At 73.6% G+C, this 54,069-nt stretch carries 58 protein-coding genes, 3 tRNA genes and 1 other RNA gene (1 of these 62 only partly in view); 31 read left to right on the top strand and 31 right to left on the bottom strand.

Translation table 11 applies throughout. The features are described from left to right. The 6 genes from ACFV3E_RS02720 to ACFV3E_RS02695 all read right to left on the bottom strand — a co-directional run. Positions 1–15 carry the start of a Dabb family protein gene (locus tag ACFV3E_RS02720; RefSeq protein WP_500331925.1) on the bottom strand. 282 nt of this gene lie to the left of the window's left edge, so 15 of the gene's 297 nt are visible here — the first part of the coding sequence; the start codon lies at positions 13–15; its stop codon lies off the left edge, out of view. 31 nt (positions 16–46) lie between these two features. Beyond that, a complete protein-coding gene (locus tag ACFV3E_RS02715; RefSeq protein ID WP_018558266.1) occupies positions 47–211 on the bottom strand; it encodes a hypothetical protein in 165 nt (54 codons plus the stop codon). A gap of 180 nt (positions 212–391) precedes the next feature. After that, positions 392–478, bottom strand: a tRNA-Ser gene (locus ACFV3E_RS02710). 10 nt (positions 479–488) lie between these two features. Then, complete coding sequence (tadA, locus tag ACFV3E_RS02705) at positions 489–944, bottom strand: tRNA adenosine(34) deaminase TadA (protein ID WP_500533037.1); 456 nt, start codon at positions 942–944, stop codon at positions 489–491. A gap of 38 nt (positions 945–982) precedes the next feature. Beyond that, positions 983–1,525, bottom strand: a complete 543-nt coding sequence (locus ACFV3E_RS02700; RefSeq protein ID WP_500331922.1) for a tRNA adenosine deaminase-associated protein — start codon at positions 1,523–1,525, stop codon at positions 983–985. Positions 1,526–1,746: 221 nt separating this feature from the next. After that, on the bottom strand, positions 1,747–1,956 hold the full coding sequence (locus ACFV3E_RS02695; RefSeq protein ID WP_500533036.1) for a hypothetical protein: 210 nt from the start codon (positions 1,954–1,956) through the stop codon (positions 1,747–1,749). 145 nt (positions 1,957–2,101) lie between these two features. Between ACFV3E_RS02695 and upp the strand changes: the two genes are divergently transcribed. Next, complete coding sequence (gene upp, locus ACFV3E_RS02690; protein WP_500367825.1) at positions 2,102–2,737, top strand: uracil phosphoribosyltransferase; 636 nt, start codon at positions 2,102–2,104, stop codon at positions 2,735–2,737. Between the two features lie 90 nt (positions 2,738–2,827). Here upp and ACFV3E_RS02685 read toward each other — a convergent pair whose 3' ends face one another. Then, entirely contained in the window at positions 2,828–3,505 is a 678-nt protein-coding gene (locus ACFV3E_RS02685; RefSeq protein ID WP_500533035.1) for a LytR C-terminal domain-containing protein, read from the bottom strand. A 132-nt stretch (positions 3,506–3,637) separates the two neighbouring features. Then, positions 3,638–3,934, bottom strand: coding sequence for a type II toxin-antitoxin system VapB family antitoxin (locus ACFV3E_RS02680; protein WP_499513003.1), 297 nt, complete (start codon positions 3,932–3,934; stop codon positions 3,638–3,640). A 97-nt stretch (positions 3,935–4,031) separates the two neighbouring features. On the opposite strand from ACFV3E_RS02680, the gene ACFV3E_RS02675 reads away from it, so the two are divergent. Continuing rightward, complete coding sequence (locus ACFV3E_RS02675; RefSeq protein ID WP_500533034.1) at positions 4,032–5,582, top strand: helicase HerA-like domain-containing protein; 1,551 nt, start codon at positions 4,032–4,034, stop codon at positions 5,580–5,582. A 2-nt stretch (positions 5,583–5,584) separates the two neighbouring features. On the opposite strand, the gene ACFV3E_RS02670 is transcribed toward ACFV3E_RS02675, so the two are convergent. Beyond that, the gene (locus ACFV3E_RS02670; protein ID WP_500533033.1) at positions 5,585–6,181 is read right to left on the bottom strand and encodes an HhH-GPD-type base excision DNA repair protein; all 597 of its coding nucleotides are present in this window, start codon (positions 6,179–6,181) and stop codon (positions 5,585–5,587) included. Positions 6,182–6,323: 142 nt separating this feature from the next. Here ACFV3E_RS02670 and ACFV3E_RS02665 point away from each other — a divergent pair, with 142 nt between their 5' ends. Both ACFV3E_RS02665 and ACFV3E_RS02660 read left to right on the top strand, forming a co-directional pair. After that, positions 6,324–6,749, top strand: a complete 426-nt coding sequence (locus ACFV3E_RS02665; protein ID WP_500367818.1) for a DUF7144 family membrane protein — start codon at positions 6,324–6,326, stop codon at positions 6,747–6,749. 141 nt (positions 6,750–6,890) lie between these two features. Beyond that, positions 6,891–9,110: a family 2 encapsulin nanocompartment cargo protein terpene cyclase gene (locus ACFV3E_RS02660; protein ID WP_500533032.1), complete on the top strand. Its 2,220-nt coding sequence runs from the start codon at positions 6,891–6,893 to the stop codon at positions 9,108–9,110. 76 nt (positions 9,111–9,186) lie between these two features. On the opposite strand, the gene ACFV3E_RS02655 is transcribed toward ACFV3E_RS02660, so the two are convergent. Together ACFV3E_RS02655 and ACFV3E_RS02650 are read right to left on the bottom strand one after the other, a co-directional pair. Further along, positions 9,187–10,206: a CU044_5270 family protein gene (locus tag ACFV3E_RS02655; RefSeq protein ID WP_500533031.1), complete on the bottom strand. Its 1,020-nt coding sequence runs from the start codon at positions 10,204–10,206 to the stop codon at positions 9,187–9,189. Continuing rightward, complete coding sequence (locus ACFV3E_RS02650) at positions 10,203–10,745, bottom strand: sigma-70 family RNA polymerase sigma factor (RefSeq protein WP_500533030.1); 543 nt, start codon at positions 10,743–10,745, stop codon at positions 10,203–10,205. The genes ACFV3E_RS02655 and ACFV3E_RS02650 overlap by 4 nt, the downstream gene beginning before the upstream one ends. 95 nt (positions 10,746–10,840) lie before the next feature. On the opposite strand from ACFV3E_RS02650, the gene ctaD reads away from it, so the two are divergent. Both ctaD and ACFV3E_RS02640 read left to right on the top strand, forming a co-directional pair. Continuing rightward, positions 10,841–12,520 carry an aa3-type cytochrome oxidase subunit I gene (gene ctaD, locus ACFV3E_RS02645; RefSeq protein WP_500533029.1) on the top strand — a complete coding sequence of 560 codons (1,680 nt, stop codon included), beginning with the start codon at positions 10,841–10,843 and terminating at the stop codon, positions 12,518–12,520. 10 nt (positions 12,521–12,530) lie between these two features. After that, entirely contained in the window at positions 12,531–13,046 is a 516-nt protein-coding gene (locus ACFV3E_RS02640) for a PaaI family thioesterase (RefSeq protein ID WP_499513011.1), read from the top strand. 4 nt (positions 13,047–13,050) lie between these two features. On the opposite strand, the gene ACFV3E_RS02635 is transcribed toward ACFV3E_RS02640, so the two are convergent. Genes ACFV3E_RS02635 through ACFV3E_RS02625 form a run of 3 tightly spaced genes read right to left on the bottom strand, consistent with a single transcriptional unit; the run spans position 13,051 to position 17,023 of the window. Continuing rightward, positions 13,051–14,925 carry a GMC family oxidoreductase gene (locus tag ACFV3E_RS02635; RefSeq protein WP_500533028.1) on the bottom strand — a complete coding sequence of 625 codons (1,875 nt, stop codon included), beginning with the start codon at positions 14,923–14,925 and terminating at the stop codon, positions 13,051–13,053. Further along, positions 14,922–16,334, bottom strand: coding sequence for a tocopherol cyclase family protein (locus ACFV3E_RS02630; RefSeq protein WP_500533027.1), 1,413 nt, complete (start codon positions 16,332–16,334; stop codon positions 14,922–14,924). Before ACFV3E_RS02630 ends, ACFV3E_RS02635 begins: the two co-directional genes overlap by 4 nt. Then, the gene (locus ACFV3E_RS02625; RefSeq protein WP_500533026.1) at positions 16,331–17,023 is read right to left on the bottom strand and encodes a FadR/GntR family transcriptional regulator; all 693 of its coding nucleotides are present in this window, start codon (positions 17,021–17,023) and stop codon (positions 16,331–16,333) included. Before ACFV3E_RS02625 ends, ACFV3E_RS02630 begins: the two co-directional genes overlap by 4 nt. A 193-nt stretch (positions 17,024–17,216) precedes the next feature. Here ACFV3E_RS02625 and ACFV3E_RS02620 point away from each other — a divergent pair, with 193 nt between their 5' ends. Further along, positions 17,217–18,602, top strand: a complete 1,386-nt coding sequence (locus ACFV3E_RS02620) for a serine hydrolase domain-containing protein (RefSeq protein ID WP_500533025.1) — start codon at positions 17,217–17,219, stop codon at positions 18,600–18,602. A 31-nt stretch (positions 18,603–18,633) separates the two neighbouring features. On the opposite strand, the gene ACFV3E_RS02615 is transcribed toward ACFV3E_RS02620, so the two are convergent. The 3 genes from ACFV3E_RS02615 to ACFV3E_RS02605 form a co-directional block, all read right to left on the bottom strand. Further along, positions 18,634–20,007: an amidase gene (locus ACFV3E_RS02615; protein WP_500533024.1), complete on the bottom strand. Its 1,374-nt coding sequence runs from the start codon at positions 20,005–20,007 to the stop codon at positions 18,634–18,636. Positions 20,008–20,268: 261 nt separating this feature from the next. Beyond that, positions 20,269–21,243: a lysylphosphatidylglycerol synthase transmembrane domain-containing protein gene (locus tag ACFV3E_RS02610; protein ID WP_500533023.1), complete on the bottom strand. Its 975-nt coding sequence runs from the start codon at positions 21,241–21,243 to the stop codon at positions 20,269–20,271. Positions 21,244–21,428: 185 nt separating this feature from the next. Then, entirely contained in the window at positions 21,429–22,370 is a 942-nt protein-coding gene (locus ACFV3E_RS02605; RefSeq protein ID WP_500533022.1) for a GlxA family transcriptional regulator, read from the bottom strand. A gap of 178 nt (positions 22,371–22,548) precedes the next feature. Here ACFV3E_RS02605 and ACFV3E_RS02600 point away from each other — a divergent pair, with 178 nt between their 5' ends. The 4 genes from ACFV3E_RS02600 to ACFV3E_RS02585 all read left to right on the top strand — a co-directional run bounded on the left by ACFV3E_RS02600 (position 22,549) and on the right by ACFV3E_RS02585 (position 25,048). Continuing rightward, positions 22,549–23,235 (top strand): DJ-1/PfpI family protein, encoded by a 687-nt coding sequence (locus tag ACFV3E_RS02600; RefSeq protein ID WP_500533021.1) that lies wholly within the window; start codon positions 22,549–22,551, stop codon positions 23,233–23,235. Positions 23,236–23,251: 16 nt separating this feature from the next. Continuing rightward, positions 23,252–23,686 (top strand): hypothetical protein, encoded by a 435-nt coding sequence (locus ACFV3E_RS02595; protein ID WP_500533020.1) that lies wholly within the window; start codon positions 23,252–23,254, stop codon positions 23,684–23,686. A gap of 2 nt (positions 23,687–23,688) precedes the next feature. Continuing rightward, a complete protein-coding gene (locus ACFV3E_RS02590; protein WP_500533019.1) occupies positions 23,689–23,979 on the top strand; it encodes a DUF3817 domain-containing protein in 291 nt (96 codons plus the stop codon). 193 nt (positions 23,980–24,172) lie between these two features. Continuing rightward, positions 24,173–25,048, top strand: coding sequence for a SigB/SigF/SigG family RNA polymerase sigma factor (locus ACFV3E_RS02585; protein ID WP_500533018.1), 876 nt, complete (start codon positions 24,173–24,175; stop codon positions 25,046–25,048). A gap of 14 nt (positions 25,049–25,062) precedes the next feature. Here ACFV3E_RS02585 and ACFV3E_RS02580 read toward each other — a convergent pair whose 3' ends face one another. Beyond that, complete coding sequence (locus ACFV3E_RS02580; RefSeq protein ID WP_500533017.1) at positions 25,063–25,368, bottom strand: ANTAR domain-containing protein; 306 nt, start codon at positions 25,366–25,368, stop codon at positions 25,063–25,065. A gap of 363 nt (positions 25,369–25,731) precedes the next feature. Here ACFV3E_RS02580 and ACFV3E_RS02575 point away from each other — a divergent pair, with 363 nt between their 5' ends. Beyond that, positions 25,732–27,000, top strand: a complete 1,269-nt coding sequence (locus ACFV3E_RS02575; protein ID WP_500533016.1) for a ferritin-like domain-containing protein — start codon at positions 25,732–25,734, stop codon at positions 26,998–27,000. A gap of 33 nt (positions 27,001–27,033) precedes the next feature. Here ACFV3E_RS02575 and ACFV3E_RS02570 read toward each other — a convergent pair whose 3' ends face one another. Next, a complete protein-coding gene (locus ACFV3E_RS02570) occupies positions 27,034–27,384 on the bottom strand; it encodes a hypothetical protein (protein WP_500533015.1) in 351 nt (116 codons plus the stop codon). Between the two features lie 167 nt (positions 27,385–27,551). On the opposite strand from ACFV3E_RS02570, the gene ACFV3E_RS02565 reads away from it, so the two are divergent. Beyond that, positions 27,552–27,953, top strand: coding sequence for a VOC family protein (locus ACFV3E_RS02565; RefSeq protein WP_500533014.1), 402 nt, complete (start codon positions 27,552–27,554; stop codon positions 27,951–27,953). A 115-nt stretch (positions 27,954–28,068) separates the two neighbouring features. After that, positions 28,069–29,178, top strand: a complete 1,110-nt coding sequence (locus tag ACFV3E_RS02560) for a hypothetical protein (RefSeq protein ID WP_500533013.1) — start codon at positions 28,069–28,071, stop codon at positions 29,176–29,178. A gap of 136 nt (positions 29,179–29,314) precedes the next feature. Here ACFV3E_RS02560 and ACFV3E_RS02555 read toward each other — a convergent pair whose 3' ends face one another. After that, positions 29,315–29,746, bottom strand: coding sequence for a hypothetical protein (locus tag ACFV3E_RS02555; RefSeq protein WP_500331928.1), 432 nt, complete (start codon positions 29,744–29,746; stop codon positions 29,315–29,317). A gap of 559 nt (positions 29,747–30,305) precedes the next feature. Between ACFV3E_RS02555 and ACFV3E_RS02550 the strand changes: the two genes are divergently transcribed. The 3 genes from ACFV3E_RS02550 (at position 30,306) to fmdA (ending at position 32,675) form a co-directional block, all read left to right on the top strand. Further along, the gene (locus tag ACFV3E_RS02550; RefSeq protein ID WP_499513025.1) at positions 30,306–30,584 is read left to right on the top strand and encodes an FmdB family zinc ribbon protein; all 279 of its coding nucleotides are present in this window, start codon (positions 30,306–30,308) and stop codon (positions 30,582–30,584) included. Between the two features lie 137 nt (positions 30,585–30,721). Continuing rightward, positions 30,722–31,351: an AmiS/UreI family transporter gene (locus tag ACFV3E_RS02545; protein ID WP_500533012.1), complete on the top strand. Its 630-nt coding sequence runs from the start codon at positions 30,722–30,724 to the stop codon at positions 31,349–31,351. A gap of 76 nt (positions 31,352–31,427) precedes the next feature. Further along, on the top strand, positions 31,428–32,675 hold the full coding sequence (gene fmdA, locus ACFV3E_RS02540) for a formamidase (protein WP_500367778.1): 1,248 nt from the start codon (positions 31,428–31,430) through the stop codon (positions 32,673–32,675). Between the two features lie 67 nt (positions 32,676–32,742). Here the strand turns inward: fmdA and ACFV3E_RS02535 are convergent, their stop codons facing one another. The 4 genes from ACFV3E_RS02535 to ACFV3E_RS02520 form a co-directional block, all read right to left on the bottom strand. Continuing rightward, on the bottom strand, positions 32,743–33,390 hold the full coding sequence (locus ACFV3E_RS02535; RefSeq protein WP_500533011.1) for a hypothetical protein: 648 nt from the start codon (positions 33,388–33,390) through the stop codon (positions 32,743–32,745). A 97-nt stretch (positions 33,391–33,487) separates the two neighbouring features. After that, positions 33,488–34,063, bottom strand: coding sequence for a hypothetical protein (locus tag ACFV3E_RS02530; RefSeq protein WP_500533010.1), 576 nt, complete (start codon positions 34,061–34,063; stop codon positions 33,488–33,490). Further along, positions 34,056–34,574 carry a SigE family RNA polymerase sigma factor gene (locus ACFV3E_RS02525; protein WP_500533385.1) on the bottom strand — a complete coding sequence of 173 codons (519 nt, stop codon included), beginning with the start codon at positions 34,572–34,574 and terminating at the stop codon, positions 34,056–34,058. Before ACFV3E_RS02525 ends, ACFV3E_RS02530 begins: the two co-directional genes overlap by 8 nt. 131 nt (positions 34,575–34,705) lie before the next feature. Further along, complete coding sequence (locus tag ACFV3E_RS02520; RefSeq protein ID WP_500533009.1) at positions 34,706–35,212, bottom strand: MarR family winged helix-turn-helix transcriptional regulator; 507 nt, start codon at positions 35,210–35,212, stop codon at positions 34,706–34,708. 201 nt (positions 35,213–35,413) lie between these two features. Here ACFV3E_RS02520 and ACFV3E_RS02515 point away from each other — a divergent pair, with 201 nt between their 5' ends. Next, complete coding sequence (locus ACFV3E_RS02515; protein ID WP_500533008.1) at positions 35,414–36,262, top strand: alpha/beta fold hydrolase; 849 nt, start codon at positions 35,414–35,416, stop codon at positions 36,260–36,262. A 76-nt stretch (positions 36,263–36,338) separates the two neighbouring features. Here the strand turns inward: ACFV3E_RS02515 and ACFV3E_RS02510 are convergent, their stop codons facing one another. The 3 genes from ACFV3E_RS02510 to ACFV3E_RS02500 form a co-directional block, all read right to left on the bottom strand. Then, complete coding sequence (locus ACFV3E_RS02510; RefSeq protein ID WP_500533007.1) at positions 36,339–37,202, bottom strand: hypothetical protein; 864 nt, start codon at positions 37,200–37,202, stop codon at positions 36,339–36,341. Positions 37,203–37,223: 21 nt separating this feature from the next. Further along, entirely contained in the window at positions 37,224–37,757 is a 534-nt protein-coding gene (locus ACFV3E_RS02505; protein WP_500533006.1) for a SigE family RNA polymerase sigma factor, read from the bottom strand. A gap of 326 nt (positions 37,758–38,083) precedes the next feature. Next, a tRNA-Ser gene (locus tag ACFV3E_RS02500) sits at positions 38,084–38,171 on the bottom strand. A 72-nt stretch (positions 38,172–38,243) separates the two neighbouring features. Here ACFV3E_RS02500 and ffs point away from each other — a divergent pair. From ffs to ACFV3E_RS02455, 9 genes are all read left to right on the top strand, one after another. Beyond that, positions 38,244–38,340: signal recognition particle sRNA small type (ffs, locus tag ACFV3E_RS02495), an RNA gene on the top strand. 110 nt (positions 38,341–38,450) lie between these two features. Continuing rightward, complete coding sequence (locus ACFV3E_RS02490; RefSeq protein ID WP_500533005.1) at positions 38,451–40,622, top strand: DNA polymerase III subunit gamma and tau; 2,172 nt, start codon at positions 38,451–38,453, stop codon at positions 40,620–40,622. Between the two features lie 156 nt (positions 40,623–40,778). Further along, the gene (locus ACFV3E_RS02485) at positions 40,779–41,114 is read left to right on the top strand and encodes a YbaB/EbfC family nucleoid-associated protein (RefSeq protein WP_431958833.1); all 336 of its coding nucleotides are present in this window, start codon (positions 40,779–40,781) and stop codon (positions 41,112–41,114) included. A gap of 25 nt (positions 41,115–41,139) precedes the next feature. Then, on the top strand, positions 41,140–41,739 hold the full coding sequence (gene recR / locus ACFV3E_RS02480) for a recombination mediator RecR (protein WP_089225298.1): 600 nt from the start codon (positions 41,140–41,142) through the stop codon (positions 41,737–41,739). Further along, entirely contained in the window at positions 41,732–42,379 is a 648-nt protein-coding gene (locus ACFV3E_RS02475; RefSeq protein WP_499513035.1) for a DUF5063 domain-containing protein, read from the top strand. Before recR ends, ACFV3E_RS02475 begins: the two co-directional genes overlap by 8 nt. Positions 42,380–42,616: 237 nt before the next feature. Then, positions 42,617–43,891 (top strand): aspartate kinase, encoded by a 1,275-nt coding sequence (locus ACFV3E_RS02470; RefSeq protein ID WP_499513036.1) that lies wholly within the window; start codon positions 42,617–42,619, stop codon positions 43,889–43,891. Between the two features lie 287 nt (positions 43,892–44,178). Beyond that, the gene (locus tag ACFV3E_RS02465; RefSeq protein WP_500533004.1) at positions 44,179–44,847 is read left to right on the top strand and encodes a SigE family RNA polymerase sigma factor; all 669 of its coding nucleotides are present in this window, start codon (positions 44,179–44,181) and stop codon (positions 44,845–44,847) included. After that, positions 44,844–45,881, top strand: a complete 1,038-nt coding sequence (locus tag ACFV3E_RS02460) for a hypothetical protein (protein ID WP_500533003.1) — start codon at positions 44,844–44,846, stop codon at positions 45,879–45,881. The genes ACFV3E_RS02465 and ACFV3E_RS02460 overlap by 4 nt, the downstream gene beginning before the upstream one ends. A 48-nt stretch (positions 45,882–45,929) precedes the next feature. Continuing rightward, a complete protein-coding gene (locus ACFV3E_RS02455; protein ID WP_500533002.1) occupies positions 45,930–46,784 on the top strand; it encodes an SURF1 family protein in 855 nt (284 codons plus the stop codon). Here ACFV3E_RS02455 and ACFV3E_RS02450 read toward each other — a convergent pair. Both ACFV3E_RS02450 and ACFV3E_RS02445 read right to left on the bottom strand, forming a co-directional pair. Further along, entirely contained in the window at positions 46,740–48,530 is a 1,791-nt protein-coding gene (locus ACFV3E_RS02450) for a S9 family peptidase (protein WP_500367753.1), read from the bottom strand. The two genes, ACFV3E_RS02455 and ACFV3E_RS02450, sit on opposite strands and share 45 nt — an antisense overlap. Before the next feature lie 46 nt (positions 48,531–48,576). Continuing rightward, complete coding sequence (locus tag ACFV3E_RS02445) at positions 48,577–48,882, bottom strand: DUF6191 domain-containing protein (RefSeq protein WP_500367751.1); 306 nt, start codon at positions 48,880–48,882, stop codon at positions 48,577–48,579. A 67-nt stretch (positions 48,883–48,949) separates the two neighbouring features. Here ACFV3E_RS02445 and ACFV3E_RS02440 point away from each other — a divergent pair, with 67 nt between their 5' ends. The 3 genes from ACFV3E_RS02440 (at position 48,950) to ACFV3E_RS02430 (ending at position 52,158) form a co-directional block, all read left to right on the top strand. Beyond that, the gene (locus tag ACFV3E_RS02440) at positions 48,950–49,414 is read left to right on the top strand and encodes a GNAT family N-acetyltransferase (protein ID WP_500533001.1); all 465 of its coding nucleotides are present in this window, start codon (positions 48,950–48,952) and stop codon (positions 49,412–49,414) included. A 205-nt stretch (positions 49,415–49,619) separates the two neighbouring features. Beyond that, positions 49,620–51,182 carry an alpha/beta hydrolase gene (locus tag ACFV3E_RS02435; protein ID WP_500533000.1) on the top strand — a complete coding sequence of 521 codons (1,563 nt, stop codon included), beginning with the start codon at positions 49,620–49,622 and terminating at the stop codon, positions 51,180–51,182. A gap of 229 nt (positions 51,183–51,411) precedes the next feature. Beyond that, the gene (locus ACFV3E_RS02430) at positions 51,412–52,158 is read left to right on the top strand and encodes an SDR family oxidoreductase (protein ID WP_500532999.1); all 747 of its coding nucleotides are present in this window, start codon (positions 51,412–51,414) and stop codon (positions 52,156–52,158) included. Between the two features lie 110 nt (positions 52,159–52,268). On the opposite strand, the gene ACFV3E_RS02425 is transcribed toward ACFV3E_RS02430, so the two are convergent. Together ACFV3E_RS02425 and ACFV3E_RS02420 are read right to left on the bottom strand one after the other, a co-directional pair. Then, positions 52,269–52,342: transfer RNA gene (locus ACFV3E_RS02425), tRNA-Pro, on the bottom strand. 88 nt (positions 52,343–52,430) lie between these two features. Then, positions 52,431–53,363, bottom strand: coding sequence for a metallophosphoesterase (locus tag ACFV3E_RS02420; protein ID WP_500532998.1), 933 nt, complete (start codon positions 53,361–53,363; stop codon positions 52,431–52,433). Positions 53,364–53,439: 76 nt separating this feature from the next. On the opposite strand from ACFV3E_RS02420, the gene ACFV3E_RS02415 reads away from it, so the two are divergent. Continuing rightward, on the top strand, positions 53,440–53,901 hold the full coding sequence (locus tag ACFV3E_RS02415) for a GatB/YqeY domain-containing protein (RefSeq protein WP_500532997.1): 462 nt from the start codon (positions 53,440–53,442) through the stop codon (positions 53,899–53,901). The last annotated feature ends 168 nt before the right edge of the window (positions 53,902–54,069 follow it).

Raw genomic sequence — 54,069 nt, 5'->3', positions numbered from 1 at the left:
CAGGTGGCGTATCACGGTGCTGTGCTCCTCACCGGCTCCCGGCCGGTCAGTTGACCAGCGCGGTCATGAACTCTCCGACGCCCTTGGCGGCGTCCGATATGCCCTGGAAGCCTATCTGCACGAGATCGGCTGCGCGGGCCGGCGACGTCACGATCGTATAGAGCACGAAAGCCACGATGACGTACATGGTGATTTTCTTCGCCTGCGCCATGGCTGGAGTGTATCCACCGGATGGCCCAATCAGACCGGGTGACGGAAGGCCTCCTTGCGGGTGATCCACGGGCCCGCCCCCGCCCCGTCCGTGACGCTCGCCACCGAGGTCGGCGCGGGGGCGGGAACGACGAAGCGCCCGGTCCGAAAGGACCGGGCGCTTCGCTTTTGTCACTCGCAGCGGTAGCGGTGGGATTTGAACCCACGGAGGAGTTGCCCCCTCACACGCTTTCGAGGCGTGCTCCTTAGGCCGCTCGGACACGCTACCGAGAGAGAGCTTAGCGGACGTCCGGGTGTGCTCCGAAATCCTTTGACCGGAAGAAGCGGGTGAGGAGCTCACCGCACTCCTCGGCGAGCACGCCGTGGATCACCTCCGGACGGTGGTTGAGCCGGCGGTCGCGGACGAGGTCCCACAGGGAGCCCGCCGCCCCGGCCTTCTCGTCCGGCGCGCCGTAGACCACGCGTTCGAGGCGGGAGGCGACGACGGCCCCCGCGCACATCGTGCACGGCTCCAGGGTCACCACCAGCGTGCAGCCGGTCAGCCGCCACTCCCCGAGCGCCTTCGCGGCCTCGCGGACGGCGAGCACCTCCGCGTGGGCGGTCGGGTCGCCGACCGCCTCGCGTTCGTTGCGGCCACGGCCGATGACCGTGCCCTGCGGGGACAGCACCACCGCGCCCACCGGCACGTCGCCGGTGCGCAGGGCGAGGCGGGCCTCCTCCAGGGCGAGCCGCATCGGGGGGACCCAGGGGTCGCGCAGCGGGTCGGGCGCGGTCAGCGGACCGCCTCCAGCACGTCGGCGCAGCCCAGCGAGTCGGCGATCTCCCCGAGCGCCTCCCCGGTCAGCGCGCCGTCGCCGCTGAGGGCCAGCAGCTCCTTGTCGCTCATGCCGAAGTCCGCGAGGAGCTCGGCGTCCCCGAGCGGGCCCACGGGGACGTGGACCTCCGTCGGGCCGGGCACCACGTCGTCGTCGAGGTCGTCGGCGTCACCTTCCTCGGTGCCGTCGAGGTCGACGATCTCGTCCAGGTCCTCCGGGTCGCGGCCCAGCAGTTCGTCGGTGAGCAGGATCTCCCCGTACGAGCTGCGCGCCGCGGCGGCGGCGTCGGACACGTAGATCCGCGGGTCCTCCTCCCCGTCGACGCGGACGACGCCGAACCAGGCGTCCTCCTGTTCGATGAAGACCAGGACCGTATCCTCCCCGGCTGAAGCCGCCCGGGCCAAGTCGGTCAGGTCGCCGAGGGTTTCCACATCGTCGAGATCGGTCTCGCGCGCTTCCCAACCGTCCTCGGTGCGCGCGAGCAGTGCGGCGAAGTACACCGTGACTCTCCCACAGGTCTCAGGCCGTCCGGACTTTCGGGCGGGAGCCGAATGATCTGGCGCAGGTCCCCGCCCACACTCGGCATCGTGGCAGAAACCTCGGCTTTGCGAAGGGTCTTCCGCGCTGCGTCGTGGGAGGCCTTCCGGCTTTTTTTCCGCGTGGCGGCCTGCGGGGACCCCCTCGGCGCCCGCCAGGTGGGGGCATTGCGCCGACCCGGGGACTACCAGCGGAACGTCCGCATCCGCATCTGCTGGCGCGCGCGTGCCGCGCGCGCCCGGCGTGGCTGGACGCGGTCGCGCAGTTCCTTGGCCTCGTTCAGCTCGCGCAGGAACATGGCGCGCCGCCGTCTGCGTTCGGCGTCGCGATCCTGCTGCATACGGGCGTCGCCCGTGTCGTCCGCGCCGGCGCCGTCGCTGCCGCGCTCCGCCATGGGGCACCACCCCTAGAGATCCACGTGCCCGGCCGGGACAGCCCGGGCGTAAGGGCACGCATTCCCCCTCCTGGGTGGTTCGAAGCGTGACCGGTGGCACGGACCGGGCGGGCCGGGGGACAGGCCGAACGTTAGAGTCGTGGACATGCGGATCCACGTCGTCGACCACCCCCTGGTGGCGCACAAACTCACCACCCTGCGCGACGAGCGCACCGACTCGCCGACCTTCCGTCGGCTGGCCGACGAGCTGGTCACCCTGCTCGCCTACGAGGCGACCCGTGACGTGCGCACCGAGCAGGCGGACATCAGCACGCCCGTCGCGGACACCACGGGCGTGCGCCTGTCCCACCCGCGTCCGCTGGTCGTGCCGATCCTGCGGGCCGGCCTCGGGATGCTGGAGGGCCTGGTGCGCCTCCTGCCGACCGCGGAGGTCGGCTTCCTCGGCATGATCCGCGACGAGGAGACCCTGGAGGCCAAGACCTACGCCACGCGCATGCCGGAGGACCTGTCCGGACGGCAGGTGTACGTCCTCGACCCGATGCTGGCCACGGGCGGCACCCTGATCGCCGCGATCGACCTGCTGATCGAGCGGGGCGCCGACGACGTGACGGCCGTGGTGCTGCTCGCCTCCCCGGAGGGCGTCGAGGCGATGGAGCGCGCGCTGGCCGGCAAGCCGGTCACCGTGGTCACCGCGGCGGTCGACGACCACCTCAACGAGCACGGCTACATCGTCCCGGGCCTCGGTGACGCGGGCGACCGCCTCTACGGCACGGCCGGCTGACACCGGTCGTCCCACGACACGCGGAACCGGCCGCCGGGGCCCACGCCCCGGCGGCCGGTCCCGTCGTACGACCGAACCGGAACCGTGCGCCTAACAGGCGCCGGCGCTCGGCGCCGCGCTCGGTCGGGCCAGGGCGGCGAGGGCCTTCTCGACGGCCTTGTCGCCGGAGAGCTTGGTGAAGCCCTTGCCGAGCATGACGTCCACCGTGCCGGTGGGGCGCTTGGAGCCGGCGGCCGCGGGCTTGAGCGTGACCGTGCCCTTGAACTGGGCGCCGACCAGCTTCATCGCGGCCTCGGCCTTGGGGCCGTGGCCGCCGATCAGCAGCGCGGCCACCTGCACCTTGCGGTCGTACTCGGGGTCGGCGTTGCCGAAGGTGCCCACCTTGAAGCCGCGTGCGGCGAACTCGTCGGCGGTGTCCTTGGCCAAGCCGCCCTTGGCGGTGGCGTTGTAGACGTTGACCGTGAGCTCCCCGGGTTCCGGGAAGGCGGTGGGCACCGTCGAGGCCGAGCCAGGTGCGGCCGCCGCCTTGCAGGTGCGTTCCTTGGCGGCGTTCTCCGCCTTGGCCGCGGCGTTCTTCGCGGGTGTGGACTTGCCGCCGAAGACGTCGACCAGTTGGAGCGTGCCCCAGCCGGCCAGGCCGACCACGGCGACGGTCGTCACGACGACCGCCACGATGCGCACCCTGCTCCGGGGGCGGCGCATCCGCGGGTACTGGTTCCCGGTGACCCGGTACTTCCCGCCCATGCCAGGGGGCGTCAGCATGCTCATGTGCGCAGCGTAGTGCGATCGGGCGTCCGGGCCTACTAAACGATCAACCAATCGGGGCCAATGAGGGGCACTTGAACCCGAAAGGGCGAAGGAGTCCCCCGGCGGAGGCGGGCCCGCGGAGCGGTCCGGGGGTCAGTCCATCTCCAGCACGCGGGCGTGCAGCACCTGGCGCTGCTGCAGCGCCGCGCGCACGGCCCGGTGGAGCCCGTCCTCCAGGTAGAGGTCGCCCTGCCATTTCACGACGTGCGCGAACAGGTCCCCGTAGAAGGTCGAGTCCTCGGCGAGGAGGGTCTCCAGGTCGAGGTTGCCCTTGGTGGTGACCAGCTGGTCGAGGCGTACCGGACGTGGGGCGACGTCCGCCCATTCACGGGTGCTTTTCCGGCCGTGGTCGGGGTACGGCCGCCCGCTTCCGATGCGCTTGAAGATCACACGGAAAGCCTACCGGGCAAGGGCGTACGGGCGCAGCAACGGCGCAGGAGTGCGATGGTGGGCAAATACGGTGATAGCGGGAGCAGTGGAGCAGCCCATGACCACGCCGAGCCCGCCCGGCGCCGCCCGGGCCATCGCCGAGGGGTACGCCTTCACGGGGCCGGCCCTCGAACTCGGCGCCCTGCTGTGGGAGGACCGGGTGCTGCCCGAGGCGCCGGTGCGCGTCCCGCTGGCGGTGCTCAACCGGCACGGGCTCGTCGCGGGGGCCACCGGCACCGGCAAGACCAAGACGCTGCAACTCGTCGCGGAACAACTCTCGGCCCAGGGCGTGCCGGTCTTCCTCGCCGACGTCAAGAGCGACGTCTCCGGCATCTCCTCCCCGGGGGTGCCCGGTGACCGCGTCGCCCGGCGGGCCGCCGAGGTGGGCCAGGATTGGAGCCCGGCCGGCTGCCCCGCCGAGTTCTACGCCCTCGGCGGCATGGGCCGGGGCATCCCGTTGCGGGCCACGGTGACGAGCTTCGGTCCCGTGCTGCTGTCCAAGGTGCTCGGGCTCAACACCACGCAGGAGCAGTCGCTCGGCCTGATCTTCCACTACGCCGACACCAAGGGCCTGGAACTGCTGGACCTGAAGGACCTGCGGGCCGTGGTCACCTTCCTCACCTGCGACGAGGGCAAGCCGGAGCTGAAGGGGATCGGCGGGGTCTCGCCAGCGACGGCCGGGGTGATCCTGCGGTCGCTGACGGCCTTCGAGGCGCAGGGGGCGGGGGCCTTCTTCGGCGAACCCGAGTTCGACACCGCCGAGCTGCTGCGGACGGACGGCGACGGGCGGGGCGTCGTCTCCGTGCTGGAACTGCCCGCCGTGCAGGACCGGCCGCAGCTGTTCTCCACCTTCCTCATGTGGCTGCTGGCCGACCTCTTCGAGGACCTGCCGGAGGTCGGCGACCTGGACCGGCCCAAGCTGGTCTTCTTCTTCGACGAGGCCCACCTGCTGTTCACCGGGGCCAGCGAGGCGTTCCTGGAGGCCATCACGCAGACCGTGCGGCTGATCCGCTCCAAGGGCGTCGGCATCTTCCTGGTGACCCAGACCCCCAGGGACGTGCCCTCCGAGGTGCTCGGCCAGCTCGGCAACCGGGTGCAGCACGCGCTGCGCGCCTTCACCCCGGAGGACGCCAAGGCGCTCAAGGCGACGGTGCGCACCTTCCCCACCTCCCCGTACGACCTGGAGGAACTGCTCACCGGGCTCGGCACCGGCGAGGCCGTGGTCACCGTCCTCGACGAGGACGGCGCCCCCACCCCGGTCGCCGCGGTGCGGCTGCGGGCGCCGCGGTCGCTGATGGGTCCCGCCGACCCCGCGGCGATGGACGCGGCGATCGGGAACTCGGCGCTGTACGGGCGCTACGCGCAGGCGGTGGACCGGGAGTCGGCGTACGAGCGGCTGGCCGGGCGGCAGGCGCCGGCGCCCGTGCGGCCGTCCGCCCCGGGTCCTGCCGGGCGCGGGCGCCGGGAGCGGCCGGAGGAGGAGACGGGTGTGGTGGAGCAGGTGATGGGCAGCGGTGTCTTCCAGTCGCTGGCCCGCTCCATCGGCACCCAGATCGGGCGGGAGATCACCCGGTCCCTCTTCGGCACGTCCAAGCGCCGTCGTCGTTAGGGTCAGGACTCCTTCGCGGCCTTCGCCTCCTTGGCGGCCCGCTTCTGCTCCTGCTTGAAGGCCCTCACCTTGTCCAGCGACTCCGGGCCGGTGATGTCGGCGACCGACCGGTGGGAGCCCCGCTCCCCGTAGGCGCCAGCCGCTTCGCGCCACCCCTTCGGCGTCACGCCGAGCTGCTTGCCCAGCAGCGCCAGGAAGATCTGCGCCTTCTGCTTCCCGAAGCCGGGCAGCTCGTTGAGCCTGGTCAGCAGCTCGCGGCCGTCGGACACCTCGCGCCAGACCGCCGCGGCGTCGCCGTCGTAGTGCTCCACGAGGTACTGGCACAGCTGCTGGACCCGCTTGGCCATCGACCCCGGGTAGCGGTGGACGGCGGGCTTCTGCGAGAGCAGCTCGGAGAAGGCCTCGGGGTCGTACGCCGCGATCTCACCGCAGTCGAGGTCGTCGCGGCCCATGCGCTGCGCGATGCTCCAGGGGCCGGAGAAGGCCCATTCCATGGGGATCTGCTGGTCGAGCAGCATGCCGACCAGGGCCGCCAGCGGACTGCGGGAGAGCAGGGCGTCGGCCTCGGGCTGCTGGGCGAGGTGGAGTGTGGTCGTCATGCACCGATGATCTCGCCTGCCGGGGTTTGCCGCCCGCGGGTCACCCGGACGGCGCAGCGCGGATGGCCGTACCCACCGGCCGGGCGGACCGTGTGGAGTGTCCGGGCAGCGAGTCCGGGCGGCGAGGGACGGGAGCCATCTCATGAGCCAGCAGACACAGCCGGTCACCGGGCGCCCGCACTCGGGCCTGGCGTCGGGCGGTACCACCTTCGCCGGTGTGCTGCTCATCGTCTCCGGTGTCGTGATGATCTTCGAGGGCATCTCGGCCATCGCGCAGGACGACATCTGGGTCCGGCTCGGCGACTACGTCTTCAAGTTCAACCTGACGGCATGGGGCTGGATCCACCTCGTGCTCGGGGTGCTGGTCATCGTGGTCGGAGCCGCCCTGCTCCAGAACGCCCCCGACTGGGCCCGGATCGCCGGTGTCGCCCTGGCCGCGTTCAACATCGTCGTGAACTTCGCGTGGATGCCGTACACCCCGGTGTGGGCGATCATCGTCATCGCCATCGACGTCTTCGTCATCTGGGCGCTGTGCAGGAGCTGGGGGGAGCACCCGAAGCGGGCCTGACCTCCGCGGACGACGGGGGCCGGCCCGGCGCACGGGCCGGCCTCCGGCCGTTCCCGGGCCGTCCCCGGGGTGTTTTCACCCGTTCGTATGGGTTGCCCGTCATGCCGGATAGCGCCCACGGCCCCGGGTAGCGCTGAACGAGTGACGCAGCCATTTGAACTGCCCGACTTCTACCTGCCGCACCCGGCGCGACTCAATCCCCACGTGGAACGGGCCCGGGAGCATTCGCGCAGGTGGGCGCGGGAGATGGGGATGCTCGAAGGCTCGGGCATCTGGGACACCGGAGACCTCGACTCGCACGACTACGCGCTGCTGTGCGCGTACACGCACCCGGACTGCTCCGGGCCGGCCCTGTCCCTGGTGACGGACTGGTACGTATGGGTCTTCTTCTTCGACGACCACTTCCTGGAGGCGTTCAAGCGCACGCAGGACCGCGAGGGCGGCAAGGCGTACCTGGACCGGCTGCCCGCCTTCATGCCGATGGACCTGGCGCAGGGCATGCCCGAGCCGCGGAACCCGGTGGAGGCGGGCCTCGCCGACCTGTGGGCGCGCACGGTGCCGGCGATGTCCATGGACTGGCGCAGGCGTTTCGCCGAGAGCACCGAGCACCTGCTCAACGAGTCCCTGTGGGAGCTGTCCAACATCGACGCGGGCCGGGTGCCCAACCCCGTGGAGTACATCGAGATGCGCCGCAAGGTCGGCGGCGCGCCCTGGTCGGCGGGACTGGTGGAGTACGCCGCCGGGGCCGAGGTGCCGGCCACCGTCGCCGGGGCGCGGCCGCTGCTCGTGCTGCGCGACGCCTTCTCCGACGGGGTGCACCTGCGCAACGACCTGTTCTCGTACCAGCGCGAGACCGAGGAGGAGGGAGAGCTCAGCAACGGGGTGCTGGTCCTGGAGACCTTCCTCGGCTGCACGACGCAGGAGGCCGCGGAGTCCGTCAACGACCTGCTGACCTCCCGGCTGCAGCAGTTCGAGAACACCGCGCTCACCGAACTGCCGCCGCTCTTCGCCGAGCACGCGCTCGACCCGGAGCAGTGCGCGCGCGTGCTGGCGTACGTCAAGGGCCTGCAGGACTGGCAGTCCGGCGGCCACGAGTGGCACATGCGTTCCAGCCGCTACATGAACGGCGGCGGGGCCGGGGCCGCGGACGCCGGGTGGTCGCCGTTCGCGCTGCCCGGCGGGCTCGGGCTGTCGGCCGGCACCGTGCGGACCACCGGCCGCGCCGAGGTCGCCCGCGCCCGGGGCTTCACCCATGTGCCGCGGCGCACCGGGCCGACCCCGCTGCCCGACTTCCTCATGCCCTTCCCGGCCACGCTCAGCCCGCACCTGGACGCCGCCCGGCGCCATGTCGTCGACTGGGCGCACCGGATGGGCCTGCTGCTGCCGCAGCCCGGGGTCCCGCACTCCCACGTGTGGGACGAGCACAAGCTGACCGCCTTCGACTTCCCGCTCTGCGCCGCCGGCATCCACCCCGACGCGACCCCCGAGGGGCTGGACCTCACCTCGGGCTGGCTCACCTGGGGCACCTACGCCGACGACTGGTTCCCCGCCGTGTACGGCCGCACCCGCGACCTGGCCGGCGCCCGCGCGGCCAACGAGCGGCTTTCGGCCTTCATGCCGGTCGACGGCTCCGCCGCCCCGGCCCCGGTCAGCGCCCTGGAGCGGAGCCTGGCCGACCTGTGGGCGCGGACGGCCGGGCGGATGGAGCCGCAGGCGCGGCGCCGCTTCCGCACGGCCGTCGGGAACATGACCGCCAGTTGGCTGTGGGAACTGGCCAACCAGGCGCAGAACCGCATCCCCGACCCGGTGGACTACCTGGAGATGCGCCGCCACACCTTCGGCTCCGACCTGACGATGAGCCTGTGCCGGCTTGGCCACGGCGAGCGGGTGCCGGAGGAGGTCTACCGCAGCGGGCCGATGCGGTCGCTGGAGAACTCCGCCGCCGACTACGCCTGCCTGATGAACGACGTCTTCTCGTACCAGAAGGAGATCGAGTACGAGGGCGAGATCCACAACGCCCTGCTGGTCGTGCAGAACTTCTTCGACTGCGACGAGCAGGCCTCGCTCGCCGTCGTCCACGACCTGATGACCGGGCGCATGCGGCAGTTCCAGCACGTCGCCGCGAACGAACTCCCGGTCCTGTACGACGACCTCGCGCTCGGTGCGGACGCGCGGGCGGTGCTCGACGGTTATGTGCGCGATCTGCGGAACTGGCTCGCGGGCATCCTGACCTGGCACCGCGGCTGCCGGCGCTACGACGAGGAGGAACTGGGCCGTCCGGTGGGGGGAGTCCGGCTGCCCACCGGGCCGACCGGACTGGGCACCTCCGCGGCGCGCCTGGCGGTCCTGGTCGCGCGCTGACCGCCGCGGCGGGGGCGGGGGCCCGGCGCTCCCGTCCCCGTCCCCGTCCCCGTCCCGGTGCTGCGCTCGCCGGGCGTCAGTCCATCCAGGCCTGGTACGACATGACGTCGCCGGCCTTCACCCGGTACTCGGGCTGGTCCTGAGTGTAGGTCTCCTCGATGCCCAGGACGCGCCCGTCGGCCGGGTCGAGGACGAGCATGCGGCGCAGCCCGCCGGCGTCGTGGACGTAGGCCTGGCCCCGCCTGCCCAGCCGGTCGGTGACGGTACCGGCAGGCCGCAGGCCGGGGGCGGCGGCGAGGAGCTCGTCGACCGCGGCGGTGCCGGAGGGCCCCGGCGTCCAGTCGTGCAGCAGCGAGGCCAGCGCGTCCACCAGTTCCGGGGTGCCGGCGCAGGCGCAGCCGTACACCTGGGACAGGTACGCCCGCAGTTCCTTCGCGGAGCCCGGGGGCTCGGTCCCCGAGCGGCCGTACGGGGGGAGGGTGCCCGGCGGGTACGCGGCGCGGTGCAGCACCTCGCCGTCCGCGACGGTGTGCGGGGAGCCGCCGGAGTCGCTGATCACCGGCTCCCCGGGGTGCCGAGGGTCGGTGGCGACGACCAGTTCGGTGCCGCTGCCGTCGGCGTCCCAGCGGGTGAGGTGCTCCTCGGGCACGGTGACGGGCGGGCGGACGCCCGGGCCCGCCTCCATGCCCATGCTCCACATCATCACGTGGCTCCCCCGGCGGGTGCCGGTGCCGTCGCCCCGCGCCGCCGCCTCCCGTGCCGCGGCGGCCACGTCGGCCAGCGGGACCTCCCGCGACCCGGCCAGCGGACGCAGCGCCACCGGGGCGGCGACCGCCGGGGTGGTGCCGGCCCCGGAGAGCACGACGACCAGGACGGCCACCACGGTCGCCGCCACCGCGGCCAGGCCCGTGACGAGGCCGCCCACCCGGCGGGCGGTCCGGCGGGGCGCGGGGGCGGGTGCCGGTTCGGAGGCCAGCAGCCGCCGCAGCCCGAGTTCGGCCCGCGCGTCCAGGGGGCGGTCGCGCCGGCGCGGATCGCCGGCAGGCACGGGATCGGCCCGGCGCAGCAGCTCCAGTTCCGGCTCCAGCTCGGTCATGGCCCCTCCTGGGTCACGGTCATCCCCATGCGGTCGATCTGCTCGCGCAGCCTGCGGCGCGCCCGGTGCAGGCGCATGGCGGCCGCGGAGCGCCCGCAGCCGAGGGCCACCGCCAGTTCCCCGACGTCCAGCTCCTCCCAGGCGGTCAGCCGCAGCACCTCCTGGTCGGCCGCCGCGAGCCGCCCCAGTGCCTCGTGCACCCAGGCGCCGGGCCCCTCGGTACCGGGGCTCGGCACGAGGTGCGCGCCGTGCGCCGTCTCGTGGTTCCCGATCCGGTCCAGCAGCCTGCGCCGCCGCCCCTGCCCGCGCACGCTGTTGGCCAGGCAGTTGCGGGCGACGCCGTACAGCCAGGGCAGCGCGTACGAGGGGAGCTCGGCGCGCCGCCGCCAGGCGACGGCGAAGACCTCCGCCACCACTTCCTCCACCTCGTCGTACGCCGCCCGCCCCGCCGTCCGCCGGGCGACGTAGCGGCTGACCGCCCAGTAGTGCTCGCGGTAGGCAGCGGCGAACGCCTGTGACCGCGTCTCGTCCGTGCTCATGACCGCTTGGTGTCCGCCACGGGACCGATCATCACACCCCGCCGCTGTGACGTTCCCCGCGTGACGCCGCGGGCGGGCCCGGACACCTACCGGGCATGAGGCTCACGTTCCCGCGACGCGCGGCGTCCGCCGTGGCATGGCTGACCACGACCGACCACAAGGCCATCGGCACGCTCTACCTCGGCACGGCGTTCGCCTTCTTCTGCGGTGGCGGGGTGATGGCCCTGCTGATGCGCGCCGAACTCGCCCGCCCCGGGCTGCAGGTCATGTCGAACGAGCAGTTCAACCAGCTCTTCACGATGCACGGCACCGTGATGCTGCTGATGTTCGCGACCCCGCTGTTCTCCGGTTTCGCGAACTGGATCATGCCGCTGCAGATCGGTGCCCCCGACGTCGCGTTCCCCCGGCTCAACATGCTCGCGTACTGGCTCTACCTCTTCGGCTCACTGATCGCGGTGGGCGGGTTCCTCACCCCGCAGGGCGCGGCCGACTTCGGCTGGTTCGCCTACTCACCGCTGTCGGGCGCGGTGCACTCGCCGGGCGTGGGCGGCGACCTGTGGATCATGGGGCTGGCGCTGTCCGGCTTCGGGACCATCCTCGGCGCGGTCAACCTGATCACCACGATCATCTGCATGCGCGCCCCGGGCATGACGATGTTCCGGATGCCGATCTTCACCTGGAACGTGCTGCTCACCGGTGTGCTGGTGCTGATGGCCTTTCCGGTGCTGGCCGCGGCGCTGCTCGCGCTGGAGCTGGACCGGACGTTCGGGGCGCACATATTCGACCCGGCGAACGGCGGGGCGCTGCTGTGGCAGCACCTGTTCTGGTTCTTCGGGCACCCCGAGGTCTACATCATCGCGCTGCCCTTCTTCGGGATCGTCAGCGAGGTCATACCGGTCTTCTCGCGCAAGCCCATGTTCGGCCACACCGGCCTGATCGCGGCGACGATCTCGATCGCCGGGCTGTCGGCGACGGTCTGGGCGCACCACATGTACGTCACCGGCGGCGTGCTGCTGCCCTTCTTCTCCTTCATGACGCTGCTCATCGCGGTGCCGACCGGGGTGAAGGTCTTCAACTGGATCGGCACGATGTGGAAGGGCTCGCTGAGCTTCGAGACGCCGATGCTCTGGGCGACCGGCTTCCTCGTGACCTTCGTCTTCGGCGGGCTCACCGGGGTGATCCTGGCGTCCTCGCCGCTGGACTTCCACGTCTCCGACTCCTACTTCGTCGTGGCGCACTTCCACTACGTCGTCTTCGGAACGGTCGTCTTCGCCATGTTCTCGGGGCTGCACTTCTGGTGGCCGAAGTTCACCGGCAAGATGCTCGACGAGCGCCTGGGCAAGATCACCTTCTGGACGCTCTTCGCCGGCTTCCACGGCACCTTCCTCGTCCAGCACTGGCTGGGCACGCAGGGCATGCTGCGCCGCATCCCGGACTACCTGGCCGCCGACGGCTTCACCACGCTGAACACCGTCTCGACGATCAGCTCCTTCCTGCTGGGCCTGTCGATCCTGCCGTTCCTCTACAACGTGTGGCGGACGGCCAAGTACGGCGAGCCGGTCGGGACGGACGACCCGTGGGGCTGGGGCCGTTCGCTGGAGTGGGCGACGAGCTGCCCACCGCCGCGGCACAACTTCCGCTCCCTGCCGCGCATCAGGTCCGAGTCGCCCGCCTTCGACCTGCGCCGCGGCGCGGCCGGAGTGCCGGGGGCCGTGTCGGGAACGGTATCCAAGCTGCCGGATACGCCACTCCCGGCGACCCCTGGCGACGCCTAGCGTCGGTGCCATGACGACGTACGAGGCCGCCACCGCCACCCGTTCGCGCACCCACACCTGGGAGCCGCGCCCCGAGCCCACCCCCGAACTCCTGGCGCTGACCGGGCGCGAGGTCCTGCAGGGCGCGATCGACGGGCGCTTCCCCGAGTCCTCGATCATGAGCACCCTGGGCTTCCGCTTCGTCGAGGTCGGCGACGGGCGCGCGGTCTTCGAGGGCGACCCCGGCGACCACCTGCTCAACCCGATGGGCACGGTGCACGGCGGCTTCCTCGCCACCCTGCTGGACTCGGCGCTCGGCTCGGCCGTGATGAGCCGCCTCCCGGCCGGATCCGCGTACACCACCGTGCAGTTGGGGGTGCACATGATCCGGCCGGTGCTCCCCGGGACGTCCACGTTGCGCTGCGAGGGCGTGGCGCTCCACGTCGGCCGGACGACGGCCACCGCCGAGGCCCGGGTGACCGGCGCGGCCGACGGGAAGCTCTACGCCCACGGCACGACGACCTGCGCGGTGCTGCGCCCCCGCTGACCCCTCAGCCGGCCGCCCGCACCGCGCCCTCGCCGACGGCCAGGGCCAGCGCCATGATGCTGAGCTGCGGGTTCACCTCGGGGCAGCTGGGCAGCGCCGAGGCGTCGGCGATCAGCACCCCGTGCACGCCGCGAAGCCGGCCCGCGGGGTCGGCCGGCGCCACCTCCGGGTCCGCGCCGAAGGCGACGGTGCCCGTGGGGTGGAAGGCCGACAGGTGCAGCTGCCGTGCCGTCACCCCCTCCAGGGCCGCCGTGAACTCCCGTGGCGTACGGGCCCGCGGGGCGGCGGGGACGCCGGTGAGGACCTCCTCGGCCCCGGCGGCGAAGAGCAGGTCGCCCATCGCGCGGACGGCGCGCAGCAGTCGGCGGCCGTCGCGGGGGTCGAGGTCGTAGCGGAGCAGGCCGCCCTCGCGGCCGAGGACGCGTCCGCCGGGCCGGTCAGCGATCATCGCGCCGAACGTGGCCAGCCGTCCGGAGTCCTCCAGTTCCGCGCGCAGTTCCCGGCCGACGCCCGGCAGCACGAACGAGCCCATGCCGGGCGGCGGGGCGGTCGCCTCGATGAGGATGCCGTCCTCGTGCAGCTCCTCCACACCGACGCTCTGCAGCACCGCCGGTCCGCCGTCCGCGACCGGCTCGGCGAACCGCCCGGCGACGCTGGTGGCGGGGTGCACGGCCAGGTTGCGGCCGGTCCGCGGGTGCCCGCCGAGGCCGGAACGGCGCAGCAGCGGGGGAGTGCGCAGAGCGCCCGCGGCCACCACGACCAGCGGGCTGAGGATCTCCAGTTCGCTGCCGTCCGGCCGCCGTACCGCCACCCCGCAGGCGCGCGGGCCGCCGGGCCGGTCGGGCTCGGTGAGCACCCGCCGCACGTGGGCGCCGGTCACGATCCGGGCCCCGGCCGCGCACGCCTGCGGCAGCACCGACAGCTGGACGCTCTGCTTCGCCCCGGACGGGCAGCCCACCACGCACTGGCACGAGCCCCGGCAGCCGGGGGCGTTGCGCCGCAGGGGCGCCGCGCGCCAGCCGAGCCCGCCCGCGCCGAGCAGGGCGAGGGCGCCGTTGCGGCCCAGCACGTCCTGCGGCTGGCGGGCCACGCGCAGGGTGCGCTCCACCTCGTCCAGGTACGTGCCGAAGGCCACCGGGTCCGCGAGGTCCCCGAGCCCGTACTCCTCGCGCCACCGGGCCAGCACACGGTCCGGAGTGCGGTAGCAGGTGCCGGAGTTGACGACCGTCGTACCGCCGACGGCGCGCCCGGTCGGCACGACCATCGGGGGGTTGCCGAGGGCGACGGTCGCGCCGCCGTCCCGGTACAGCTCGGCGAACCGGTCGAGCGGGGCCCGCCGTCCGAACTCCGCGGTGGTGTGCCGCCGGCCCTCCTCCAGGACGACCACCCGCAGTCCCGCCCGCGCCAGGGTGCGCGCCGCCATCGCCCCGCCGGCGCCCGAGCCGACGACGACGGCGTCCGCGCGGGAGCGGTCCGGCCACTCGCCGGCGGGTACGCAGTCCAGCGGAGGGTCCTGCGGGGCCGGAGCCGGGGCCGGGGGCGCCGTGGCGCGGGGCGGCTGCGCCAGCAGCCGTTCGGTGCCGGCCGCCAGCAGCACCGGCACCTTCACCACGTCGAGCAGGGGCAGCAGCGCGGGCCGCGCGGCAAGGCCTGCCAGCACCCGTTCCCGCTCCCCCGGGCCCAGCCGGTCCAGCCGCCGCCCGGTGCGCGCCGCGGCGTAGGCGTCCACCGCGGCCGCCGCGGCGCGGAAGCCGTGCCGGGTCCGCGCGGGCATCGCCGCCAGCAGGCCGTCCAGCCGGTGCGGCACGCCCGTGGGCCAGTCGCCGTCGCCCGCGTCGGCGAGCAGCGCCGCCACCAGGCCGCGGACGGCGGCGCTCACCGGTCGCCCACTTCGGCGTGGGCGGTGCCCGCGAGCGTCCACTCCATCTCGGTGCGCCAGCCGCCGCGGCCCCTGCGCTCCAGCACGACGTGGGCGTCGGCGGTCTCGCTGTTGCGGCACACGGCGGGGGAGCCGTCGGGGTCGGCGTAGTCGAGGGCGAGGGTGCGCTCGGCCGGCTGGTCGACCCGTACGGTGATCCGCCGCCCGCCCGCGCGGCCGGTCACCGTCCAGCGCGGCAGGCCGATGTCGGCGGTGAAGCGGCCGAGGCCGGCGCGCCCCAGGGCCGGGCGCAGGCCGCCGCGCGGCCAGTCGCGGCCGTCCCTGCGCAGCCGCAGGAACACCAGCGGGGGCAGCCGGTCCAGGCCCGGGCGGGTGGAGACGGCGGCGACGACCTCCAGCACGTCCCCGTCGCCGAGGTCGGCGTGCAGCCAGGCCCAGCGCCGGGCGTTGCCGTGGCCGTAGATGCGGGCCGAGGCCCCGGGCGCGGCCCGCAGGGCGAGTTCGCCCCCGCCGTGGCGGACGGTGCCCGTGTACCGGGCGCGGGGCGACGGCACGATCTGCGCGGCGGGCAGCAGCGGATGCCGCCACGACCACCGCGGGAAGGTGTACAGCGGCTGCTCGGTGCCGGCGTCCTCGGTGAGGTCCCAGGTGAGGTCGCCCGCCGTGCCGCGCAGCCGGCCGGGGACGGCCTCGACGCCGTCCGCCGTGAAGCCCTCGGCGCCCGTCGCGGGACGCCAGGGCGACGGGCCGAAGCGGGCATGCTCCACCGGGCCCTTGCCGTCCGGGGGGAAGACGGCGGCCCAGCCGTGCGCGAAGGCGGGGGAGCCGTCGGCGGGAGCGACGAGTTCGTGGTGGAGCCACAGGCCGGTGCCCGTCGCCGGGTCGGTGGCCGTGGTGTACCAGACCTCGGTGCGGCCCGCGGCGCCGTCCCAGCGCGGTGCCCACTGCGCCCGGGGGTCGTCCCGGCGCGGGAAGCGGAAGCTCGCCAGGAACGGCACGAGCGAGGTCGCCGTGCGGAAGCGCAGCGTCCCCGTGCCGGCCGGTTCCGCGACGTCCCCGGCGGTCAGGGTGAAGGGCAGCGTGGTCATCGAGGCCAGCGGCCGCCGCGGGGTGACGGACTTCCAGCCCTCCAGGAGGCAGCGCTCGCCGTCGAGTGCGAACTCCAGCCGGTAGTGGATGCGCCGCCGGGCCAGCGGCGAGACCTCCAGCGTGCCGGTGGCGGCGGCGTCGGCGCGGCCCGCGATGCGCAGCCGTCCGGTGGCGCGGGCCACGGTCGTGCGGTGCGGCAGCAGCAGGTCGTCGCTGCGCGCCGTCAGCTCCAGCCGCACCGGCCGCTCCCGGTCCTCGCCGCGCAGCCGTACGGTCCCCGTCATGGTCTCGGCGAAGACCGTCCCCCGGGCCGCGCTCACCGGGCCTTCAGCCCCTCGCGCATGATCTCCTCGGTCGCGGTCAGATACGCCTCCGCCGCCGCGCGGGCGGCCGCACCGTCCCCCTCCTCCACCGCGGCGACCACCGGCGCCAGCCGTCCGTACGCCTCCTCCGCGTCCTGGAAGGGGCCGGCGAGGTGACGGCGCATCGGCAGGTAGGCGTTGAACAGGGTGTTGGTGAGGAGCACGTAGACGCGGTTGCCGGTGGCGCGGGCCAGCGCCCGGTGCACCTCGGCGTCCGCCAGTTGCACCGCGTCCGGGTCCCCGGCCGTGCGCACGGCCTCCACCAGGTCCCGCAGCCGGGTCCGCGCGGCGCCGCTCGCCCGGGTCGCCGCCGCGCCGGCGATCAGGGCACCCACCCCGCGCCGCACCTCGAAGATCTCGGAGAGCCAGCGCGCGTCGTGCCGGACGAGCATGGGCAGCAGGTCGGCGCCGCCCAGGCGTTCGTAGTCCCGGACCCGGGTACCGACGCCGTGCCGCGTCTCCAGCAGTCCGGCCTGGACCAGCCGCCCGAAGGCGTGCTTGAGGGTGGTGCGGGTGACGCCGTACCCCTCGGCCAGCGTGCGCTCGGGCGGCAGCAGGCTCCCCGCGGGACGGCGGCCGGTGAGGATCTCCTCGCGGATCCGGTCCTCCAGGACGTCCACGATCGACGTGCGCGGCAGCGCTTCCATCACACCTCCATGGGTCAGTGGATGAGCCACTCAACCAATGACCCGACGCACCGTCAAGACCCGCCCCCGCGAGGGACGTCACCCGCTCGGCCGCAAGCCGCCCGCCGCCCGGTCGCCGCACCGCGGCCGGCGGCTTACGTTCGCGGTGGCGTGCCCCCGCCCCGCCCCGTCCCCACGGCCGAAAGGCACTGACATGACGCACCCGTGCGCCCGTCCGCCCAGGCTCCGCGGCACCGCGCGCAAGGCCGTCGCCACGGTCCTGGCCGCCGCCGCGCTCCCCACGGCCCTGGCGTGCGGTGGGCCCGCGGACACCGCCCGCTCCCCCGAGGGCACCCGGACGGCGAGGTCGGCCCCGGCCTCGCCGCTCGCGCGGGCCGAGGAGGAGAACCGCACGGCGGGCCCGGCCTCCGCCTCCCCGGCGTCCGCGTCCCCTGCGCAGGCCTCCCCCGCGCAGGCCTCCCCCAGCGGGTCACCGGGCGCCGGCGGGAACTTCCCGGCGCTCTCCGGCGACGTCGTCAAGAAGCTCGACGGCGCGATGAAGGACACCCTGACCAGGACCGGCGTGCCCGGCGCGATCGTGGGGCTGTGGGCCGCCGGCAAGGGCTCCTACGTACGCGCCCTCGGCGTGGCCGACACGAAGTCCAAGGCGCGCATGTCGCCCGACCTCAACATGCGGATCGGCAGCGAGACCAAGACCTTCACCGTGACGGCGCTGCTGACCCTCGTCGACCGGAAGAAGGCCGGACTCGACGACCCCGTCTCGCGGTACGTGGACGGCGTGCCCGGCGGCGACGGCATCACCTTGCGGCAGCTCGCCGAGATGCGCAGCGGGCTCTACAACTACACCGACGACCCGAACTTCCAGAAGGCCCTCAAGGCCGACCCCAACCGGGAGTTCGTCCCCGCCGAGCTGCTCGCCTACGCCTTCCAGCACCCCTCGCAGGCCACCGCGGGCTCCCGCTTCCAGTACTCCAACACCAACACCGTCCTGCTGGGCCTGGTGATCGAGAAGGCGAGCGGCATGCCGCTCGGCGACTACCTGCGGCGCGACGTGCTCGGTCCCGCCAAGCTGAAGCACACCGTCTTCCCCGCGGGGCGCGCCTTCCCGAACCCGCACGCCCGCGGCTACACCCGGCAGACCAAGGACGGGAAGGAAGGCGACGCGACCAACTGGGACCCCTCCTGGGCCTGGGCCGCCGGCGCGATGATCTCCGACCAGCAGGACCTGCGGGCCTGGGCCCGCATCGTCGCCGACGGCACCCTGCTCAGCAAGGCCACCCAGGCGCAGCGCACGGCCTTCCTCCCCACCTCGTACCCGGGCATCGGCTACGGCCTCGGCCTCTTCGACAACCACGGCTGGATCGGGCACAACGGATCGCTGCCCGGCTACCAGAGCACCGCCGTGTACCTGCCCGACGCCAAGGCGACCTTGGTCGTGCTGCTCAACACCGACACCGCCGTGGGCGGCAACGAGCCCAGCAGCCTCTTCGCCGAGGCGATGACCAAGATCGTCACCCCGGGCCACGTCTACGCGTTCCCGCCCACCAACGGCACCGGCACCAGCCCGAGCAGCAGCTGAGCTCAGGCCGCTCCGCACGCGCGGGAAGGGGTCAGCCGACCATGAACGGCGGCCTGCGGTCCCGCCACGGGACGGCCTGCTCCAACTGCGCGGCCACGCCCAGCAGCAGGTCCTCCCGGCCCTGGGCGGCGACGAGCTGCACCCCGACCGGCAGCCCCTCACGGCTCTGGCCGAGCGGCAGGCTCACCGCCGGATGTCCGGAGACGTTGAAGGCCGCCGTGAACGGCCCGTACGCGAACAGCTCGCGCAGCCAGGAACGCACCGTGTGCCGGGGGTCGTCGTGGCCGAGGGTGCCGTGCGGCGCGGGGAGCGCGCCGAGCGTCGGCGTGACGAGCAGGTCGTACGTGGTGAAGAAGCGGCCTGCCGCGCGGGTCACGCGGTGCTGCGCGTCGATCGCCGCCATCAGCCCGAGCGCCGTGCACGCCTCGGTCTCGGCGAGCACCGCCCGCGACACCGCCTCCAGCAGCGAGCGGTCCAGGCGCGGCGCCGCCCGCAGCAGCGCGCCGCCACTGGCGAACGCGCCCAGCACGGTGGCCTCCACGAGGTCGTCCGCGTCCAGGCGCGGTGTGTCCTCGGTGACACGGTGCCCGATCCACTCCAGCACCTTGCCCGTGTCGACGGTGACCGCGGCGACCTGCGGGTCCACGGGCGTGCCCGTCCAGGCGGCGGTGGTCAGGGCGATCCGCAGCCGCCCCGGGTCGGAGCGCACCGCCCGCGCGTACGGCGACGGGGGCGCCGGGAGGGGGTACTTGTCGCCGTACGAGGGCCCGCTCACGGCGTCGAGCAGCACCGCGGCGTCCCGTACCGTCCTGGTCACGGCGAACTCCACCTGGAGCCCGAACGCCGCCTCGCCCGCGAGCGGCCCGCACGGGGTTCGCCCCCGGCTCGGCTTGAGCCCGACCAGGCCGCAGCAGGACGCCGGGACGCGGATGGAACCGCCCGCGTCGTTGGCGTGCGCCACCGGCACCGCGCCCGCGGCGACCAGCGCGGCCGACCCGCCGCTCGACCCACCCACCCCGCGCCCCGGGTCCCAGGGGTTGCGCGTCGGCCCGTAGCGCACCGGCTCGGTGGCGAAGCTCAGGCCGAACTCGGGCGCGGTGCTCTGGCCGAGCGCCACCAGGCCCGCCTCCCGGAAGCGGGCCATCAGATCGTGGTCGGCGTCCGCCACGGCACCCCGCAGGGCCCGGCTGCCGAGGGTGAACGGCACGCCCCGCACGAAGGGACCGCCGTCCTTGATCACGAAGGGCACACCGCCGAGCGGCCCGTCCGCCCGGTGTGCGGGGGCAGGGTCGAACAGCGGCAGCGTCAGCGCGTTGAGCTCCGCACCCGCCGCCTCCAGGGCCCTGCGCGCGACGGCCTCGACATCGCCCGCGCTCACCTCCCCGGCGCGGATCAGCTCCCGCAACCCCGTCGCGTCCCGCTCCGCGTACTCGTGCAGCTCCAGTGTTCCGCCCTCCCGTGGCCCGTGCCCCGTCCCCGCGGCCAGCGTGGCACGCGCCGCCGGGCCGTCACCACGGGGTTTCCGCGGGCGAACGGCGCTCGGGCGAACGGCGCTCGGGCGGACGGGGCACACGGGGCGGAGCCGGCGGCGCCCTGCGGAACGGGTCCGGGGCGGGGCATCGCCGTCGCGTCCCTTCGCTCGGGGTGCGCCGTGCGGGCGTGCGGGTCAGACGACCTTCCGGCGGACCAGCGCGCCCAGGACCAGCGCGCCGGGGACGAGGGGGAGCCACACCGTCACGATGCGGTAGCCGAGGACGGCCGAGGTGGCCGCGGCGAGGGAGGCGCCCGTGGCGACGAGGGTCACCACGAGGGCGGCGTCGACGGAGCCGACGCCGCCGGGGGTGGGCAGCGCCGCCGCCGCGACACTGGCCACGAGGTAGGCGACGGCGACGTGGGTGAAGGGCACCGGGACCCCCAGGGCCATCGTGACCGCGACGAGGCCGGCGGCCTGCAGGGCGGGGAAGGCGAGCGAGCCGCCCCACAGCGCGAGGGCCCGCGACGGCCGGGCGTGCAGCGTCCGCGCGTCCGTGAACGCCGTGGCCAGGAACGTGACCACCACCCGGCGCAGCCGCGGTACGGCGACCAGCACGACCGCCGCGACCGCGCAGACCCCGACGGCCGCCCCCGCCGTCGGGCCGACGGGTACGGAGATGCCCTCGGGCAGCAGTCCGTCGAGCCGCAGCGCGTGCGGGAACGCGGCGAGCAGCACCGCCAGCAGCGTCCCGCGGCCCACGCACTCGGCCAGGAAGTACAGCGCGATGGCCGCCGCCGACCGGGCGGGCGGCAGCCCGCACGCCCGCATGAAGCGCAGGTTGACCGCGCTCGCCCCGATGCCCGCGGGCAGCAGGTGGTTCGCGGCGCCCGCGGCGAACTGCGTCGCCAGCAGGCGTCCCGCCGGCAGCCGTTCCAGGACCGTGCCCTGCCGCATGAACGACACCGCCACCCAGGCGAGCCCGGTCGCCGCCACGGCGGCCAGCAGCCAGCCCCGGTTGGCGTCGAGCAGCCCGCGGCCCCCGTCGGCGATCAGCTGCCAGTGCCGGGCCACCCACCACCCGACCAGCACGATCGGGGCCAGGCAGGCGATCCGGCGCAGGGTCGCGCCGCTCAGGAGGTGTGGAGTCGTCGTGGTGGTGATGCCCATGGTCCGGTCGCCCCCGCGCGTCGTGCGCCTGTCCGCAGGTGTTGTCGCCAGGTGTTCTCGCCCCTTCATGCCCTGTCCGCGCGACCTGCGGGTGTCCTGCGGCTGACGTCCGGCCCGTCCCCGGATGGCGGAACGGCGTCGGCCCGGCGGCGGGCCGGGCGCGGGCCGGGCGCGGCGGGGCGGGATCAGCCGCGGAAGGCCCGCCGGTAGGCGTGCGGGCTGGTGCCGACGACCCGCTTGAAGCGCTCGCGGAAGGCGGTGGGGGAGCCGAACCCGGCCTGGACGGCGATCCGGTCCACGGAGTGGTCCGTGGTCTCCAGCAGGTACTGGGCCCGGCGGACACGGGCCCGGTGCAGCCACTGCAGCGGGGTGGTGCCGGTCTGCTCGCGGAAACGGCGGTTGAGGGTGCGGGTGCTCGTCCCGGCGTGCGCGGCGATGTCCTCCAGCGTCAGTTCGCGGTCCGCGTTCTCCTCCAGCCAGCGCAGCAGCGGCTCCATGGTCGCCCCGGCCGGTGCCGGGGGCTGCTCGTGGACGATGAACTGGGCCTGGCCGCCCTCGCGTTCCAGCGGCATGACGGACAGCCGTGCGGCGTCGGCGGCCACGGCGGAACCGTGGTCCTTGCGGATCATGTGCAGGCACAGGTCGAGCGCGGCGGCGGCGCCCGCCGAGGTGAGGAACTGGCCGTTGTCGACGTAGAGCACGTCCGGGTCGACGGTCACCTGCGGGTGGAGTTCCGCCAGTCGCCGCGCGCCCACCCAGTGCGTGGTGATCCGCAGGCCGTCCACCAGCCCGGTGGCGGCGAGCACGAAGGCCCCGGCGCAGACCGAGGCGATCCGGGTGCCGTTCGCGGCGGCCGCCCGCAGCGCCCGCAGGACCTCCCCGGGCACCGGCACCGAGGGGTCGGCGGTGCCCGGCAGGACGATCGTGTCGGCCTCGGCCAGCGCCTTGAGCCCGTACGGGGCGCGCAGCACGAAGGGCCCGGCGTCGACCTCGGGCGAGGGGGCGCAGATCCGCACCCGGTAGGCGGGGCGGCCGTCGGGCAGGCGGGTGCGGGAGAACACCTCGATCGGGGCCGCCAGGTCGAAGGGGATGACCTGGTCGAGGGCGAGGACGACCACCGTGTGCATGGCTTCACGGTAGAGGGGCGACGGATTTCCGCCAAGCCGGTGAGCTGGGCCGTAGCCTGCACATGCAGATGACAGCGCTGGCGGGAATCCGTTGGGTATTGGCAATCCGGCCACTTCTGGCGATGCGGTGCCGGGCCTAGCGTCGGGAGCGTCCCGCACCGCTCCCGGAAGGCCGGAGATGCTCGCTCAGTTCGTGTTGTACGACGGGTTCGACCCCCTGGACGTCGTCGCTCCCCTGGAGGTGCTGACCGCCGGCGGCATCCGCGCCGGGCTCGTGTCGGCGGAGGGGGCCCGCGAGGTGTCCGCGGGCCTGGGGCTGCCGTCGCTGCGGGCGACCGCGGCGCTCGACCCCGGCCGCGGCGGCCTGGTGGTCGTACCGGGAGCGGCGGGCCGGATCCCCGCGGCGGACGGCGACGGCGATGGCGGGGACTACGGCGACGGCGAGGACGGCGACACGGTCCCGGCCGTCCTCGCCCGGGCCCTGCGCACCGGGCTGCCGCCCTTGCTGCGGACCGCCCTGGAGCGGCCGGACGTCACCGTGGCCACGGTGTGCGGCGGTTCGCTGCTGCTCGCCATGGCGGGCCTGATCGGCGGGCGCCCCGTGACGGGCCACCACCTCGGGACGGCCGGTCTCCGGGCGGCGGGCGCCACCGTCGTGGACGCCCGGGTCGTCGACGACGGGGACCTGGTGAGCGCGGCCGGCGTCACCTCCGGGCTCGACCTCGCCCTCCACCTGCTGGAGCGCGAACGCGGCCCGCGCGTCGCCCACTTGGTGGAACGGCTGCTCGCCCACGAACGCCGGGGCGTGGTGTGGCGCGCCGAGGATTCAGCCTTCGCCGGCTCGGCCGGCCCGGTCGGCGCGTGAGGAGAGGGAGGCGCACATGACCAAGTTCCTGCTCGCCGTCCACGTCCTGGCCGCGATCGTCGCCGTCGGACCCGTCACGGTCGCCGCCGGCATGTTTCCCCCCGCCGTCCGCCGCGCCCCCGACGCGGCGGGGCTGCTGCACCGGATCTGCCGCGTGTACGCCGCCGTCGGCGTGGTCGTCCCGGTCTTCGGCCTCGCCACCGCGTCGAGCATGGGGGTGCTCGGAGACGTGTGGCTGGTCGTCTCGATCGTCCTGACCGCGCTGGCCGCCGCCCTTCTCGCCGGGGTCGTCCTGCCGCGGCAGAGCGCGCTCCTGGCCGGGCTCGCGGACGGGACGGCGCCCGCTCGCGCGGCCGCCCGGCTGGGCATGGCCACGGGGATGTTCAACCTGCTGTGGGCGGCCGTCACCGTGCTGATGATCGTCCGCCCCGGCTCGTCGACGGGAGCGTGACCGTGGCCTCCTCCCCGAACGGTTCCCCGGCCGCGCCTTCCAGGACCGCGCTGCGCCCGCTGCGCGCGGCCGCCGCCGTCGAACTGCTCTCCCTCGCCGTGCTGCTGGTCAACCTCGCCACCGCGCACTGGAGGCCCGTCTCCTCCCTCACGGGCCCCGTCCACGGCTGCGCCTACCTCCTCACCGTCCTCACCGCCGTGCGCGCCGAAGGCTCGACGACGGCGGTGCGGCTCCTCGCCGCGGTCCCCGGCGTCGGGGGCTTTCTGGCGCTCCGGCGGCTCTCCGGCCCCTGACGTCCGTTCACCACCGCGATCGGGCGCGGCGGTTTGCGTACCGCTTCCTCGGGCAGGCGATCCCCGTGCTTCGGAAGGGAGGCACGCGCGCGGGGCGCCCCGGCCGGGCCCCGGAGCGCGGAGCGTGTCCTCCCGTACGGCACGCCCTGCGCGGCGCGGCTCCCGGACCCCGCAGGAAGGCGCAGGACCAGCCATGGCCGCCCGACAGCCCCGCACCAGGCATCCGCATCCGCATCCGGGTGCCCGCCCGCGTCCTCATGACGACACCCCGGACACCGCCGAGGCGTTGCGGCGGATCGCGGCGCTCGCGGACGGCCCGGAGAAGGACGCGCTGCGCGAACAGGTCGTGATCGCCTGGATGCCGATGTCGGAACGGCTCGCACGCCGCTTCCGGCACCGCGGCGAGTCCACCGAGGACTTACGGCAGGTCGCCGCGCTCGGCCTGGTGAAGGCGGTGCAGCGCTACGACCCCGCACGCGGCAGCGCCTTCGAGAGCTTCGCCGTGCCCACCATCGTCGGCGAGGTGAGACGTCATTTCCGCGACCACCTGTGGGGCGTCCACGTCCCCCGCAGGGTCCAGGAGCTCCGGAGCCGGGTCCGTACCGTCCGCCACGAACTCGTCGGGACGAAGGGGCGCACCCCGACCGTCGCCGAGATCGCCGCGCACGCCTGCATGAGCGAGCAGGACGTGCTGGTCGCCATGGAGGCCCTCGACGCCTTCGCCCCCGCCTCCCTGGATTCCGCCACCCCCGGCTCGGAGGGCCGGACCTTCCTCGACACCCTGGGGGCCGAGGACCCGTGCCTGGACTCCGTCGTGGACCGCGTGGCCGTCGCGCCCCGGCTTCGCGAACTCCCCCCGCGCGAGAAGAAGATCCTCTACCTGCGGTTCTTCCGCGACATGACGCAGACCCAGATCGCCGACCAGCTGGGTCTGTCCCAGATGCACGTCTCCCGGCTGATCAGCCGCACCTGCCGCCGCCTCCGCGAGGAGGTCGAGGCGGCCGAGGGCAGGGGGAGCACCGGGGACAGCGGGGGCGGCGGGAACACCCGGGCGGCCGGCGAGGCCTGACGCGGAACGCCCGGTCAGCCGGACGGACGCATGGCCCGTACGAGGGCGCGCCGGACGTCCGCCGGCAGGGGCCGGCCCCCCGCGGTCGCCACGAGGGCGGCGGCGACGTCGCGGAGCTTGACGTTGCCGTACTGGGAGGCCCGCACGAGGACCGCCCAGGCCACGTCGCCGGGGCAGGGCGTCAGCGCCATCACCATGCCGACGGCCTGGTCGATGACCGACCGGCTGCCCAGCGCGCGACGCAGTTGCTCGTTCTCCGCGCGCAGCCGCCCGATCTCGCTCTCCGCGTCGTCCTCGGGACCGGCCGGCAGGGGGACCATCGTCAGCACCTCCTGAGGTCCGGATGCCCCGAATGTACGGTCCCATACGGGTACGGGAGGTGATGGCCCGGCAGCCCGGGCTCAGGCGCGCGGCGCGATCCCGGACGAGGGCGTGACGAGGGTGTGCACGGGCGTCCCGTCATCCTCGGCGCGGCGTCCGCGAGGCTCCGGTGGACGTCCGCGTCCGGCGCGGGAGGGGCGGCGTGCGGCGTCCGGGGACCATTGGGCCGCATGGGCGGCGCGGCACGGCGCGCGCGGCGTCGCGGGCCCGGGGGCCGGGGCCCGGCTGGTAGCTTCGCCAGCCTCGCGGGTCCGCCGAGTGCCGTGTCCCGCGCGCCTTTCTTCTCGGGGACGGAGACCTGTGTGACGGGACCGGTGGACGACCAGGACAACGAGCACGGGACCGCGGTCACCTTCGACCGCCGGGGCTTCGTCAAGTCGGCCGCGGCGGCCGCCGTCAGCCCCGCCGTCCTCGGCACCGCCGCCCACGCGGCCCCGCTCGCGCCGTCGTTGCCGGCGGCGGTCCCGGCCGCGGCCGCCGCGGTACCGATGGCCGCCCCCGGCGTCGCGGCGGCCGCCGCCCACGGCATGGTCGCCCGTCTGCTGGCCGTCCCGGCGCCGTCCCGCCGTGACGACTGGCTGCGGCAGGCCCTGCAGGTGGCCGTGGAGCTGGAACTCGCCACCATCCCGCCGTACCTGTGCGCCTGGTGGTCGGTGCGGGACCGGTCCGACACGGTCGCCAACCTGATCCGCGGCATCGTCACCGACGAGATGTTCCACATGGGCCTGGCCTGCAACATGCTCGTCGCCGTCGGCGGGCGGCCGCGGATCGCCTCCGTCACCCCCGAGTACCCCGCCCCCCTGCCCGGCGGGGTGCGCAGCAACCTGACGGTGTACCTCTCCGGGCTCACCCGCGCGTACGTGCGGGACGTCCTCATGGCCATCGAGACCCCGGAGTCCCCGCTGCCCGAGCCGTCCGCCGGGCCGCCGACCATCGGCGACTTCTACGACGGGCTCGTCACCGCCTTCCTCGACCACCGCCCCGAGCTCAGCGTCCGCGGTCAGATCGGCCAGCGCATCGGCCCCGACGAACTGCGCCCGATGCGGAACCTGGACGACGTCGTCGCCGCCGTGGAGATCATCAAGGAGCAGGGCGAGGGCAGCTCGACCTCGCCCGAGGCGCCGTCCGGTGAGGCCACCGGGGGCCACCGCGACGTGGCGCACTACTACGCCTTCGCCGAGATCTACCACGGCCGCACCCTGGAGGAGGCCGACGGCGTGTGGGAGTTCAGCGGGCCGCCCGTCACCTTCCCGGACGTCCACCCCATGGGTGTGGTCCCCCGGGGCGGCTGGCCCCACCCGCCCCGCGAGGCCGCGACGCTGCTGCGCCGCTTCGACAGCGCCTACGGCGAACTGCTGCGTGACCTGGAGGCCGCCTGGCAGTCCGCGGACCACGGCGCGCTCAACCGCGCGATCAAGACGATGGAGCAGCTGGAGGAGCCCGCCCTCGCCCTCATGGAGATCCCTCTCGGCGACGGGCGCCACACCTACGGCCCCCAGTTCCGCCCGGTCGCTCCGGACGCGGGGCAGCCCCCGTCCGCGGGCAGCGGGTCCCGGGGACGCCGGGCGTGAGCGCGGCGGCGGCGCCTGCCCGGGCCCCCGCCGCTATGCGCCCCGGAACGCGTGGACGAGCTCGATCCGGCCGACGATGTGCCGGTTGAACTCCGGGAGTTCCTCCGCCGGGACCCACAGCTCGAGGATCGTCCGGCCGCCCACCTGGCGCACCGGGTAACGGGCGGCGAACCCGGCCTCGACCTCGAAGCGCGTCACGTAACCGGCGCCGGAGGCGGGGACGTTCCAGTCACGGGCGATCCGGATCGCGTAGTCCTCGTCGAGCACCGGGTAGAAGATCGGCTGCTCGGGCAGCCGCGGCGGCCACTCCCGCCACCCGGACGCCTCGACCAGGGCCAGCTCCTCCGGCCCGGTGGGGCGCCACAGCGTCATCGTGTCCGTCATCGTCGTCCTCCCCGCTCGGTCCGGCCGTCCACCGTACGGGCCGCGACGGTCCCCGACCCACCGGATTACGGCCCGGCATAGGATCGAGCACACGGCATCGCGTGCCGGTCACCGGCCGGGTGAGGCATGGAGGTGCCCGTGAGAATGCCTTACGGAGGCATCCCACCGTGTCAGTCGAGTTGAACCACACCATCGTCCACGCCCGGGACAACCGGGAATCCGCCGACTTCCTCGCGCACATCCTCGGCCTGCGGGCCGGCGAGGCATGGGGCCCGTTCGTCCCCCTGCAGCTGAGCAACGGCGTCACCCTCGACTTCGCCGCCGTCCCGGCGGAGAAGATCGTCATGCAGCACTACGCCTTCCTCGTCCCCGAGGCCGCGTTCGACGGCGTCCTGAGCAGGATCCAGGAGGCCGGACTCACCTACTGGGCCGATCCGCACGGCAAGCGGCCCGGGGAGATCAACCACAACGACGGCGGCCGCGGCGTCTACTTCATGGACCCGGCCGGGCACGGCATGGAGGTCATCACCCGTCCCTACGGGAGCGGCGGCACCACCGGCGAGAGCTGAGCGGGCGACGGGGAGGGGTCGCAAGATCCCTCCCCGTCCCGGATCTTGATGGAGCATCAGGTCACCCGTACCCTGCCGACAGCGCGCCTCGCGCCCGTCGAGGGGAGTGGTCGTCATGGCCGAGGACCCGTCCGGTACACCGTCCGACGACGAGATGCTCCAGGCCCTGGCGCGGCACCTCTCCGGGGACGGCGGCGCCGCCCGCCCCGACTCCTCCGCCGGCGCGGACCTCACCTGGCACTCCCTCCTCGACTGCCGCATCCGCCGCACGACGGAGACCCGCACGGAGACCGCCAGGACCGAGAAGGGCCGCAAGGACCTCTCCGCGCTCCCCACCTACACGCACCTCGAAGGCCACCGGCCCGGCCCGCCCGGGGAGCACGGCACCCTGCGCCGGATCGAGCTGGTGCGCGAGGGATCCGTACGCCACAACACCTGCGAGTGCGGCAACGGCGAATGGGCCTGCAGGCGTTGCGAGGGCCGCGGCCGGCTCCCTTGCGACCCCACCACGGCCTGCCCCGACTGCCGCGGACTGGAGTCCTGCGCCGAGTGCGACGGCACCGGCAGACCGCGGCCGCGCACCAAGGACCGCGCCGGCGACCGCGCCGCGGCGATGACCGCGTCCCGTACCGTCCCCAGACGCGTCCGCTGCGCCAAGTGCCGGCGCCCCGACGCCGCGTGCCCCACCTGTGCCGGGCGGGGCCGCACGCAGTGCGCCCAGTGCAAGGGGACGGGACTCGTCGACTGTCCCAGGTGCAAGGCAGGCGGCACCGTCGCGCACGAGGCCTGCGGGGGGAGCGGGGTCGTCACCACCTGGGTCGGCGGCCTCATCGAGCAGCGCAGCTGCGAGGAACTGGTGCGTCGTCCCCGCAAGCGGCCCCCCTTCCTCGTCCGGCGGCGCACCCATCGGTCGGGCCGGTGGCGCAAGGAGGTGCTGACCGGCGACGACCCCCTGCCCGGCGACCTCGACGCCACGCACACCGAGGCACTCGTCCCGCACCTCGCCCCGCGCGCGGGCGAGGCCCACCGCCGCGTCGTCCTGCGTCACTTGCCCCTCGCCCGCATCAGCCTCCCCACCGACCCCGACCGCGTCTTCTACGCCTTCCCCGGGACCACCGGCATCGAGGTCCTCGCGCTGCCCTCCCGCCACCGGGTCACCCGCGGCCTGGCGATCGCGGCGGCCGCGCTGGTCGTGGTCGTGCTGCTGCTGAGCCTCCTCGCGTAGCCGGCCCGGCCGCCCGACGGGAGCCGGGCGTCGCGCCACGGGGTCCGGATCGGGGCGGTGCGCATGACGAGGGCCCCGGCCTCGTCGGAGGCCGGGGCCCTCGTGCCGCCCGGAGGCGGCCGCGAAGTGCGGTGGATCAGTTCATCACGGGCTTCCCGCCGATCTCGCAGGCCTGGCAGGGCGGCCTGCCGCAGGTGCACTGCGTGATCGCCTCGAGCACGCCGCGGTCGTGGTAGAGGCACTCGTCGCGGCAGGTGTGGCGGGGGATGAACCCGGCCTGGATCTCGCCGGGCCAGGGCTCGTGGCCCTCGCGGCAGCGGACGAAGCGCTCCGGGTCGGTCTCGTGCAGCTCGTGCATCGCGGAGCGGGCCTGGTCCTCCAGTTCCCGTACCCGGGTGACCAGGGCCTTGAGCTCGGCGGCGAGGCCCTCGTAGTGCTCTGCGCCGGTCCGCACGTGGGCGGCCCGCAGGGCCATGGCTGCGTTGCCCAGGAACCTGCCGGCGTCCTGGAGGTCGGTGACGTGGTGCATCTGAAGCCCGTTCACGCCACGGACCCACACGGCGTCCATGCTCATTCTCCACCTCTCCGGCGTTCGCCTTGTTCCGTGCGAAGCGTTGTGTGCCGTCCGATGAGCGCGGCGCCATTGCCACTGCATTCACGGAAAAGGCTGATGCATATGAACGCTAAAGCCGCGAGTGGTGTCCGTCCAGGAAAAGCGCAGTGAACCGCCTCACAGCGGTCATACCGCCCGGGTCGGGCGCCCTGCGCCCCGGGCAGGGCGACGCAGTCGGTCCGGTCCGGCCCCGGCGGGCGGGTGCGCGGCGCGCCGGGAAGGGGTCCGGGCGCCCCTCCGCGAGGCCCGGAATGCGGTCGCGCCGGGGATGAGGTATTCCCGGCGAACGGATCGGGAGAAGGGCAAGTGAATGGAATCCGGTGTTTCCGATGGCACCGGAAAGGGAACTCCGGAACTCCCCTCCGGCACGCTCCGGACGTCTCCCGCCGACCTTGACAACTGTCTTGCCGTGGCGTCTCCTTGATATAGGGATTGTTTCCCCGGCGTGCGCTCAACGGGGTGTGTCGCAGACGTCGAGGTTGACCTGGGTGCGCCGACGACCGGAGGCAACTTCATGGCGACCTATGAATACCTTTGCAGCAACTGCGGGCCTTTCGACGTCAAGCTCGCGATAGGTTCCGCACCCGACGCGTACGACTGCCCCGCCTGCGCGGGCGAGTCCAGGCGCGTGTTCTCCTCGCCCTCCCTCGCCCTCACGCCGCACGGGCTCGCCACCTCCCGCGAACGGGAGGAGAAGTCCCGTGAGATGCCGGACGTCGTGTCCGCCCCACCGCCGCGCGAGCGGCCGGCGCCGCGGCCCCATCCGGCGCTGTCCCGGCTGCCCAAGCCCTAGTCCGAGGGCGGTGATCGGCGCGTCAGAGGTGCTCAGGGGGGCCGACGCCGGAGCGCGGACGCTCCTCCCGCCCAGGCGGGACCAGGAGGCGCGCCGGCGGCAATCCGTCCCCACGCGGACTTAGGAGGTGCGTCCCCGTGGCGAACGTGGGACTGCTCTTCGTCGGTGCGGTGCTCTTCATGAACGGCCTGCTGCTCCTGCAGAAGGTCGACCCCAAGTCGGCGGCGGTGTTCAACCTCTTCGTGGGTGCGCTGCAGGTGCTGACCCCGACGTACCTCATCTTCACGGCGGGCAACGACCAGGACAAGATCCTGGCGGCGTCCGGGCTTTACCTCTTCGGATTCACCTACCTCTACGTGGGTATCGTCCTCCTCGCGGACATCGACAATATCTGCGTCGGCTGGTACTCCCTGTTCGTGGCGATTGTCGCCCTCGGGTACTCGTTCGTGAATTTCCATCTGTTCAAGGACTACCCGTTCGGCGTCATCTGGCTGTACTGGGCTTTCCTGTGGGGTCTGTTCTTCCTCGTGCTCGGTCTCGGAAAAACGGAGCTCGGCACCTATGTCGGCTGGGTGACGGCGATCGAGGGCTGGGTCACCGGCGTGATCCCCGCGGCGCTGCTGCTGTCCGGCTACTGGAAGCACACCACGGAGATCGCCATAGCCCTGGGTGTCTTCGGCGTGGTCGTGTTCGCGGCGCTGTGGCCGCTCACCAGGAAGTCGCGCGAACAGGCGCGGGCCGCCGCGTCGTCCGGGTCGCCGGGTTAGGCGCCCGCCCGCCCGGCCCGGCGGGCCGGAGGCGTGGGCGCACCGTCCTGACCGGATCAGAAAAAGAGAGGCTGTCATGCCCGAAGTAGTTTTCAGCGTGGACCAGACCAAGTCGATGCGCGATCAGGACACCCCGGGACACAACAGGTGGCACCCTGACATCCCTGTCGCCGCCATGGTGAAGCCCGGAGCCGAGTTCCGGATGGAGTGCCGGGACTGGACCGACTGCCAGGTGGGCAACAACGACTCCGCCAACGACGTCCGCGACATCGACCTCACCATCCCCCACATGCTCAGCGGCCCGATCGGCGTGGAGGGCGCCGAGCCGGGCGACCTGCTCGTCGTCGACATCCTCGACCTCGGCCCCGTACCCCAGCAGAGCGGGGACGCCGCGGGCCAGGGCTGGGGGTACACCGGCATCTTCGCCAAGGCCAACGGCGGAGGCTTCCTGACCGACTACTTCCCCGACGCCTACAAGGCGGTGTGGGACTTCCACGGTCAGCAGGCGGTCTCCCGGCACCTGCCCGGCATTCGCTTCACCGGCATCACCCACCCCGGGCTGTTCGGGACCGCCCCCTCCGCCGAGCTGCTGGGCCGGTGGAACGCGCGCGAGAAGGCGCTCATCGACACCGACCCCGAGCGCGTCCCGCCGCTGGCCGTCCCCCCGGACCCCTCCCACGCGCTCGCCGGCACGGCCACCGGGGACCTCGCCACGCGCATCTGCGCGGAGGGCGCCCGCACGGTGCCGGCCCGGGAGAACGGAGGCAACCACGACATCAAGAACTTCACGCGGGGTTCCCGGGTCTTCTACCCGGTGCTCGTGAAGGACGCCAAGCTCTCCGGCGGCGACCTGCACTTCAGCCAGGGCGACGGGGAGATCACCTTCTGCGGCGCCATCGAGATGGGCGGGTTCATCGACTTCCACGTCGACCTGATCAAGGGCGGTATGGAGAAGTACGGCATCTCGACCAACCCGGTGTTCATGCCCGGCAACGTGGAACCGCGGTACTCGGACTTCCTCACCTTCATCGGGATCTCCGTCGACCACGACACGGACACCAACTACTACCTCGACGCGACGCTCGCCTACCGCCGCGCGTGCCTCAACGCCGTCGAGTACTTCAAGAAGTTCGGCTACAGCGGCGAGCAGGCCTACCTGCTGCTCGGCTCGTCCCCCATAGAGGGACGCATCAGCGGCATCGTCGACATCCCCAACGCGTGCTGCTCCCTGTACGTGCCGACCGCCATGTTCGACTTCGACGTGCGGCCGTCGGCCGCCGGACCGACGCGGGCGGACCGCGGCCGGGCCGCGCTGACCTCCTGACCGCCGCGCGCACCCGGGTCCCGGTCCTCCTCGGGCCGGGACCCGGATGCGGCCGCGCCGCACGGGGTCAGGCGCGGTAGAGCGACTGGAGCCTGACCACCTCGCCGTTGAGGTCGAAACTGACGTCGTAGCCCTGCCACTTGCGTTCCGGGGCGGGCAGGGCCCACCACCGGGTGATGAACTGCGCCTGGGAGTAGGTGTGGGGGACGGAGTCGTCGCCCAGCGGGACCGACAGCAGGACCCGGCCTTCCGGGGCCATGCGCACCGTCGTGTACGGGCCCTTGCCGGGGATGATGTCCCACCCCTCGATCGGTCCTGTGATGGGCTCCTTGCGGGCGGAGCGCACCGAGAGGTAGGTGCGCCCGTCCTTGATCCACGCGTTGTCGATCTGCACGAACTGCTTGCTGCCGGCCCAGCGCGCGGGAGCCTTCGGCGACGGCGCGTCCGACGGGCCGTCCGATGCCGGGGCCTGGGCGGAGTGCGTGGGGGAGGGCGCGTCGGAGTGCTCCACCGAGGGCGGTGCCGAGGGCGAGGCGGGGGCCGAAGCCGTCGCCGGGGCGGGGGAGGAGGCGGCCGCGTCGGCACGGCCGGAGTCCGCGTCGTCCCCGCCCTCCCCGGAGCAGGCGCCGAGGGCGAGCACGGCGAGGGCGAGGGCGGCGAGCCGGGCGGTGGCGCGGTGGCGCGGGGAAGGCGAGGCGAACACGGTGGGTCCCATCGGGTCGGGTGCGGGCGGCGTGCACAGGCTCTACGCACCGGGCCGCCGCGCGGGTTACACCGGGAATGTCATGGACCGGTAACAACTCCCCGCCGCGTCAACCGGCCTCGCGCAGGGACGCCACCCGCCCCTCGCCGTCGTAGTCGATCTCGAACATCCACCGCGGTCCGCCGGCCAGCCGGCCGACCAGCCCGCCCAGTTCGCGGTCCGCGGGACGCCCGCCCGACAGCCGGAGCGTCTCGACCGGCGTCGAGCGCGGCAGGGTCAGCGTGTGCACCACGCCCGTGGGCACCGGCGTGCCGCCCGCGACCGCCCGGAGCTGCCGCACGGTGATCCGCACGTCGTCGCCCTGGGCCACCGCGTCGTGGACGTAGCCCAGTTCGTCGGCGTACTCCTCGCCCGGCGCGGGGGCCGGGGGGACGAAGCGGGAGGGCGGCGGCGACGGGGTGACCGCCGCCGGCTCCGGCACCCGGGCGGTCCCGGCCAGCGCGAGGCCGCCGCCCAGCAGCGCACAGGCGAGCACCGCCACGACGGACGCCCGTACCGTCCGCGCGCGGCGGCGGCGCCCTTCGCCGCGGGCCCGTACCTGGTGCGCGGCCGCCGGTACGGTCCGCCCCCGGCCGGACTCCGCGAGTTCGGTGAGGAGCCTGCCCAGCTCCGTCCCGTCAGCCATGCTTCCCCTCCGGAAGTCGGCCCGCCCCGGGGTCCAGTTCCGTGTGCGCCAGCAGCCGCGCGAGCGTCGCCCGCCCGCGGCTGAGGTGCACCTTGACGGTGCCGACCGGCGAGCCGGTCTCGGCGGCCACCTGCTCCACCGGCAGATCGCACAGATGGTGCAGGACGACGGCGCGCCGCTGCCCCTCCGGCAGCTGCCGCAAGGCCTCGACCAGCACCACGTGGTGCGGTTCCGGCGGCGGCACGACCGGGGGCGGGCCCTGCCGGCGGGCCAGCGTCAGCGCGGTGCGCACGCGTCGCCACCGGCTGACGGCCAGGCGCCACGCCACCGTGCGCACCCAGGCCTCGGGCGCGCCGTGCAGATCGAGTTCGGCCCGGTGCTCCCAGGCCCGGGCGAACGCCTCCTGCACCACGTCCTGCGACTCCGCGAGGTCGCCCGTCATCGCGTACAGCTGGCCGATGAGGCGGCCCACGCTCGCGCCGTAGAAGGCGTCGAACTCACGCTCCCCCATCGCGTGCCCCGGAGGGTCCTCCGGCAGTCCCATACCTCATCCCCCGGCCGGACGCCGTGCGCCCCGGCACACACGTGATCAACGCCGCGGGACCATTCTGTTGCCCCGGGGCGACCACGCTCAAGCGGCGGCTACGGCGTCGTCGCGGCGGGCGACGCGCCCGCGGTGTGGCGGTCCACGTTGGCCGTCAGCCGGCGCAGCAGGTCCTGGGCGGTCCCGATCTCCTCCCGGGTCAGCCCCATGGCCTCCCCGATCGCCAGGGGCACGGTGCGGATCCGCTCCCGCAGCGCGGTCCCCTCCGGGGTCAGCGCCACCTCCACCACCCGCTCGTCGTCCGCCCGGCGCTGCCGCTCGAGCAGGCCGTGCGACTCCAGGCGCTTGATGAGCGGCGTGAGCGTCCCGTAGTCCAGGTGCAGGGCGGTCACCAGCTCCTTGACGGACACGGTGCCGTGCTCCCAGAGCACGACCATGACCAGGTACTGGGGGTAGGTCAGGCCGCCCGCCGCGTCCAGCAGGGGCCGGTAGACGCCGGTGACCGCGCGCGAGGCCGCGTACAGCGTGAAGCAGAAGTGGTCGTCCAGCAGCAGCGAGGGTTCCGCGGTGTCGCCGTTCCCGGGTGCGCGGGTGTCGTCGTTCACGATTCCCTCCCCCTCCTTGGTCGTCGGTCGGTTCTCCCGGCGGACATTGTCGCACCTCCCGCGCGGACTAGTAACTCGTACACGATTAGCTTGCGCACAAGTTAAGTGGACGCTAGATTTCTCGTCATCGCCCGGAGCGGACGCCCCGGACCGACCGCCTGTCCGGCGTGCCAGCCGGGCGCCGTACGCCAAGGAGCCACCGTGAACCTCAAGACCGTCCTCCGCCCCACCCGCAAGAGCGTCGCCGTCCTGGGCGCCGCCGCCGGCGTCGCGGCCCTCACGCTGACGGCCACGGCCCCGGCCAACGCCGCCAAGGCCGCGCACCACCCGCAGGAGAAGAAGCCCACGGTCGTCCTGGTGCACGGCGCGTTCGCGGACTCCTCCAGCTGGAACGGCGTGGTGTCGCGTCTGAAGCACGCGGGCTATCCGGTCGTGGCCCCGGCCAATCCGCTGCGCGGCCTGGCGAGCGACTCGGCGTACGTGCACAGCTTCCTGAAGAGCGTGCAGGGCCCGGTCGTGCTCGTCGGCCACTCCTACGGCGGCTCGGTGATCACCGAGGCCGCGGCCGACTCCCCCAACGTCAAGGCGCTGGTCTACATAGCCGCCTTCGCCCCGGACAGGAACGAGACCGTCACGCAGATCTCCGACAGGTTCCCCGGCGGCACCCTCGGCGAGACCCTCAACGCCGTGCCCTTCCCCCTTCCCGGCGGCGGCACCGGCACCGACCTGTACATCAAGGCCGACAAGTTCCGCGCCCAGTTCGCCGCCGACGTGCCGAAGTCCGTCGCCGAGCAGATGGCCGCCACCCAGCGCCCCGTGGCCGCGTCGGTCTTCGACGAGAAGGCCGCGGGCGCCGCCTGGCGGACCATCCCGTCCTGGGACCTGGTCACCACCCAGGACAAGAACATCACCCTCGCCGCCCAGCGCTTCATGGCCGAGCGGGCCCACGCCCACACCGTCGAGGTCAAGGCCTCCCACGCCGTCTCGGTCTCCCGCCCCGGCGCGGTGACCCGCATCATCGAGCAGGCCGCCCGCTCCACCGTCCGCTGACCCACCCCGCGTACGACCCGAAGGGCCCCGGCCGGATCCCGGCCGGGGCCCTCCTGCCGCCCGGTGGCGGCGCCGCTCAGCCGCCCAGGACGGGGATCTGCTTCTTCTCCACGGGATGCGCGTCGGCGTACCGCACCAGGTCGAGGAAGCCCCGGTCGCGCACGACCGCCAGCAGTTGCCCCGCGGTGACCGGGGCGGAGGTCTTCGTGCCCTGGTCGGGGTAGACGGCGAGTTCCACGTCGCTGTGGCCGTAGACGAAGCGGACCCGGGTGTACATCGTGTCCGGGGAGCCGTCGACCAGGCGGTACGCCGCCACCTTGATGCCGCCCGGCAGCGTGCCCTGCGCGCAGCTGCCACCCTTGAGGGAGTCGGGGTCCTCGGGGCACGTGGCCCCGAGCCGGGTCGTCCCCGGGGCACCGCCGGAGGGCCGTACCGACAGGCTGACGGTGAACACCTTCCCGCCCGCGGTCTCGCCCTGGTAGCGCCACACCGCGAGGTCGACCGGCCGGATCAGGCCGACCGCGTCCGGAAGCAGCTCGTCGAGGAGTACCGCCACCTGCTGCTGGAACCCCTCCTGGCGCTCGCGCTCGGCGGGCGGCAGATCGGCCATGGACTCCTCGGTGTCACTGGTGGGTTCGAGGTGGACCGGCGTCCGGTACGGCGCCGGCTCCTCGGACGTACGCGGCGCGGGCGTGGTGCTCGCGGCGGGACGGACCGTCGTACCGCCGCCGCCCCCGCCCGGCAGCGCCGCCGATCCGAACACCACGGCCCCGACCGCACAGGCGACCCCGGCGGCGACGGCGACCCGGACCCGGGCCCTGCGGCGCCGTCCCTGGACCACCGCCGCGGGCACCAGGTCGTGGGCCGGCGGCAGCTCCGCCACCGCGTGCTCCATGGCCTCCCTCACCAGCAGGGCGCTCCCGTGCACTTCCTCGGGCATGTTGTCTCCCATGGCGGTCCCTCAGCTTCCCGTGGCGTAGACGTGGGCCTCGCCCAGCTGGGCGCGCAACTTGGCCAGGGAGCGTGAGCACTGGCTCTTGACGGTGGACTCGCTGCACTTCAGCAGCGTGGCGACGGACTCGACGCTCTGGTCCTCCCAGTAGCGCAGCACGACCATGGCCCGGGCCCTGGGCGGCAGTCCGGCGAGCGCCGACAACAGCGTCACCCGCAGGTCGGCATGGTCGGGCGAGGGCCCCGGCCCGGGACGCGAGTGCGCCAGCAGGTCCCGCAGCCGCCGCCTCCGCTCGGCCAGGTACGTACGGGTCAGCACGGTCCTGGCGTACGCCTCGATGTGGTCGGCGGCACTCGCCCGCCGCCAGTGCTGGAACAGCTTGGCCAGCGTGGTCTGCGTCAGGTCCCGGGCCGTGTCCGCGTCCCCGCACAGCAGGTACGCGGTCCGGTACAGCCGTTTCTGACTCGCCCGGGCGAAGGCTTCGAAGCCCTCCGGCGCCCGCGGGCCCGCCGCCGCTCCCGGGCCCCGGCCGTTCTCCGGCATCTGCTCTCCTCTCGGGGCCCCGCACGGGGCCCTGTCCTGTCACCCGTGTTCAGAGCGCCGCCGCCCGCCGGAGGTTGAAAGCGGATTTCACCGCGGCTCCGGTTCGGCACCGAGTGAGGACGCCACCGAGACCGTGCTCCCGTCAGGGCACGGTCCCCGCACGTGACCGACCCCGTGCTGAGGGAAGCGGCCCGGAAGACCGCGGCAGCGATCTGGGGCCCGGACGCACCCGCCGTGGACGAAGACCAGGACAACGAGGGCCGAGGAACGTCGAAGGGCCCCACCGCGACCGGTGGGGCCCTTCGACAACGTGCCCGGTGAGGCACTGGCGGAGGATACGAGATTCGAACTCGTGAGGGGTTGCCCCCAACACGCTTTCCAAGCGTGCGCCCTAGGCCTCTAGGCGAATCCTCCGCGGCAAACATTACTAGACCGGAGGGAGTGCTCGCGAACTCGTTCCCGGGTGATCCGATCAGGTAGGGTGGGCGTAGCCCCTCACGTGGCGCTATCTCGCTGAACTCCCCCAGGGCCGGAAGGCAGCAAGGGTAGGTGGGCTCTGGCGGGTGCGTGAGGGGTCTTTTGCTGCCCGCGGGCCTGTGGGAACGCGGCCCGGGGCGGCCGCGGGGCCGCCGGTGTGGGGGCCGTCACACGCGCGGGGCCCGGGTGTCGGTGGGGGCCGATATCGTCGTAGGCGTGTCCCTCGCTCTGTACCGCCGCTATCGTCCCGAGTCCTTCGCCGAGGTCATCGGGCAGGAGCACGTCACGGACCCGCTGCAGCAGGCGCTGCGGAACAACCGGGTCAATCACGCGTACCTGTTCAGCGGGCCGCGCGGCTGCGGCAAGACGACCAGCGCCCGCATCCTGGCGCGCTGTCTGAACTGCGAGAAGGGCCCGACGCCGACGCCGTGCGGGGAGTGCCAGTCGTGCCGCGACCTGGCCCGCAACGGCCCGGGGTCGATCGACGTGATCGAGATCGACGCGGCGTCGCACGGCGGCGTGGACGACGCCCGCGACCTGCGGGAGAAGGCCTTCTTCGGGCCGGCGAGCAGCCGCTACAAGATCTACATCATCGACGAGGCGCACATGGTCACCTCGGCGGGCTTCAACGCCCTGCTGAAGGTGGTCGAGGAGCCCCCGGAGCACCTGAAGTTCATCTTCGCGACCACGGAGCCCGAGAAGGTCATCGGCACCATCAGGTCGCGCACCCACCACTACCCGTTCCGGCTGGTGCCGCCCGGCACGCTGCGCGACTACCTGGCGGAGGTCTGCGAGCGGGAGGCGATCCCGGTCGAGGCCGGGGTGTACCCGCTGGTGGTCCGGTCCGGGGCCGGCTCGGTGCGTGACTCGATGTCCGTGATGGACCAGTTGCTCGCCGGTGCGGGCGAGGCCGGTGTGACGTACGCCATGGCGACCTCGCTGCTCGGCTACACCGACGCCGCGCTGCTGGACGACGTCGTGGACGCCTTCGCCGCCGGGGACGGCGCGGCGGCGTTCGAGCTCGTGGACCGCGTGATCGAGGGCGGGCACGACCCGCGGCGCTTCGTGGCCGACCTGCTGGAGCGGCTGCGGGACCTGGTGATCCTCGCGGCGGTGCCGGACGCGTTGGAGAAGGGGCTGATCGACGCCCCCGCCGACGTCGTGGAGCGGATGCGGGCCCAGGCCGGGGTGTTCGGGGCGGCGGAGCTCAGCCGTGCCGCGGACCTGGTCAACGGCGGGCTCACGGAGATGCGCGGGGCGACCTCGCCGCGTCTGCAGCTGGAGTTGATCTGCGCCCGCGTGCTGCTGCCGGCGGCCTACGACGACGAGCGGTCGCTGCAGGCCCGCCTGGACCGGCTGGAACGCCGCGCCTCCGCCGGTGGTTTCGCGGCCCACGCGGGCGGCCCGGCGGCCCCGGTCGTGGAGTTCGGCGAGCCGCTCCCGCCCGGCGGCGGCCCCGCCGCGGCGCGCGCGGCGATGGGCGGACCGGCCCGGCCCGCCGAAGCCGCACCCGCACCGGCACCCACACCGGCCCCGGCTCCAGCCGCCGCCCCCGAGCCCACGCCTGCGCCCGCCGCCCCGCCCGCGCAGCCCCCCGCCGCGCAGCGTCCCGGTGCCTGGCCGACCGCGGCCGCCCCCGGCGGCGGGCAGCGTCCCGGCGCCTGGCCCACCGCGGCGTCGGCCCCGGCCCCGGCGTCCGCCCCCGCGGCGCCGCCCGCGCAGGCTCCCGCTCCCGCACCGGCCGCGGCGGGCGCGCAGCCCATCGGCGACGCCTCACGGGTCCACCAGATGTGGCCGACCGTCCTCGAGGCGGTCAAGCGGCTGCGCAAGGTGACGTGGATACTGCTCGACCAGAACGCCCGGCTCGTCGGCTTCGACGGCTCGACCCTGCAGATCGGCTTCGACAACCCCGGTGCCCGCGACAGCTTCGCCAACCGCGGCCACGAGGAGGTGCTCAAGCAGGCGATCAGCGAGGCCCTGGGCGTCCAGTGGCGCATCGAGGCGATCGTCAGCCCGGGCGGCGGCCCCGGAGGCGGCGGCCCGGCCCCGGGGGGACCCGGCGGTGGCCCCGGCGGCTCCCGTCCCGCCCCCGCGTCCCCGGCACCGTCCGCGCAGCAGCAGCACCAGCAGCCGCAGCAACAACCCCACCAGCAGTCCCAGAGCCCGGCGCCGTCCCCGTCGCCGCCCGCCGCCGCGGCGGCCCGTGCCGCCGTCAACGCGGCGCCTGCGGCGTCCGCGTACCCGCCCGTCACCGACGAGCCCCCGCCCATCGAGTACGACATGCCCGAGGACGACGACCCGGACCTGGACGAGACGGCGCTCAGCGGCCACGACCTCATCGTGCGCGAGCTGGGTGCCACCGTGATCGAGGAGATCGCCAACGAGTAGCCGCGGCGCCCCCGTTCCCCTGTGCGGAACGGTACGGCGGGGGCGGAACGGGCGACGCGCGCCGCTCGTTCCCTCGTACGGGTAGCGCGAGCGGGCCCCCGAGCACGTAGGCTCGCCCTACCCGCACAACCGACGTCGTGAGGCAGGAGCGAGACCGTGATCCCCGGTGGTGGTCAGCCGAACATGCAGCAGCTGCTCAAGCAGGCACAGAAGATGCAGCAGGACCTCGCGGCGGCCCAGCAGGAGCTCGCCGAGACCGAGATCGAGGGTACGGCCGGCGGTGGCCTGGTGAAGGCGACCGTGACCGGAGCCGGTGAGCTGCGGGGTCTGGTCATCGACCCCAAGGCGGTCGATCCTGAGGACACGGAGACGCTGGCCGATCTGGTCGTCGCCGCCGTGCACAACGCGACCGCGAGCGCGCAGGAGCTGCAGCAGAGCAAGCTCGGCCCGCTCGCCCAGGGGCTCGGGGGCATCCCCGGCCTTCCTTTCTAGTTCCAGGCGACGAAGAGGGCACAGCGTGTACGAGGGCGTGGTTCAGGACCTGATCGACGAGTTGGGCAGGCTGCCCGGCGTGGGTCCCAAGAGCGCGCAGCGGATCGCCTTCCACATCCTGCAGGCGGATCCCGCCGACGTCCGACGGCTCGCGCACGCCCTCAGCGAGGTGAAGGCGAAGGTCCGGTTCTGCGCGGTCTGCGGCAACGTCGCCGAGGCCGACCAGTGCCGGGTCTGCCGTGATCCGCGCCGCGACCCGACCGTCATCTGCGTGGTCGAGGAACCCAAGGACGTGGTGGCGATCGAGCGGACCCGCGAGTTCCGCGGCCGCTACCACGTGCTCGGCGGCGCGATCAGTCCGATCGAGGGGGTCGGCCCGGACGACCTGCGCATACGGGAGCTGCTGGCGCGGCTCGCGGACGGCAGCGTCACCGAGCTGATCCTGGCCACCGACCCCAACCTCGAGGGGGAGGCGACGGCCACGTATCTCGCACGCATGGTCAAACCGATGGGACTGAAGGTCACCCGTCTCGCGAGCGGCCTGCCGGTCGGCGGCGACTTGGAGTACGCCGACGAGGTCACGCTCGGCCGGGCCTTTGAAGGAAGGCGGCTGCTTGATGTCTGACAACGCCCTGGACCCCGACGACTTCGCCTCCTCGATCTCGGACCAGATCGAGAGCTTCATCCTGTCGGTACGGGAGGTCGCCAAGGGCGACGACCCCGACAGCGCGGTGCCCTACCTGCTGCTGGAGGTCTCCCAGCTGCTGCTGGCCGGGGGCCGCCTCGGGGCGCACGAGGACATCGTCCCGGAGGAGCGCTACGAGCCCGACATCGGTCCGGAGCCCGACGCCGACGAGCTGCGCCAGCGGCTCGCGGTGCTGCTGGAGCCGATCGACGTCTACTCCGAGGTCTTCGACCCCTACGTGCCGCGCAGCACGCCGGTGGCCTGCCGGATCTCCGACGACCTCGCGGACGTGGTGACGGACCTCGCGCACGGCCTGGCGCACTTCCGCGAGGGCCGGGTCAGCGAGGCGCTGTGGTGGTGGCAGTTCTCCTACCTGTCCAACTGGGGGCCGACCGCCTCGGCCTCGCTGCGGGCCCTGCAGTCCCTGGTCGCCCATGTGCGGCTGGACAGCCCGCTGGACGCGCTGGACGGACTGGACACCGACCACGGCGCGGACGACGAGGAGAAGCTCGCCGCCGAGGCCGGCCGGGTCATGGCCGCCGAGATCGCCAAGCCGCTGGGGCTGCGCCCCAGCCGCTGAACCCCCACCGCGCCCGCCCCTGACCAGGGGCGGGCGCGTGTGCGTGGTCGCGTGTCCGAGGCGGCGACCCGGGGCCGTAGTGACCCGGAGCACGCCGCCCGGTGTGCATAGGTCGGCGTGTCGTTGGGCAGATGGCTCGCAGAGTGGGCCCGGCGTCTCAGCATGTGGTATTGAGGGGTCGGTCCCGGCCTGCTCGTTAGACTGAGCCGAACGCAGTACCGGATTTGAGGAGCGCACGTGGGCCTTGTCGTGCAGAAGTACGGCGGCTCCTCCGTTGCGGATGCCGAGGGCATCAAGCGCGTTGCCAAGCGGATCGTCGATGCCAAGAAGAGCGGCCACCAGGTGGTCGTCGTGGTCTCGGCGATGGGTGACACGACGGACGAGTTGATCGAGCTCGCCGAACAGGTATCTCCGATGCCTACCGGCCGCGAGTTCGACATGCTGCTGACCGCCGGAGAACGGATCTCCATGGCCCTGCTGGCGATGGCGATCAAAAACCTCGGACACGAGGCGCAGTCGTTCACCGGTAGCCAGGCGGGTGTCATCACCGACTCCGTCCACAACAAAGCGCGCATCATCGACGTCACGCCGGGCCGCATCCGCACCGCCCTCGACCAGGGCAACATCGCGATCGTGGCCGGCTTCCAGGGGGTGTCCCAGGACAGCAAGGACATCACGACGCTGGGCCGGGGCGGCTCCGACACCACCGCGGTGGCGCTGGCGGCGGCCCTGGACGCCGGGGTGTGCGAGATCTACACCGACGTCGACGGCGTGTTCACCGCCGACCCGCGCGTGGTGAAGAAGGCGCGGAAGATCGACTGGATCTCCTCCGAGGACATGCTGGAGCTCGCCAGCTCCGGCTCCAAGGTGCTGCTCCACCGCTGCGTGGAGTACGCCCGCCGTTACAACATCCCGATCCACGTCCGGTCGTCGTTCTCCGGCCTCCAGGGCACTTGGGTCAGCAATGAGCCGCGAGAGGACCAGACGGGCATGGAGCACGCGATCATCTCCGGTGTCGCGCACGACACATCCGAGGCCAAGGTGACGGTCGTCGGTGTGCCCGACAAGCCGGGCGAGGCGGCCGTGATCTTCCGGGCGATCGCGGACGCCGAGATCAACATCGACATGGTGGTGCAGAACGTGTCGGCCGCGGCCACCGGCCTGACCGACATCTCCTTCACCCTCCCCAAGGCCGACGGCCCGAGGGCGATCGAGGCCCTGAAGCGCGTCCAGGGCACCATCGGTTTCGAGACGCTCCGCTACGACGACCAGATCGCCAAGATCTCGCTGGTCGGCGCCGGCATGAAGACCAACCCCGGTGTCACGGCGCAGTTCTTCGAGGCGCTGTCCAACGCGGGCGTGAACATCGAGCTGATCTCCACCTCCGAGATCCGCATCTCGGTCGTCACCCGCGCCGACGACGTCAACGAGGCCGTACGCGCCGTGCACTCCGCGTTCGGCCTGGACAGCGAAACCGACGAAGCGGTCGTCTACGGAGGAACAGGCCGCTGAGCACCCCGATTTCGGTCGGGTGACCCAAATCTCTGGTCTGGACCGCTTGATCGGAAGCCTGTAGGCGCCAGACAATTTCAGCTCCCTGTGTGTCGCAACCGCGCGACGCGCAGGGAGCGTCTTTGTGTCAGCGCACTGCCCTACTGTGCTGCAGGCCGGGCGCGGCGCAACAGCGCCAGCAAAAGGGGCATTGGGGAAGAGTTGGTACGCATGCGCATATGTGCTACACCGTCAAAAACGGTGCCTCGGGCGTACAACCCTGACGGGGGGACGCGTGTCCAACAGGCGTGGCAGAGGCACTCGGCATCGAAGCACCCCTCGTGGGGCGGGGCAGCGCTCCGGCGCGTCCGCAGGTCCGGCGGCCGTCGCGCGCAGTCGGCGGCATCCCGGTGATCGCGCCCTGGCCTGTGGTGCAGGCACCCTCGGACCGCGACCGCGGCGACACTGACGCCGCGATGTCAGTCGGGACCACCGTCGACCACCTCACCGAGACCTACCGGGCCCACTACCGCTCGCTGCTCGGCCTCGCCGCACTCCTGCTGGACGACACCGCCTCCTGCGAGGACGTCGTCCAGGAGGCCTTCATCCGTGTCCACTCGGCCCGCAAGCGGGTCCGCGAACCCGAGAAGACCCTCGCCTACCTCCGGCAGACCGTCGTCAACCTCTCCCGCTCCGCGCTGCGCCGCCGCATCATGGGCATGCGGCTGCTGTCCAAGCCCATGCCCGACATGGCGAGCGCCGAGGAGGGGGCGTACGAGGCGCTGGAGCGCGACGAGCTGAAGGCGGCCCTGCGCAAGCTGCAGCGCCGGCAGCGCGAGGTCCTCGTCATGCGCTACTTCGCCGACATGACCGAAGCCCAAGTAGCCGAGACCCTCGGCATTTCCCTAGGCTCGGTGAAGGCGTACGGCTCGCGTGGTCTCGCGGCGCTCCGCGTCGCGATGGAGGCCCCGGCATGACCAACCCGAACCCACCCGGCGGTATGGAACCCGAGAACGACATCGGCGGCGGCAGCCCCGAAGAGCGGCTGAACCCCGACGAACTGGCGCTGCGCCGGCTCATGCGCGACGCCGTGAGCGACATCCAGCCGGGCCAGGAGGCGCTGGAGCACCTGCGCCGCGCGGTCCCCGCCCGGCGGGCGCACCGTCGGCAGTTGCTGGCCGGCAGCGCGGCCGCATGCCTGCTGGCGCTGGTCGCGGTCCCCGCCGCCCTCCACGCGGCGGACCTCTCCGGATCCGCCAAGGCCGACACCGCCAACGCCTCCAGCGCCCAGGACACCGGTGGCACCGACGGCGACGCGAACGGTCCGGCCGCGGGCGCCGGCACGCCCACCCCGTCCGACGGCGACGGCCGTTCCGACGAGGACCCCACGCGCACCGGCGGCTCCCACGGGCACGTCACCCCCGGGGCCTCGGACTCCGCGGACCCCTCCGACACGCTCGCGGCCAACGCCCCGCTGTGCACCACCGGCGACCTCGGCAACGCCTCCGGCTACGCCGGCGCCGCCGACGGCTCGGGCCGGGTCAACGGCTGGTTCCAGGTGGCGAACACCTCGAAGGGCTCGTGCACCGTCGACGGCGGCGGTTCGGTCAGCGTCTCCTCCACCCAGGGCGCGGCCGACTCCGCCCGCATCAGTGTCGTCGACCACACCCCGAACGACGGCACCACACTGCCCGACTCCCTCGGCACGGCGCTGATCCTCAAGTCCGGGCAGAGCTACCGGGTCGAGTTCACCTGGGTCCCGGCCGCCGGCGGCGACTCGGGCGGCTGCACACCCCCGGTCACGCCGACGCCCACCGCGACCGCCACCGACACCCCGTCCGGCGAGGCGTCCGCGCCCCCGGCGGGTATGGACGGCCCCGGCCAGGGCGGCCCGGCGGGCAGCATCGTGCTGAGCCACACGCCCGAGGCCGGAGCGCCCGTCGTCATGGCGACGATCGGCGGTGCCTGCGCCGGGACGGTCTACAAGACCGGCGCCATTGCCGCACAGTAGCGGGGGGCGGTTCCCGGGGACGCCCGGGCGCCCCGTACCGTTGACGGCGTGTACCGGTTCCTGCTGTCCCCCCGCTGGCTGGGCGGGCACCTCTTCATGGTGTGCGCCGTGGTCCTCTGCACGTTCATGGGCAGCTGGCAGCTGAGCCGGTTCGAGGCCCGCGTCGACAGCCACCGCGCCGCCCAGGACAAGCCCGCGGCCACCGCCCGGGACGCGGCGCCGCTGGAGCGCCTGCTGCCGCGGGCGACCTCCGCGCTCACCACCGAGACGGCCGGCCGCACGGTACGGGCCACCGGCCGCTACGACACGGCGCACCAGTTCCTCGTGCCCGGCCGTGAGGTCGACGGACGCACCGGCTACTACGTGCTCACCCCGCTGCTGACCGGCGACGGTGCCGCCGCCCTGCCCGTCGTCCGCGGCTGGCTGCCCGGCGACGCGGACCGCGCGTCCGCCGCCGACGTGCCCGCACCGCCCGCCGGGGAGGTCACCGTCACCGGGGCCCTGCAGGCCCCCGAGAGCGCCGACAGCGACGGCGCGATCGGCCGCGGCGGCCTCGCCGAGGGACAGCTGGGGATCATCAGCGCGGCGTCCCTGGTCAACCTCGTCCCGTACCAGGTGTACGGCGCCTGGATCACCCAGACCGAGGCCGTCCGCTCGCCCCTGCGGGCCGTCCCGCCGGTCGCGCCGAGCGGCACCGGCCTGGACCTGAAGGCCTTCCAGAACCTCGGCTACACCGGCGAGTGGTTCGTCTTCGCGGGCTTCGTGGTCTTCATGTGGTTCCGGCTCGTCCGGCGGGAGGCCGAGACCCGGCGCGACGCCGAGCTCGGCCTCACCGGGGAGGAGGGGCCGGCCGCGGCCTCAGCCGCCGAGGTGGCGCCGGACGAAGTCCAGCTCCAGTCGTAGCTGCTTGATCCGCTCGTCGACGACGAGCGAGCCGTGCCCGGCGTCGTAGCGGTAGACCTCGTGCGCCTTGCCCAGGCCCGCCAGCCGCTCGACGTAGTTGTCGATCTGCCGGATCGGGCAGCGCGGGTCGTTGAGGCCCGCCGAGACGTAGACCGGGGCCTTGACCCGCGCCACGTACGTGATCGGCGAGGACGCCTCGTAGCGGTCCGGGACCTCCTCGGGGGAACCGCCGAACAGGGTGCGGTCCAGCGCCTTCAGCGCCTCCATCTCGTCGCCGTACGCCGTCACGTAGTCCGCGACCGGCACCGCCGCCAGGCCCACCGTCCACAGCTCGGGCTGGGTGCCCAGCCCCAGCAGCGTCAGGAAGCCGCCCCAGGAGCCGCCGGAGAGCACCAGCCGGGCCGGGTCGGCGAAGCCCGACTCCACCGCCCACGTCCGGACCGCCGCGATGTCCTCCAGCTCGATCAGGCCGACGCGGTGCTTGAGCGCGTCCGTCCACTCCCGGCCGTAGCCCGTGGAACCGCGGTAGTTGACCCGCACCACCGCGTAGCCGTGGTCCAGCCAGGCCGCCGGGCCGGCCGCGAAGGCGTCCGAGTCGTGCCAGGTGGGCCCGCCGTGGATCTCGAACACCGTCGGGTACGGGCCCTCGCCCCGCGCGGGCCGCTGGACGAGCGCGTGCACCGGGCCGCCGGGCCCGTCCACCCACACGTCCTCCACCGGCAGCGAGCCCGGGGCCCGCTCGCCCGGCGCCTCCAGCACCACGGCGCCGGTCGTCGACCGCACCTCGGAGGGCGCGGCCGCCGACGACCACAGGAACTCCACCGTGCCGTCGGGGCGGGCCGTCGCGCCGCTCACCGAGCCCGCCGGGGTGTCCAGCCGGGTCAGCTCCCCGTCCGCCAGCCCGTAGCGGTAGATCTCGCTGCGGGCCCGGTAGGAGTGCACCACCAACAGCGCGGTGCCGTCCGGGTACCACTCCGCCGCGACGTCACCGGGCAGGTCGATCGCCAGGGCGGTCTCCGTGCCCGCCGCGACGTCCCAGACCATCGGCTCCCAGCGGCCGCGCCGCTGGTGCGCCACCAGCAGCCGGGCGTCGCCGGCCACGGGGGCGAACCCCAGGCACTCCAGGCCCAGTTCCTTCGTGCCGCCCTCGCTGTCGTCCAGCTCCGCGACCGTAGTGCCGTCCGTCGTGACGACCCGCAGCGCCGAGTGCATCGCGTCGCCGTGCTCGGTGTGCTCGACGACGACCAGCGTGCCGTCCTCCGACAGCGCGCCCACCCCGCCCGACTCCTCGTGCCGGTAGATCTCCACCGGCTCCGCCCCGGGACGCACGACGTGGATCGTCGTGCCCTCCTCGTCGGTGGAGCGGCCGACCACCGACAGCCCGCCCCGGCCCAGCGCCAGCCCCGCGGGGTACGAGGGCTCCAGGCCGGGCGCGGCCGGCTCGTCCGGGCCGCCCGCGAAGGGCTGCCGCATCCAGACCCCGAACTCGTCCCCGTCGGTGTCCGCGAACCACCACACCCACGCGCCGTCCGGCGTCAGCGTCCCGTCCGACGTGCCGTTCGGCCGGTCGGTGACCTGCCGCTGCGCCCCGGTCGTCCGGTCCCACGCGTACAGCTCGTAGGTACCCGTCGCATTCGACACGAACAGGCTGCGGTGGGGGGCGTCCTCCGCCCACTCCGGCAGTCCGACGCGTGGCGCCCGGAAGCGCTTCTCCCAATCCGGCATACCAGCCATGACGTCGCTCATGCCACCATCAAACCCGATCGCGCCCCGCAGCGGACCGTGGCCGTCGTCACCCGCTGCGATCACACCCCGGAACGACGATCAGCGCCGTCCCCCGCCCCAGGTCCACCCGCGACCGCGGGGGCGCCCCGTCGCCCTCCTCGTCGCGCAGCATCAGCGTCGCCCGGCGCTCGTCCAACTCGCTCCGCTTGCCCGGCGAGAAGCTCGCGTGCAGCTGCTCGAAACCGGTCGCGGAGACCTGCCCGCTCCGTCCGCCCCACCGGCCCGCCCGCAGCACCTGGTCGACGAAGGCCACCCCGATCAGCAGGATCACCAGGCCCGGCAGCGTCATGAAGACCACGAACTCGACACCCATGGCCCCACCTTCGCACGGCGGCGGCGCACCGGCGACGGTCCGGGCGGGACCCGGCTACCCTCGCGCCATGACCGACACCCAACAGCCCCTCGTCCCGCCGGACTTCGTCGTCCCGGACCCGCCCGCCACCGACCGCTTCCGCCTGGAACCCCTCGGCCCGCAGCACAACGCCGCCGACCACGCCGCCTGGACGTCCGGCATCGACCACATCCGCGCCACCCCCGGCTTCGAGGGCCGCTCCTGGCCGCCGCCGGACGGGATGAGCCTCGAAGCCAACCTGGAGGACCTGCGCAAGCACGCGGAGGACTTCGAGCGGCGCACCGGCTTCACCTACACCGTCCTGTCCGTCCCCGGCGGCGACGTCATCGGCTGCGTGTACGTCTACGGCTCCCGCACCGAGCCCGGCGTCATCGACGTCCGCTCCTGGGTCAGCGCCCCCCACGCCGCCCTGGACGCCGCACTCCACCGCGTCGTCAGCGACTGGCTGGCCCGCGCCTGGCCCTTCGAGCGCATCGCCTACGCGCCCCGCTGAACCCCCGTCCGGGCACCCCGGAGGTTCACGCGTTCGGCCCACTCGGGCCGCCGCCACGCACGACGTGTGATGGGGTGGTGACGCAGCGGAGCGCGGGGGGCGCGTCCGAGCGCTCCGCGACACGACCGGACCCTGACCCCCGGGCCGGCCCGGGCGCCGCGTCCTGCGGTCCCCCGTCACACGGGCGTACGAGGAAGGCGCGGCGATGATCGCTGTACGGGACACCGACGGGATACCCCGGCGCAGGCTGCGCGGCGCGCTCGCGGTGCTGAGCACCTGCGGGCTCCTGCTGACCGCTGCCTGCGCCACCGCCGGCCCGCTGCAGCTGTCCCCCGACGCCGGCCGGGCGGCCGCGGACCCCGCGGCGGGCGTACCCCCGGAGCTGCGGAGCTACTACGAGCAGCACCTCGACTGGGAAGCCTGCCAGGACGTGCCCGGCTTCCAGTGCGCCACCGTGACGGTGCCCCTGGACTACGCCCGCCCGGAAGCGGGCGACATCACCCTGACCGCCGCCCGCGTGCGGGCCACCGGCGACGCCGGCGCCCGCGTCGGCTCGCTCCAGATCAACCCCGGCGGCCCCGGCGAGTCCGCCGTCGACTACCTGGTCGCCGCCGCCGGCACCTTCTCCCCGGCCACGCGCTCCGCGTACGACCTGGTCGCCGTCGACCCGCGCGGCGTGCAGTACAGCACCCCCGTGGACTGCGCCACCGACAGCCCGGCCACCCCCATGGGCTTCGGCCTGCGGCTGTCCGGCGACGCGGCCGAGATCACCGACTCCTACGAGGCGTTCGAGGAACTCGCCGACGCCTGCGAGGAGCACGCCGGGGAACTGCTGCCCCACCTCGGCACCCCCGACGCGGCACGCGACATGGACGTCGTGCGCGCCCTCCTCGGCGACGAGCGCCTGCACTACCTCGGCTACTCCTACGGCACCTACCTCGGCGCGACCTACGCCGAGCTGTTCCCCTCGCGGGTCGGCCGCATGGTCCTCGACGGCGCCGTCGACCCCGCTATCGACGGCTACCGCGAGAACCTGGACAGCACCGCCGGGTACCAGCTGGCCTGGGACTCCTTCGCCGCCGACTGCGCCGCCCGCCCCGACTGCCCGGTGGGCCACTCCGTCGCGGAGGCCGGCCGCGTCCTCGACGGCCTGCGGGACAAGCTGGACGCCGGCCCGCTGCGCCAGGGCAAGGACATCACCATCACCGGCGAGGACCTCCTCACCGCGGTCATCACGGCCCTGCGCGAGGCCTCCTGGGAGGAACTGCGCACCATGCTGCGCCAGATCCTGGCCGGCGACACCACCGAACTGCAGCAGTTCGCCGGCACGGACGAAGGCGACTCCGGCAACGCCGCGGACGCCCTCCTCGCCGTCGACTGCCTCAGCTCCACCCTCGGCGCCCGCTTCTCCGAGGCCCAGGCCCAGGCCGCACTGCCCGCCTTCCTGCACGCCTCACCCCAGTTCGGCACCTCACTGGCCACGTTCCTGGTGCTGTGCACCCACTGGCCCGTCCCGGCGACCCAGACCCCGCACGCCATCGCCGCCCCCGGCGCCGCCCCCATCCTCGTCGTCGGCACCACCCGCGACCCCGCCACCCCGTACCCCTGGGCCCAGTCCCTCGCCCGTCAACTCGACTCCGGCCACCTCCTCACCTACGACGGCGACGGCCACACCGCCTACCACCGCGGCAGCCCCTGCATCGACGACGCCGTCGACCTCTACCTGACCCACGGCGAACTCCCCGCCCCAGGCACGATCTGCGGCTGACCCGTGCGCCGCGCGTCCAGGCCTTGGCCGCGGGCCCGCGTCGGGTCGGACTCGTCCCCGTGCAGGAAGCGCTGATCACGGACGGCCTCGGGGCGGCCGGCAGGCGGTGGGGTGGCCATCCCTATTGGTATTGAATGATACGATCGCGATCGTAACAATAGGTGGAGCTGACGCGATGGGTGTGGCCCGTTCCTTCCTCTCGTGCAGCACCGAGAGGACGGGAGCAGTCATGAAGATCGCAGTTGCCGGCGGTACCGGGGTGGCCGGACGTTTCGTGGTGGAGGCCGTGCGGGCCCGCGGACACGAGCCCGTGGTGCTGTCACGCGGACAGGGTGTCGACCTGGTGAGCGGGTCGGGGCTGGACACGGCGCTGACCGGGGCCGACGCGGTGATTGACGTCAGCAACGTGACCACGAACCGCAAGTCGGTGGCCGTCGGCTTCTTCGAGAAGGCGGGACGGAACCTCATCGGTGCGGCCGAGCGTGCCGGGGTCCGGCACCTCGTGACGCCGTCGATCGTGGGGGTCGACCGGGTCGGGCACCCGTACTACACGGGCAAGTTGCGCCAGGAGGAGATCATCCGGGGCGGGCCGGTGCCATGGACCATCATGCGGGCGACGCAGTTCTACGAGTTCGTGGGTCAGGCGCTGAGCGGTGTCCCCGGACCGATCGCGCTGGTGCCGACGGCGCCGGTCCAGCCCATCGCCGTACGGGAAGTGGCCGAAGCCCTCGTCGACCTCGCCCTCGAACCGCCGAAGGGGATGGCCCCGGAGCTCGCGGGCCCGCAGGTCGAGTCCCTGGTCGACCTGGCCCGGCGCCTCATCGCCGCGGGCGGCGCGCGCCGCCGTCCGGTCGTGCCCCTGTACTTCCCCGGCGGGATGCGCAGCGGTGGCCTGCTGCCGACCGGCCCCGGCCCCCGCGGCACCCAGACGTTCGCCGAGTGGCTCAGCGCGCAGAGCACAGTGAAGCCCTCATGACCGACCCCGGCTCCGACCGGGACTGCGAGCGATGGTCAGGCGGATAGTCACATGACACGAGTCAGGGCTCCCGGGAAATTTCCTGGGAGCCCTGATCTGCATCTACGAAGTCGGGGTGGCGGGATTTGAACCCACGGCCTCTTCGTCCCGAACGAAGCGCGCTACCAAGCTGCGCCACACCCCGGTGTCGCGTCGTGGCCTCGGGCCCGGCGCGACGAGGATTACTCTAGCGGACCTCCCGCTGGAGACGAAATCCGGTTTTCGCCGGCGGCTCAGGCGCCCGGCGTCAGGGTGAGCAGGGTGGCCTCGGGCGGGCAGGCGAAGCGGACCGGGGTGTAGCGGTTGGTGCCGCAGCCTGCGGAGACGTGCAGGTAGGAGCGGTGGCCGGTGGCCTCGTGGGTGGACAGGCCCTTGACCCGGTCCGCGTCGATGTCGCAGTTGGTGACGAGGGCGCCGTAGAAGGGGATGCACAGCTGTCCGCCGTGCGTGTGCCCGGCGAGGATCAGCGGGTAGCGGTCGGCCGTGAAGGAGTCGAGCACGCGCAGGTACGGGGCGTGGACGACCGCGAGCGAGAGGTCGGCGTCCGCGTCGGGGCCGCCGGCGATGGCGGCGTAGCGGTCGCGGCGGATGTGGGGGTCGTCGAGGCCCGCGAAGGCGATCTCGATGCCGTCGTCGAGCTTGAGGCGGCCGCGGGTGTTGTTGACCCCGACCCAGCCGGCCACGTCGAAGGCGTCGCGGATCTCCTCCCAGGGGTTGCGGATGACGCCGATGGCGGGGTTGTTCTGGCCGTTGAGGCCGTGCGTGCCCCGGAGGCGCTCGGCGAGGTAGCGGGCGGGGTTGCGCGGGGTGGGGCCGTAGTAGTCGTTGGAGCCGAAGACGTACGCCCCGGGGAGGTCGAGCAGCGGCCCGAGGGCGTCCAGCAGCTCGGGGACGCCCTGGGGGTCGGAGAGGTTGTCGCCGGTGTTCACGACGAAGTCGGGGCGGAGCCCGGCCAGCGACTGCAGCCAGCGGCGCTTCTTGTTCTGACCGCGGACCATGTGGATGTCGGAGACCTGCAGGACGCGGATCGGCCGCATCCCGGCCGGCAGCACCGGCACCGCCACCCTGCGCAGCCGGAACGACCGCGCCTCGATTCCGGCCGCGTAGGCCACGCAGGCCGCACCGGCAGCTGTGATGCCCAGGGGTACTCCGTATCGCGCGCGCATGCCCTCCATGGTGGCAGACGGCACGTCAGGGATAAATTTCCGGTCCTCCCGGCGGTGACCTGGCAGACTCGACGCCATGACCACCACGCTCAAGAAGCGTCTGCACGACGACCTCACGGCTGCCATCAAGGGGCGGGACGAGCTGACCTCGTCCACCCTCCGTCTCACCCTCACCGCGATCACCAAGGAGGAGGTCGCGGGCAAGCAGGCGCGCGAGCTCTCCGACGACGAGGTGCTGAAGGTGATCGCCCGCGAGGCGAAGAAGCGCCGGGAGGCCGCCGACGCCTTCGAGCAGGGCGGCCGCAAGGAGGCCGCGGAGCGTGAGCTGGCCGAGCGCGAGGTGCTGGACGCCTACCTGCCCAAGCAGCTGGACGACGCGGAGCTGGCCGGCATCGTCGCCGCGGCGATCGAGGAGTCGGGGGCCGAGGGGCCGAAGGCGATCGGCGCGGTCATGAAGATCGTGAACCCGAAGGTCGCCGGCCTGGCCGAGGGCGGCCGGGTCGCCGCCGAGGTGCGCAAGCAGCTCGCGGGCGGCTGACGGCGGCCGACGCCACGGACGGCGGCGTGGCCCGCCGGGCCCCGTCCACCGCAACGCCGAAGGGGCGCCGGGACCGATCGGTCCCGGCGCCCCGTCGCCGGCACCTCGTGGACCCCCGGGTAACACCCCGGCCCGTGCCGCCCCGGCAGGGGGTTGCCGAGCCCCGAC

It is taken from the genome of Streptomyces sp. NPDC059718 (genome assembly GCF_042733315.1).
Lineage (GTDB): Bacteria > Actinomycetota > Actinomycetes > Streptomycetales > Streptomycetaceae > Actinacidiphila.
The sequence above is the reverse complement of the archived record's forward strand: the minus strand, read 5'-3'. Positions and strand labels throughout refer to the sequence as shown.

Coding starts and splice junctions, on each gene's coding strand:
- ACFV3E_RS02555 (WP_500331928.1), bottom strand. CDS start 29,746: ATGGACGCCGTGTGGGTCCGTGGCGTGAACGGGCTTCAGATGCACCAC.
- ACFV3E_RS02570 (WP_500533015.1), bottom strand. CDS start 27,384: ATGACGGACACGATGACGCTGTGGCGCCCCACCGGGCCGGAGGAGCTG.
- ACFV3E_RS02595 (WP_500533020.1), top strand. CDS start 23,252: ATGACCAAGTTCCTGCTCGCCGTCCACGTCCTGGCCGCGATCGTCGCC.
- ACFV3E_RS02560 (WP_500533013.1), top strand. CDS start 28,069: ATGGCCGAGGACCCGTCCGGTACACCGTCCGACGACGAGATGCTCCAG.
- ACFV3E_RS02665 (WP_500367818.1), top strand. CDS start 6,324: ATGAGCCAGCAGACACAGCCGGTCACCGGGCGCCCGCACTCGGGCCTG.
- ACFV3E_RS02625 (WP_500533026.1), bottom strand. CDS start 17,023: ATGGAAGCGCTGCCGCGCACGTCGATCGTGGACGTCCTGGAGGACCGG.
- ACFV3E_RS02610 (WP_500533023.1), bottom strand. CDS start 21,243: ATGGGCATCACCACCACGACGACTCCACACCTCCTGAGCGGCGCGACC.
- ACFV3E_RS02695 (WP_500533036.1), bottom strand. CDS start 1,956: ATGGCGGAGCGCGGCAGCGACGGCGCCGGCGCGGACGACACGGGCGAC.
- ACFV3E_RS02415 (WP_500532997.1), top strand. CDS start 53,440: ATGACCACCACGCTCAAGAAGCGTCTGCACGACGACCTCACGGCTGCC.
- ACFV3E_RS02675 (WP_500533034.1), top strand. CDS start 4,032: ATGACCACGCCGAGCCCGCCCGGCGCCGCCCGGGCCATCGCCGAGGGG.
- upp (WP_500367825.1), top strand. CDS start 2,102: ATGCGGATCCACGTCGTCGACCACCCCCTGGTGGCGCACAAACTCACC.
- ACFV3E_RS02525 (WP_500533385.1), bottom strand. CDS start 34,574: ATGGGGGAGCGTGAGTTCGACGCCTTCTACGGCGCGAGCGTGGGCCGC.
- ACFV3E_RS02505 (WP_500533006.1), bottom strand. CDS start 37,757: ATGCCGGAGAACGGCCGGGGCCCGGGAGCGGCGGCGGGCCCGCGGGCG.
- ACFV3E_RS02435 (WP_500533000.1), top strand. CDS start 49,620: ATGATCGCTGTACGGGACACCGACGGGATACCCCGGCGCAGGCTGCGC.
- ACFV3E_RS02600 (WP_500533021.1), top strand. CDS start 22,549: ATGCTCGCTCAGTTCGTGTTGTACGACGGGTTCGACCCCCTGGACGTC.
- ACFV3E_RS02640 (WP_499513011.1), top strand. CDS start 12,531: ATGACGACGTACGAGGCCGCCACCGCCACCCGTTCGCGCACCCACACC.
- ACFV3E_RS02605 (WP_500533022.1), bottom strand. CDS start 22,370: ATGCACACGGTGGTCGTCCTCGCCCTCGACCAGGTCATCCCCTTCGAC.
- ACFV3E_RS02510 (WP_500533007.1), bottom strand. CDS start 37,202: ATGCCCGAGGAAGTGCACGGGAGCGCCCTGCTGGTGAGGGAGGCCATG.
- ACFV3E_RS02655 (WP_500533031.1), bottom strand. CDS start 10,206: ATGACCGAGCTGGAGCCGGAACTGGAGCTGCTGCGCCGGGCCGATCCC.
- tadA (WP_500533037.1), bottom strand. CDS start 944: ATGCGGCTCGCCCTGGAGGAGGCCCGCCTCGCCCTGCGCACCGGCGAC.
- ACFV3E_RS02685 (WP_500533035.1), bottom strand. CDS start 3,505: ATGAGCATGCTGACGCCCCCTGGCATGGGCGGGAAGTACCGGGTCACC.
- ACFV3E_RS02550 (WP_499513025.1), top strand. CDS start 30,306: ATGGCGACCTATGAATACCTTTGCAGCAACTGCGGGCCTTTCGACGTC.
- ACFV3E_RS02585 (WP_500533018.1), top strand. CDS start 24,173: ATGGCCGCCCGACAGCCCCGCACCAGGCATCCGCATCCGCATCCGGGT.
- ACFV3E_RS02580 (WP_500533017.1), bottom strand. CDS start 25,368: ATGGTCCCCCTGCCGGCCGGTCCCGAGGACGACGCGGAGAGCGAGATC.
- ACFV3E_RS02460 (WP_500533003.1), top strand. CDS start 44,844: ATGACCAACCCGAACCCACCCGGCGGTATGGAACCCGAGAACGACATC.
- ACFV3E_RS02650 (WP_500533030.1), bottom strand. CDS start 10,745: ATGAGCACGGACGAGACGCGGTCACAGGCGTTCGCCGCTGCCTACCGC.
- ACFV3E_RS02530 (WP_500533010.1), bottom strand. CDS start 34,063: ATGGCTGACGGGACGGAGCTGGGCAGGCTCCTCACCGAACTCGCGGAG.
- ACFV3E_RS02440 (WP_500533001.1), top strand. CDS start 48,950: ATGACCGACACCCAACAGCCCCTCGTCCCGCCGGACTTCGTCGTCCCG.
- ACFV3E_RS02475 (WP_499513035.1), top strand. CDS start 41,732: ATGTCTGACAACGCCCTGGACCCCGACGACTTCGCCTCCTCGATCTCG.
- ACFV3E_RS02420 (WP_500532998.1), bottom strand. CDS start 53,363: ATGCGCGCGCGATACGGAGTACCCCTGGGCATCACAGCTGCCGGTGCG.
- ACFV3E_RS02430 (WP_500532999.1), top strand. CDS start 51,412: ATGAAGATCGCAGTTGCCGGCGGTACCGGGGTGGCCGGACGTTTCGTG.
- ACFV3E_RS02445 (WP_500367751.1), bottom strand. CDS start 48,882: ATGGGTGTCGAGTTCGTGGTCTTCATGACGCTGCCGGGCCTGGTGATC.
- ctaD (WP_500533029.1), top strand. CDS start 10,841: ATGAGGCTCACGTTCCCGCGACGCGCGGCGTCCGCCGTGGCATGGCTG.
- ACFV3E_RS02535 (WP_500533011.1), bottom strand. CDS start 33,390: ATGGGACCCACCGTGTTCGCCTCGCCTTCCCCGCGCCACCGCGCCACC.
- ACFV3E_RS02450 (WP_500367753.1), bottom strand. CDS start 48,530: ATGAGCGACGTCATGGCTGGTATGCCGGATTGGGAGAAGCGCTTCCGG.
- fmdA (WP_500367778.1), top strand. CDS start 31,428: ATGCCCGAAGTAGTTTTCAGCGTGGACCAGACCAAGTCGATGCGCGAT.
- ACFV3E_RS02715 (WP_018558266.1), bottom strand. CDS start 211: ATGGCGCAGGCGAAGAAAATCACCATGTACGTCATCGTGGCTTTCGTG.
- ACFV3E_RS02670 (WP_500533033.1), bottom strand. CDS start 6,181: ATGACGACCACACTCCACCTCGCCCAGCAGCCCGAGGCCGACGCCCTG.
- ACFV3E_RS02620 (WP_500533025.1), top strand. CDS start 17,217: ATGACGCACCCGTGCGCCCGTCCGCCCAGGCTCCGCGGCACCGCGCGC.